This window comes from Pseudomonas sp. HD6422 (assembly GCF_025377065.1).
Taxonomy (GTDB): domain Bacteria; phylum Pseudomonadota; class Gammaproteobacteria; order Pseudomonadales; family Pseudomonadaceae; genus Aquipseudomonas; species Aquipseudomonas putida_U.
The window spans coordinates 1-54,099 of the sequence record NZ_JAHWIW010000001.1 but is presented as its reverse complement, the minus strand read 5'-3'; the positions used below and the strand labels follow the sequence as shown (position 1 = coordinate 54,099).

Sequence of the window (54,099 nt, the reverse complement as noted above, 5' to 3'; positions counted from 1 at the left end):
CAGTCGGAAGCAGGCTTCGGTAGCCGCTTCTGCGCTGAGCTACCGTTGCTGCCGCATACCGAAGCCATCGCCGCCGCCCCCTTGCAGGGCCGGGTGATGGCTCTGACCGGCTCCGGCAGCGGCCTGAGCGAACTGCTGCAGGACCTGCTGCCGCGCTGGGGCCTGGCCTACCAGCGCCTCGACAGCCCAACGCAGGTGCCTGACCAGGCCATCGATCTGTTGATCACCGACGACCTGGAGCACCTGTTCGCCCTGCGCCCAGCGTTCAGTGTGCCCATCCTGCTGGTGACCGCCTATGGCAACTTCCTGCCAGCCGAACAATCGACGCCACTGGCGCCCCTTCATCAGTTGGCTCGGCCACTGGCCCGCAACGCCCTGTATCAGACCCTGCGCCGCACCCTGCAGGGCCATGAACCCGAGCACCCGCTGGCCAGCCCCAGCCTTGCCGCGCAACTTGGGCGCGCGCGGGTGCTGCTGGTGGAGGACAACCCGGTCAACCAGCTGGTAGCCAAAGGCATGCTGGCCAAGCTCGGCTGCCAGGTCCAACTAGCCACCCAGGGTGCCGAAGCGCTGGAACTGCTGGAGCAAGACGAATTCGACATCGTGCTCATGGACTGCAACATGCCGGTGATGGATGGCTACGAAGCCAGCCGGCAGATCCGCCGCAGCGGACGCTGGCCGGACCTGCCGATCGTCGCGTTGACCGCCAACGCCATGCCCGAGGAGCGCGAACGCTGTCGCGCCGCGGGCATGGATGACTACCTGGCCAAGCCGTTTCGCCGCGAAGAGCTACTGGCGCTGATCGACCACTGGGTGCCGCTCAACGGCTGAGCAGGCGTTCGATGTCCGCCTCCAAGGCCTGAGGCTTGGTGCTCGGCGCATAACGCTTGATCTGCCCGCTGGCCGGGTCGATCAGGAACTTGGTGAAGTTCCACTTGATCTTCTGCGTGCCGAACAGGCCCGGCGCCCGTTGCTTGAGCTCGACGAACAGCGGGTGGGCTGCGGGGCCATTGACCTCGACCTTGCGGAACAGCGGAAAGCTCACGCCGAAGTTGCGCTCGCAGAACTGCGCGATGTCCCGCGCCTCGCCCGGCTCCTGCTTGCCGAACTGGTTGCAGGGAAAGCCCAACACCACCAGGCCCCGTTCGCGGTACTGCTGCCACAGCTGCTCCAGGCCCTTGTACTGCGGAGTGAAGCCACACTGGCTGGCGGTGTTGACCACCAGCAACGCCTTGCCGGGGAAGTCGCCGAGCTTTTTGTGCTCGCCGCCCAAGGTGACGCAGGCGATGTCCTGCAGCGACGTCGCCATGATCAGCCCTCTTCTCGCGGGGTGAAGTCCAGGCAGACCGAGTTGATGCAATAGCGCAGGCCGGTCGGTGGTGGTCCGTCGGGGAACACATGGCCCAGGTGGGCGTCACACTGGGCGCAGGTGACCTCGGTGCGGATCATGCCGTGGGAGGTGTCGCGGATCTCGATCATCGCGCTCTCCTCGATCGGCGCGTAGAAGCTCGGCCAGCCGCAGCCGGAATCGAACTTGGTCGCGCTGTCGAACAGCGCCAGGCCACAGCAGATACAGCTGTAGGTACCGACACGCTTTTCGCTGTTGTACTTGCCGGTAAACGGCCGCTCGGTGCCCTTCAGGCGGCAGACCTGGTACTGCGCCGGGTCGAGCATCGTACTCCATTCTTCCAGGGTTTTTTCGATCTTTTGCATGTGGGTACCTCGGCAGGCTGAATTTCACCTCGCGCCGTCTTTTCCCTGGCGCGGGCGGCACGTATATTAGGTGGCTTCGTGTGCAAGGCTCCAAGTCTGGCACCCGCGCCTCGCCCTTTCAAACCTTTCGACGACGGCGCACCGCGTATTCTCAATCGGGATCACATCATGCAGTTCAGCAAATCGAACAAGCTCGCCAATGTCTGCTACGACATTCGCGGCCCGGTGCTCAAGCACGCCAAACGCCTGGAAGAGGAAGGCCATCGCATCCTCAAGCTGAACATCGGCAACCCGGCGCCGTTTGGCTTCGAAGCGCCGGACGAAATCCTCCAGGATGTGATCCGCAACCTGCCCACCGCCCAGGGCTACAGCGATTCCAAGGGCCTGTTCAGCGCGCGCAAGGCCGTGATGCATTACTGCCAGCAGAAGGAAATCGCCGGCGTCACCATCGAGGACATCTACCTCGGCAACGGCGTGTCCGAACTGATCGTCATGTCGATGCAGGCGCTGCTCAACAACGGTGACGAAGTGCTGATTCCGGCGCCGGACTACCCCCTGTGGACCGCCGCCGTGAGCCTGGCTGGCGGCAAACCGGTGCACTACCTGTGCGACGAACAGGCCGACTGGTTCCCCGACCTCGAAGACATCAAGGCCAAGATCACCCCGAACACCAAGGCCCTGGTGATCATCAACCCGAACAACCCGACCGGCGCGGTGTACTCCAAGGAGCTGCTGCTGGGCATGCTGGAACTGGCGCGCCAGCACAACCTGGTGGTGTTCTCCGACGAGATCTACGACAAGATCCTCTACGACGAAGCCGTGCACATCAGCACCGCCTCGCTGGCCCCGGACCTGCTGTGCCTGACCTTCAACGGCCTGTCCAAGTCGTACCGGGTAGCGGGCTTCCGCTCCGGCTGGCTGATCATCTCCGGGCCCAAGCACCACGCCCAGAGCTACATCGAAGGTATCGACATGCTGGCCAACATGCGCCTGTGCGCCAACGTGCCGGCCCAGCATGCCATCCAGACCGCACTGGGCGGCTACCAGAGCATCAACGACCTGGTGCTGCCGCCAGGTCGTTTGCTGGAGCAGCGCAACCGCACCTACGAGCTGCTCAACGACATCCCCGGTGTCAGTTGCGTGAAGCCGATGGGCGCGCTGTATGCCTTCCCGCGGATCGACCCGAAGGTGTGCCCGATCCTCAACGACGAGAAGTTCGCCCTCGACCTGCTGTTGTCGGAAAAGCTGCTGATCGTCCAGGGCACCGCGTTCAACTGGCCATGGCCGGACCATTTCCGCGTGGTGACCTTGCCGCGGGTGGATGACCTGGAAGCGGCCATTGGGCGGATCGGTAATTTCCTGCGGAGCTATTCGCAGTAGGGTTCAACTGGGTTTTTGCGCGGGCGGCGCTCGATCTCACTGCCAGCGCATATCTCAAGACACGCACCTTTTCTTACATCCTGCAACGCTCTGTCCCACAGCCTGCGCCCTATCCTCTGCCATACTCCGCCGTACACAGTTTGAAATAGTCGGCGCATTGAATCTGCGCCACCGGCCCCTTATATACCCCGCAGTACGCAACAAACCCTTCCGTCAGGAGAACGTGACAACCATGATGCGCATTCTGTTGTTTGTAGCCACCAACCTCGCGGTGGTGCTGGTTGCAAGCATTACCCTGAGCCTGTTCGGCTTCAATGGGTTCATGGCCGCCAATGGGATCGACCTCGATCTCGGCCGCCTGCTGGTCTTCTGCGCCGTGTTCGGCTTCGCCGGTTCGCTCGTCTCGCTGTTCATCTCCAAGTGGATGGCGAAGATGACCACCGGCACCCAGATCATCAGCCAACCGCGCACCCGCCACGAGCAGTGGCTGCTGCAAACCGTCGAGGAGCTGTCCCGCGAAGCCGGCATCCGCATGCCGGAAGTCGGTATCTTCCCGGCCTACGAGGCCAACGCCTTTGCCACCGGCTGGAACCGCAACGACGCCTTGGTAGCAGTGTCCCAGGGCCTGCTAGAGCGCTTCTCGCCCGATGAAGTGCGCGCGGTACTGGCCCACGAGATCGGCCACGTGGCCAACGGCGACATGGTCACCCTGGCGCTGGTGCAGGGCGTGGTGAACACCTTCGTGATGTTCTTCGCCCGCATCATCGGCAACTTCGTCGACAAGGTGATCTTCAAGAACGAAGAAGGCCAGGGTATCGCCTACTACGTGGCGACCATCGTCGCCGAACTGGTGCTCGGCATCCTGGCCACCATGATCGTCATGTGGTTCTCGCGCCGCCGCGAGTACCGCGCTGACGAAGCCGGCGCCAACCTGGCCGGCACCGCTGCGATGATCGGCGCCCTGCAGCGCCTGCGCGTCGAACAGGGACTGCCCGTGCACATGCCCGACACCCTCAAGGCGTTCGGCATCAATGGCGGCCTCAAGCATGGCCTGGCCGGCCTGCTGATGAGCCACCCGCCACTGGAAGACCGCATCGAGGCCCTGCGCCGCCGCGGTTGATGGGCCGTGTGATGCAAACAAGGGCGACTTCGGTCGCCCTTGTTGTTTGTCTGCCAGCGAAAGGGCCAGCACAGACAAGCTCAGAAACCGACCCGATACACCCGCTCCACCACACTGGGCACCCCAGCCTGGAGGAATTTCGGGCTTTCCCCGATCACTTCCCGCTCATCCAGCACCTGAACATTACCCCCTGCGTACCCTCGCCTCACCTCGCCATCGGCCACCGCAAACGGCGGCCCATCGAGCAGCTGCTGGTCGTAATCCATGGTCAACAACAGCCCTTGGCACCCCGTCGGCAGCAACGCCGACAGATGCGCCATGTAGCGTTCGCGCATCTCTGCTGGCAGGGCGATCAACGCCGCCCGGTCGTAAAGCCCGAAACAGTCGCCAGCATCCTGCGCCCGCAAGTCGAAGAAGTCGCCGCACCAGACTTCCACGTCACCGCTACGCCAGACTTCGAACGCGCCCTGCACGGTGACTTCGGCCTGCAGCCCCTGCTCGCCGAAGAAGTCTTCGACCGCACGGCGCGAAAGCTCCACCCCCAGCACCCGGTAGCCCTGCCCCGCCAACCAGGCCATATCCACGCTTTTGCCACACAACGGCACCAGAATCCGCGCGCCGGAGGCCAGCGCAAGGGTGCGCCAGTGGGCCTCTAGAAAGGGGTTGACGTCTTCGCGGTGAAAACCGATCTGGTTATCGGCCCACCGTTTCTGCCAGAACGCTGGCTCCATGATCACTCCCGATTTTTCGATGGATTAAGGGTAAATCTTGATTTGGATTTCGATCGGTAGCTGACCGAAGATAATCACATCTTAAACCTCAGGACCGCCATCATGCTTCCCAGCCTGTTCATTTCCCATGGCTCGCCCATGCTCGCCTTGCAACCCGGGGCCAGCGGGCCGGCGCTGGCCGGTCTGGCCAATGCCCTGCCGAGGCCGAAGGCGATCGTGGTGGTCTCGGCGCACTGGGAGAGCCAGGAGCTGCTGGTGACCGCTGCCGCCCAGCCGGAGACCTGGCATGACTTCTACGGCTTCCCCGCAGCGCTGTATGCGGTGCAGTACCCGGCACCAGGCGAGCCACAGTTGGCTGCCCAAGTGAGTGACCGACTCAAGGAGGCCGGCCTGCCGGCGCGCCTGGATGCGCAAAGGCCCTTCGACCATGGCGCCTGGGTGCCGTTGTCGTTGATGTATCCACAGGCCGACATTCCGGTGATCCAGGTATCGCTGCCAAGCCGCCTGGGGCCGGCCCTGCAGGTCAAGGTCGGGCAGGCCCTGGCAGGCTTGCGCGACCAAGGCATCCTGCTGATCGGTTCGGGCAGCATCACCCACAACCTGGGCGAACTGGACTGGCATGCCGGGCCGGATGTGATCGAGCCTTGGGCGCTGGCGTTTCGTGACTGGGTGGTAGAACGACTGACGGAAAACGACCAGGCAGCGCTGCTCGATTATCGCCAGCAGGCGCCGTTTGCACGGCGCAACCACCCCAGCGACGAGCATTTGCTGCCACTGTTCTTCGCCCTCGGGGCTGGGGACAGGTTCGGGGTGGTGCACCAGGGCTTCACCCTGGGCGCGCTGGGGATGGATATCTATCGGTTCGACTGACGATTGCCGAAGCGCAAGGCCGCTCCTTCAGTCGCAGCGCAGTACCTGTAGGAGCGGCCTTGTGCCGCGATGGGCTGCGAAGCAGCCCCAAAAAGGCAAAAAAATCCCCGACCTAGGCCGGGGATTTTTTCATTGCGCCAGGATCAATCCTCGCGGTAGCGACGCAGCTTCAACTGCTTGCCTGCCACGCGGGTGTCCTTGAGCTTGGACAACAGACGCTCCAGGCCATCTTCCGGCAGCTCGATCAGGCTGAAGCTGTCGCGCACCTGGATGCGGCCGATGGCATCACGTGCCAGGCCACCCTCGTTGAGGATCGCGCCCAGCAGGTTCTTGGCGGCGATGCCATCACGGGCACCGAGGGCAGTACGGCAACGCACGCGGCCTTCGGCCAGCGGCATCGGCGCACGACGCTCACGGTCACCACGCTCGCTGCGATCGCCACGATCACCGCTGCGCTCGCGCGGCGTGAAGGTCGGCACCAGCGGCTGCTCGCGCTCGACCGACGGCAGGTCCAAGGCCTGGCCATTGGTGGCTTTGCGCAGCAGGGCCGAAGCCAGGGCACGGGCACTGCAACCGAGGTCGGCAGTCAGACGGTCGAACAGCTCGCCGTGGGTGGCTTCGGCTTCAGCGACCAGCGGCGCCAGGCTCGAGGTCAACTTCTTGATACGGGCATCCAGCACGGCCTGGGCATTCGGCAGGCGCGCCTCAGCGACCTTCTGCCCGGTGACACGCTCGATCACCTGCAGCATGCGGCGCTCACGCGGGGTGACCAACAGCAGCGCACGGCCTTCACGACCGGCACGACCGGTACGGCCAATACGGTGCACGTAGGACTCTGGGTCGTACGGCATGTCGACGTTGAACACGTGGGTGATGCGCGGTACGTCCAGACCACGGGCAGCGACGTCGGTGGCGACGACGATGTCCAGGCGACCATCCTTGAGCGAGTCGATGACGCGCTCACGCTGGTTCTGGGCGATGTCACCGTTCAGCGCGGCAGCCTTGTAACCTTTGGCTTCCAGCGCGGCGGCCAGGTCCAGGGTGGCTTGCTTGGTTCGCACGAAGGCGATCAGCGCGTCGAATTCCTCGACTTCCAGCAGACGCAGCACAGCCGGGATCTTCTGGTCGGCGTGGACCATCAGGTGGGCCTGGTCGATCGCGGTGACGGTCTGGGTCTTGCTCTGGATCTTGACGTGCTTGGGCTCGCGCAGGTGACGCTCGGCGATCGAGCGGATCGACGACGGCAGGGTGGCGGAGAACAGCACGGTCTGGCGGCTGGCCGGGATGGCATCGAAGATCACTTCGAGGTCGTCCATGAAGCCCAGCTTGAGCATTTCGTCGGCTTCGTCCAGTACCAGGTACTGCACGGTGGACAGGACTTTCTCGTCGCGACGCAGGTGGTCGCAGAGACGGCCCGGGGTGGCCACGACGATTTGCGCGCCGTTACGGATGGCACGCAGCTGTGGGCCCATCGGGGCACCACCGTATACGGCCACCACGTTCACGCCCGGCATCTGCTTGGCGTAGGTTTCGAAAGCGGTGGCTACTTGCAGCGCCAACTCACGGGTTGGCGCCAGGATCAGGGCTTGCGGTTCGCGCTTGCTCACATCGATCTTGTTGAGGATCGGCAGGGCGAAGGCAGCGGTCTTGCCGGTGCCAGTCTGCGCCTGGCCGATCATGTCGTGACCGGCGAGGATGATCGGGATCGATTGTTGCTGAATGGCCGACGGCTCTTCGTAGCCGGTAGCCAGAACGGCGGCAACAATGTTCGGATTAAGATCGAGAGCGGCGAAGCCGCCGGTTTCCTGGGTCATGGGTCTGCCTCTAGGTGCATCCGCAAAGACCCATGCTCCAAAGCTGCACATGCCTTGAAAGACCAGAAGGTCACCCAGGCAGCTTTGGCGGCGGGGATTTGCGAAAACGATTGAAAAAGAAAAACTTGGGAAGGTCCGCCTAGCGGACGCGCAGCCGAAGCTGGACTCGGAGGATTTGCACCACCTGATTTTGAGGTCCGCTAAAAGACCGGCGCGTACTATACCTGAATTGGGCGGAGACAGTGAGGAAATTTTTTGCGGTTACCGGCCATGATCGCAGCTTCCGCTCTAGGGCGCTGAAACGATTCATTTTTGAAATACTGCGTCGTCCCCTTCGCGGGCAAGCCCGCTCCCACAGGATCATCGCTCGTTTCAGAAGCGACGCCGTCCCTGTGGGAGCGGGCTTGCCCGCGAAAGGGACGATGCGGTCTGTCAGCTAGCCGGCCGAATCTCCCGAATCAGGCCTTCAAGGCTGTACCCCAACCGCGGCGCCAAGGCCGCGGCCCGTGCCCGCAGGCCGTCCAGGTCCAACTGCTGCTCCAGATCCGCCGGCACCAGCAGGATCACATTGCCCTCCTTCACCGGCAGCTCCCAGTAATGCCGATGGTACAAGCCGCGCAGCAGCGCCGCCCCGAGCGGCCGTCCATCGTCGCCGGCCCACTGGTTGATCACCAGCCAGCCACCGGCGTTGAGCTGCTTCTGACAGTTTTCCAGGAAGCCCCAGGCCAGATGCCCGACGCCTGGGCCGTGGTCGGTGTAGAGGTCGACGAACAACAGGTCGGTCTTCTCCGCCGTGGGCAGCAACTCCAAGGCATCGCCGGTACGCACGTACAGGCGCGGATCGTCGTCCAGACCCAGAAATTCCATGGCCAGGCGCGGCACGTCCGGGCGCAGTTCGATGGCCTCGATGTCCTCCAGGGGCAGGAACTTCATGCACGCCTGGGTCAGGGTACCGGCGCCCAGCCCCAGGAACAGGGCGCTCTCCGGCTGCTCGTGGCACAGCGCGCCGACCAGCATCGCCCGGGTGTAGTCGTACTCCAGCCAGCTGGGATCGGCGGTGAACACACAGCTCTGCTCGATGGCATCGCCGAATTCGAGAAAGCGATAGTCCTCCACCTCGTAGACGCTGATGACGCCGAAGGCATCCTCGACCCGCGCCAACAGCCGCTCTTCCCGCTCCGTCGCCATGTGACCCGCCACCTGCCCGCGCAAAACGCGCATTGTCCGTCAACGCCCCGGATGCAACAAGCACAGCGCCAGCTGTTACCATGGCAGTCAGCCTATCCTCTACCTGATCGAGCCCGTGATGAACCACCCGTGGAGCCCCGACAGCTGGCGCGCCCTGCCGATCCAGCAGCAACCGACCTACCCCGACGCCGCCCACCTGGCGCGGGTCGAGCAGACCCTGGCCAGTTACCCGCCGCTGGTGTTCGCCGGCGAGGCGCGAGAGTTGCGCCGACAGTTCGCCGAGGTCACCGAAGGCCGCGCCTTCCTGCTGCAGGGCGGGGACTGTGCGGAAAGCTTCGCCGAGTTCTCTGCGGCAAAGATCCGTGACACCTTCAAGGTGCTGTTGCAGATGGCCATCGTCATGACCTTCGCCGCCGGCTGCCCGGTGGTCAAGGTCGGACGCATGGCCGGCCAGTTCGCCAAGCCGCGCTCGGCGAACGACGAGACCATCGGTGACATCACCCTGCCCGCCTACCGTGGCGACATCGTCAACGGCATCGGTTTCGACGCCAAGAGCCGCGTACCCGACCCGGATCGCCTGCTGCAGGCCTACCACCAGGCCACTGCCAGTCTCAACCTGCTGCGCGCCTTCGCCCAGGGTGGCTTTGCCGACCTGCACCAGGTGCACAAGTGGAACCTGGACTTCATCGCCAACTCGGCGCTGGCCGACAAATACCATCAACTGGCCAACCGCATCGACGAGACCCTGGCCTTCATGCGCGCCTGTGGCCTGGACAGCGCCCCGCAACTGCGTGAAACCAGTTTCTTCACCGCACACGAAGCCTTGCTGCTCAACTATGAAGAAGCGTTCGTGCGCAGTGACAGCCTGACCGGGGACTACTACGACTGCTCGGCGCACATGCTGTGGATCGGCGACCGCACCCGCCAGCTCGACGGCGCCCATGTCGAGTTTCTGCGCGGCGTGCACAACCCGATCGGCGTCAAGGTCGGCCCGAGCATGAACCCCGAGGAGCTGATCCGCCTGATCGATATCCTCAACCCGCTCAACGATCCTGGCCGCCTGAACCTGATCGTGCGCATGGGCGCCGGCAAGGTCGGCGACCATCTACCTGGGTTGATTCGCACCGTCGAGCGCGAGGGGCGCAAGGTGCTGTGGAGCTCCGACCCGATGCACGGCAACACCATCAAGGCCAGCAGCGGCTACAAGACTCGCGATTTCGCGCAGATCCTCGACGAGGTGAAGCAGTTCTTCCAGGTGCACCAGGCCGAGGGCAGCCATGCCGGTGGCATTCACATCGAGATGACCGGGCAGAACGTCACCGAATGCATTGGTGGTGCGCGACCGATCACCGAAGATGCCTTGTCCGATCGCTATCACACCCACTGCGACCCGCGCATGAACGCCGATCAGTCGCTGGAACTGGCGTTTCTGATTGCCGAGACCTTGAAACAAGTTCGGCGCTGAGGTTTGGGGGATTAGGGGGACGGGTGTTTTGAGGGTGTGCGCTGGAGGGTTGTGGGGGCGCATATATCGAGCGCCGCCCGCGCAGCGCTCGATCTTCTAGACACCCACAATCTATCGACGAACTCTTCATTTACGCAGCGGATCATCCCAGAACGGCCGCTCGGCTTCCTGCATGATGTCCGCCCGACTCAATCCCAGATCCTTCAAGGTCTCATCGCCGAGGCTGGCCAGTTCGCGCCGCTGGCGATACAGCTGCTGCCAACGTGTCACACGCTGAAGCAGCCTGTGCCACAGATGGGAAAAAGAAAAGGCAGGTTGTTGGATGCTGCTGACATGACCTTTCATCGTGAAGCCCTCCGTGTTCGATGGCTTCAGTTTCATCCTGGGCTTAAGATCAATCCAACGAATGTTTCTGATGCGATCCATCTCGGAGATTGATGCAATGTCTCAGTACCAGAGCCTCGACGCGGATGTGCTGCGCACCTTCGTCGCCATCGCCGAGCAAGGCGGCTTCACCCGCGCCGGGGAAGTGGTCAACCGCACCCAGTCGGCGGTGAGCATGCAGATGAAGCGCCTGGAGGAGGACATCCTGCAGCGCCAGCTGTTCCTGCGTGACGGCCGCCAGGTGCGCCTGACCGCCGAAGGGCAAGTGTTGTTGGGCTATGCCCGGCGCATCCTCAAGCTGCACGGCGAGGTGTTCAATACCCTGCGCATGCCGCACATGGTCGGACTGGTGCGCATCGGCACGCCTGACGACTATGCCATGCGCTTCCTGCCGACCATTCTTTCCAGCTTCGCCCAGTCCTACCCGCTGGTGCAGGTCGAGGTGCACTGCGACTCGTCGAAGCAATTGATGCTGCGCCAGGATCTGGACCTGACTATCGTCACCCGCGAACCCGGCAACGAGGTCGGCCAGTTGTTGCGCCAGGAGCGACTGGTTTGGGCCGCCGCCGAAGGCTTCTGCCCCCACGAGCAGCGGCCCATGCCCTTGGCGCTGTTCAACACCGATTGCTTCTGCCGAGCCTGGACCTGCAATGCGCTGGAAACCCAAGGTATCGATTACCGCGTTGCCTACACCAGCCCCAGCCTGGCGGCAATTTTCGCCGTGGTCACGGCAGGGCTTGCGGTGACCGCGCAGTTGCAGAGCCTGATTGGCGGCAACGTGCGCATCCTGGGGGAAAACGAGGGGCTGCCGGAGCTACCGATGGCCAATGTGATGCTCCTGCGCAATTCGCAAAGCCAGTCACCGATCATTGATTGCATGGCCGACTACATCGTCGAAGGATTCCAGTGAACCCAAGGCGCTCGGCGCCGGCTTGGCTGCGATCGTGCCAGTGCGCTCAAAGCTCGTAAGCCAACATCACCGCGCACACCACCAGGAAGACGCAGAACATCCCGCGCAAGACCTTTTCCGGCAGTGCATGAGCCAGCTTCACCCCCCAGCTGATGCTCAGCAAACCACCGACCGCCAAGGGGATCCCGATGCTCCAGTCGACACTGTGGTGCAGGCCGTAGGTGACCAGGGTCACCGAAGTGCTCGGCGCGGCGAGTGCCAACGACAAGCCTTGAGCCACCACCTGGGTGGTGCCGAATACGCTGGTCAGGATCGGCGTGGCCACCACGGCCCCGCCCACGCCGAACAAGCCCCCCATGGCGCCGGCGAAGCTACCCAAGACCCCCAGCCAGGGCCAGGCATAGCGCAGCTCGTTGCTGGCCGGGGCGACCTTGAGGAACATCCTCGCCACGTTCCACGCTGCCAGCGCTACCAGGAAGCCGACGAACCCCAGCCGCATCGAGTGGGCATCGAGCCCCACTGCGAAGAGCGACCCCAGCCAGGCGAACACCAGGCTGCACAGCGACAGCGGCAAGGCGTGGCGCAATTCGATGCGATTACGCTGGTGATAGCGCCACAACGCCAGCAGCACATTGGGCACCACCATCACCAGCGCAGTCCCTTGGGCGACCTGCTGGTCCAGGCCGAACAACACACCCAGCGCCGGGATGGCGATCAGCCCGCCGCCAATGCCGAACAAGCCACCCATGGTCCCCAGGGCGGCGCCCAGCACGATATACATCAACCACTCGATCATCAGGGCCTCATCCGCCTGTACTTTCAATCCGAGCAATGCTAACGACTGCCAACTGGCGGGGAAACGCACAGCAGCGCACAATGGCTTTGCGTTTCATGCACAAGCACGGTAGCCCATGAACCCCGATACCCTCACCGATCAGTTGAGTCTGTTTCTCGACGTACTGGAAACCGGCAGCTTCTCCGCCGCGGCCCGCCGCCATCCACTGACGCCGTCCGCCGTGGCCCGGCGCATCGACAGCCTGGAGCAGGCCGTAGGCAGTCGCCTGTTCACTCGCAGCACCCACGCCGTGCGCGCTACCCCGGCCGGCAACGCATTCGCCGAACGGGCTCGGCGTATCCTCGAAGAGCTGCGCCTGGCCCGGGCCGAGGCGGTGTCGCTGAGCAACGCCCCGGAAGGCCTGATCCGGGTCGACGCGCCGGCCCCGTTCGGTCGTCGCCACCTGGCTCCGGCGATCGCCGACTTCCTGGTGGCCTATCCGGGTCTCGACGTGCAACTTCGCCTGATCGACAGCTTCGTCGACCTGCGTGGCAGCCACTTGGGCGAAGTCGATCTGGTGCTACGTGCCGGCCCCCTGGCCGATACCCGCCTGGTGGCCACGCCATTGGCCTACATGGTACGCATCGCCTGCGCCAGCCCCGCCTACCTGGCCAGCCGCGGCATGCCGAGCTGCCCCAGCGAACTGGCGGACCACGACGGCCTCGACTGGGCCGGCCTGGCGCCGCCGTTCGCCTGGCGCTTCAACGTCGCCGGACAGGCCCGGCTGTACAAGCCGACGCGCATGCGCATGACCGCCAACAATGCCGAGACCCTGCTGTTCGGAGCGATCAGGGGCCTAGGCATCGCCCACCTACCCACCTGGCTGGTCAGCGAATACTTGCTGCGCGGCGAGTTGGTGCCGTTGTTTTGCCAGAACGGCCTGCCTGAAGCGGAGAACAGTGGCATCTATGCATTGCGCCTGGAACATGAAACGAACTCTCGCAGCCGTTTGCTGCTCGAATTTCTCAAGAGCCGGTTCAGCCCGGTCCCGCCGTGGGACTTGGCGCTGCGCAGCGAATTACGTTGGTAGTGAGCGCGCCAACCTTCAGCGTGCTAGATTCTCATCTGATTGAATTCAAGGACCTGCATGAACGCCGACATACAAGCCCCCTGTGACGAGCTGCTGCTGAACAACCAGGTCTGTTTCGCCCTGCACTCGACCTCGTTGCTCATGACCAAGGTCTACAAACCGCTGTTGCAGGCCTTGGGCCTGACCTACCCGCAATACCTGGCGATGCTGGTGCTGTGGGAGCAGGACGGTCTCACCGTCGGTGAGATCAGCCAGCGCCTGCTCACCGATCCAGGCTCGCTGACCCCGCTGCTCAAGCGCCTGGAAAGCGAAGGCCTGCTCAAGCGCACGCGCAGCCGCGAAGATGAACGCGTGGTGCTCGTGCAACTGACCGACAAGGGCCAGGCACTGCGCGAGCAGGCCAAGCGCGTACCGCAGTGCATCCTCGAAGCCAGCGGCAAATCCGTCGAACGCCTGCGCCAGCTGCAGGCAGAATTGCTCGAACTGCGCGACAACCTGCAAAAAAAGCTCTGACGACTACGCTGTGAAATGGCCGTCGGACAAACGGTCGAATATTTATCTTGCGCGCTAACTAATTGCGCGCTAATTTAAATCCCGTACTCACCCGAAGCGGTCCGGATACCCCGGGCGCACAGCACACTCACGAGGCTCAAGATGCAAAAGGTCACTCCGCTGTACATCGCCGAAGCCACCTCCACTGGCGGGCGCGACGGCAAATCCCGCGCCAGCGACGGCAAGCTCGAAGTCAAGCTCAGCACCCCCAAGGAACTGGGCGGCGCGGGCGGTGAAGGCACCAACCCCGAGCAGCTGTTCGCCGCCGGTTACTCGGCCTGCTTCATCGGCGCCCTGAAGTTCGTCGCCGGCCAGGAGAAAAAAGCCCTGCCCGCCGATGCCTCGATCACCGCCAAGGTGGGTATCGGCCAGATTCCTGGTGGTTTCGGTCTGGACATCGATCTGCACATCAACCTGCCGGGCCTGGCCCAGGCCGATGCCGAAGGACTTGTGGAAAAGGCGCACCAGGTTTGCCCTTACTCCAACGCCACCCGCGGCAATGTCGATGTGCGACTGCACGTGACGGTGTAAACCGCAGGCACAAAAAAACCCGGCCAAGGCCGGGTTTTTCGTGCTCGTCGCAAGAAGAATTACTTCTTGGAACGGCCTTTGAAGCTGTTGTCGCGAGTGTCGATGTCGATCCACTCGTCGATCTGGATGAAGTCGGCAACCGAGATCTCGGTACCGTTCTTCAGCTTGGCAGGCTTCATCACCTTGCCCGAGGTGTCGCCGCGAGCAGCGTTCTCGGTGTAGACGACCTGACGGCTGATGGTGGTCGGCAGTTCTACCGATACCAGACGGCCTTCGAAGAACACGGCTTCGCAGACGTCTTCCATACCTTCTTCGATGTACGGCAGAACGGCCTCGATGTCTTCGGCGTTCAGCTCGTACATGGTGTAGTCGGTGGTGTCCATGAAGGTGTATTCGTCACCGTTGATGAACGACAGGGTCGCTTCTTTGCGATCCAGGATCACGTCGTCCAGCTTGTCGTCCGCACCGTAGACGGTTTCGGTCTTGTAGCCGGTCAGCAGGTTCTTCAGCTTGGTCTTCATGATCGCGCTGTTACGGCCCGACTTGGTGAACTCAGCTTTCTGTACCAGCCACGGGTCGTTGTCGATACGCAGTACGGTACCGGGTTTCAGTTCTTTACCAGTTTTCATTACGAAGTATCCGAATCTGGATGGATTTATAAAAATCGAGGCCGCGTATCATAGCCAATTTCGGTAAAACTGTACCAGCTTCATGGCAAGGTCCGGCTGAGCGGCCTGATTGGCGCACCATTGACGGGCATGCGCCTGCAGTTCGTCCCAGTGCGTCAGCACAGCGCGCCAGGCCGGGTTCATGTCGCGATGCATGTTCCAGGCCCGCCACAGCGCGACCAACGCCTCGCCGGCAGTTTCCGACAACCCCTGGCGATAAAGCTTGAGGAACGCTTCGAGTTTTTCCCAGTGGGCATTCTCTTCCTGGACGTAGATGTGCCACAGCAGCGGACGTCCTGCCCACTGCGCGCGGACGAACGAATCCTCGCCGCGCACGGCATTGAAGTCGCAACTCCAAAGCAGCCGGTCGTAGTCGTCCTGGCTGACGAAGGGCAGGATCTGCACGGTCAACGAACCGCGCACGCGGCATGCCCCCACTGCCAGTGAATCCTCGCCGAGCCAGGCACACAGGTCACCAAGGATACGCCCCTGGGGCACCAGCAGGTGACTGGGGCGGGCATCTTCGGCAAGGGCATCGAGCCAGCCGCCCAATTGCGCGTTCTCGTAAGCGAACAGCGAGATCAGCCGCGCCCCGGCCTCGGGCTGCACGCCGAGCCCGGCCAGAAAGGCGGCGCGCGGGCCCGGCTCGGTTTCGAACGCGGCCCGGCGCGCCAGCAAGGTGCCTTCGCGCAGCAGCCCACCAGTCCTGTCGGTGAAACCGGGGAAGAAGAACACCTTGCGCAGGCCGCCCGGCTGCGGCGATGGCAAACCATGGCAGCCTTCGACCCAGTCCTCGGCACTGAGGTATTCGAGGTTGAGCCACAGCGCAAGCGTGCGGCGCTGGGCCAGGGCCTCGATGTAGGCCTCGGGCAATTGGCAGCCAAACGCTCCGATGACCACGTCGGCAGGCTCGGCTGGCTGCCACGGGGCCGGCCAGGCGCGCACTTCGACGCCCTGCTGCCACTGCTGCGCGGCGCTCGCATCGGCTCCTGGACACAGCGGCACGAAGGCGCCCAGGTCGTCCACCCACAGGCGCACCGCCAGGTCATGCTCGGCCACCAGTTGCCGGGCCAGGCGCCAGGTGACGCCAATGTCGCCATAGTTATCGACGACCGTGCAGAAGATGTCCCAGCTGGTTTTCATCGGTTTTCTCCGCGAGATACCGGACTTTAGTGCGGGGAGGATGTCAAGTGCCCCGCCCTTGCCCCTCAGGTAAACCGCGAATTCTGCGGATAATTTATCCTGGGTTAAAGCACTGCCTCTGAAAAAACCAGCCGAGGCCATGCCACAATAGCGCTCGACCCGCCTTGCCAGGAGGCTGCCATGCCGCGCCCGCGTGAACTGAAGATTACCCTCAAGCCCGTGCAACTGATCCTCTGCGTGGCCCTTGGCCTGTGGCTGGGTGCCGTGGCAGTGGCCGTGAGCGCATGGCTGGCCCTGCGTTTCTGGCCCGAGCAGGCGCAGCCGGTCGCTGCCGTAGTGGCGCCCTCCCTGGCCCGTCCGGTAACGCCGAGCGCCGCACCGGCCGACGCCCAGGCCGAGATGTTCGAACGCTACAAGGACATCTTGCACAAGCAGGAACTGCAACAAGCCGCCGAAGCCGCCCAAGGCAACCCGCGCAACCTGAACAGTCCCAAGTGCCAGTTCTGGTTGCAGCAGAACCGTACCGCGCCGACCGACAAGAGTCAGGCCAACGTGCTGGAGTTCTGCTACCGATGATCGACAAGGTCACACTGCTCGAGGGTATCGTCACCGCCCTCGAAGCCGATATGGAGGTGCTACGCCGTGCGGCCCAGACGGCGTACGAAGCGGCCACCGCCGAAGAGAACATCGCCGAGAACAAGTACGACACCCTCGGCCTGGAAGCCTCCTACCTGGCGACCGGCCAGGCCCGGCGCACGGCTGAGATCCGCCAGGCGCTACTGACCTATCAGCAACTGCTGTTACGCGATTACGACCCCGCGCGGGGTGTGCAGGTGAGCAACCTGGTGATCCTTGAAGATGAACAGGGCGAGCGGCGGCGGCTGTTCCTCGGCCCAGAGGCGGCGGGGCTGAAGATTGGCCAAGGCGATGGGCTGGTGACGGTGATCACGCCGCGCTCGCCACTGGGGCAGCAGCTGGTCGGCAAGAAGGTCGATGATGAGCTGGGGCTGGGGGCGCAGGTGTTCTATATCGTTGAGGTCGTCTGAACCGGCCTCTTCACCGGCAGGCCCGCTCTCATAGAACAAAACATAACTCATTGATCAGCTTGGCTCAGTGGGAGCGGGCTTGTCCCGCGAACACCGGCGAAGCCGGTGCCATTCACCGCGTCGCCCCATTCGCGGGACAAGCCCGCACACAGTGGCCACAGTTCTCAGCGCAGAGGGGCTGAGTGATCGTCTACTCGGTCAACGCATCGAAGCGCCTGGCCCACTCCCGTTCGGCAAACTGCTCCACGACAAAATCGATGAACGCCCGGGTCTTGCCCGGCAATAACTTGTGCTCGGCGTAATACAGGCTGATGTGCCCGTCGTTCACGTACCAGTCCGGCAACACACGCTGCAAGCTGCCGGCCTCCAGATAGGGCACGACGAATGGCAAGCTGACCAGGGCGATCCCCAATCCCTGCTGCGCCACCACGCACGCGGCATCCGAATCGCTCATGGTCATCGCCTGACGCAACCGCAAGGGTTGTTCCTCCTGCCCACGGCTGGTCAATGGCCAGGAACGAACCCGCCCGGTCTGCGGAGAGCGGATCAGGATCCCGTCATGGCGCTGCAGCGCCTGGGGATCGTCGATAGGTGCGTGACGCTCCAGATAAGCGGGAGCGGCGACCAGCACCCGATGCGCTGGCGCCAGCTTGCGCGCCACCACGCCCAGCGGTAGCTCGAAACCGCCGCCAATGGCGGCGTCGAAACCCTGGCCGATCAGATCCACCTGACGGTTATCGAAGTGCCAGTCCGGGACGATCGCCGGATACCGCCGCAGGAACTCGCCCAACAACGGCAGCACGTACAGCCGCCCGAACACCGTGCCCATGCTCACCCGCAGCAGTCCGGCCGGTTGCCCTTCGGCGCTGGCCAGATTGGCCACGGCGTACTGGATGGTGCGAACGCTGTCGCTGACTTCACCCAGAAAACGCTGTCCCGCTTCAGTCAAAGTGAGCTTGCGGGTACTACGCTGGAACAGCCGCACCCCAAGACGCGCTTCCAGCTGCGCGACATGCTTGCCCACTGCCGCCGGGGTGATGCGCAGGCGCCGGGCCGCCTCGGCAAAACTGCCCACCTCGGCGCTTCGGATGAAGCACTCGAGGGCGTTGAAAGACTCCATGGCCATGATTACCAACCAAAGGTTTACTCTGATAATCGCAATTGCCATCTTATCAGCAGGTAATCGACGGTCGATACTGCGCTCATCCAAGGCATCCGGCCTTGCTTCCAGCAGGAGATCAGCATGTCCACATCACTCAACCTCGAAGGCAAAGTCGCCTTCGTCCAAGGCGGCTCGCGCGGTATCGGTGCGGCCATCGTCCGGCGTCTGGCCCGCGAAGGGGCCCAGGTCGCCTTTACCTACGTCAGCTCGGCAGGCCCGGCCGATGCCTTGGCCGAAGAAATCAAGGCCACTGGCGGACAGGCCCTGGCCCTGCGCGCCGACAGTGCGGACGCCGCCGCGATTCAACTGGCGGTAGACGACGCGGTGAAGGCCTTCGGGCGCCTCGATATCCTGGTCAACAACGCGGGTGTGCTGGCCGTGGCCCCGGTCACCGAGTTCGACCTGGCCGATTTCGACCGCATCCTGGCGGTCAACGTGCGTAGCGTGTTCGTGGCCAGTCAGGCCGCCGCACGCTACATGGGCCAAGGGGGACGCATCATCAACATCGGCAGCACCAATGCCGAACGCATGCCCTTCGCCGGTGGCGCGCCCTATGCCATGAGCAAATCGGCACTGGTCGGCCTGACCCGCGGCATGGCCCGTGACCTGGGCCCGCAGGGCATCACCGTGAACAACGTGCAACCGGGACCGGTGGACACCGACATGAACCCGGCCAGCGGCGAGTTCGCCGAAAGCCTGTTACCGCTGATGGCGATCGGGCGCTATGGCCAGGTGGACGAGATCGCCAGTTTCGTCGCTTATCTCGCTGGCCCAGAGGCCGGCTACATCACCGGCGCCAGCCTGACTGCCGATGGCGGCTTCGCCGCCTGATAAACTGGGGCCTCACGCCCCAGTTTTTTTCTGATTTCGAGAGATCCATGAGTTCCCCTACCCTCAGCCGCGCGCTGATCCTGCTGATGGCCGTGGCCACCGGTCTGGCCGTGGCCAGCAATTACTACGCCCAACCCCTGCTGCACAGCATCGCCGAGCAATTCGGCCTGAGTACCGCCAGTGCCGGCAGCATCGTCATCGCCGCGCAATTGAGCTACGGCGCCGGCCTGTTGTTGTTGGCGCCCTTGGGCGATCTGTTCGAGCAGCGCCGGCTGATCGTGATCATGACCACCCTCTCCGCCCTGGGCCTGGTGATCAGCGCCTGCGCGCCAAGCCTGCCCTGGCTGATCCTTGGTACCGCGCTGACCGGGCTGTTCTCGGTGGTGGCGCAGATCATGGTGCCGCTGGCAGCCACCTTGAGCGCGCCACACCAACGCGGCCGCGCCGTGGGTACGCTGATGAGTGGCCTGCTGCTGGGCATCCTGCTGGCGCGCACCGCCGCCGGCTTCATGGCCGAGCTCGGCGGCTGGCGCAGCATCTACGTGCTGGCCGCGGTACTCATGGGCGTCAGCGCGATTGCCCTGTACCGCAGCCTGCCACGACATCACAACCCTGCCGGCCTGACCTACCCGGCGCTGATCGGCTCGGTGTTCCGCCTGTTCGTCGAAGAGCCGCTGCTGCGCCTGCGCTCACTGCTCGGCCTGTTGGCCTTCAGCCTGTTCGGACTGTTCTGGACCCCCCTGGCGTTTCTCCTGGCCCGTGAGCCCTACCACTACTCCGACGCCGCGATCGGGCTGTTCGGCCTGGCGGGCGCGGCGGGGGCGCTCTCGGCCAACTGGGCCGGGCGCCTGGCCGACCGCGGCAAGGGTTCGCTGGGCACCACCGTTGGCCTGGTGGCATTGGTGCTGTCGTGGGTGCCGCTGGGCTTCGCCGAGCACTCGCTGGTCGCCCTGCTGGTCGGCGTGTTGCTGCTGGACCTGGCGGTACAGCTGGTGCACGTGAGCAACCAGAACGCGGTCATCGCCCTGCGCCCGCAGGCACGTACGCGCATGAACGCCGGCTACATCACCTGCTATTTCATCGGCGGCGCATTGGGCTCGCTACTGGGGACGCAGCTGTTCCAGCACCTGGGCTGGTCAGGCATCGTCATGGCCGGCCTGACGATAGGCGCGCTGGCGTTGCTGGTGTGGTGCCTGGCCGAAAGCAGACGCAAACGGGCCAAACAGGCTGTCGCCTGACGGTTGACCTGCCTGGGGTGGAGAAGCCTTCGCAGGGGGCGCCTGATAAGATCGACGTTTTTGTCTGCGCCCCTGCCTAGGAGCTTCACCCCATGCCCCTGCTTCGCCCTCACCTGCCCCTGAGCCTGCTCAGTCTGGGCCTGGCCCTGCACAGCCCCCATGGTCTGGCCGACGACAGCGTGCAGCTCGCGTCCATCGAGGTCGAAGGCAATGCCATCGATGATGGCTACCGGGTGCAACAGGCCTCGGTGGGCGGCTTCCAGCCCGCGCCATTGCTCGATACCCCGGCCTCGATCAACGTGTTTGGCGAACAGTTGCTCAAGGACCGCCAGGTCCGCCTGCTCAGCGAAGTCCTGCAAAGCGATGCCTCGGTCGGCGAGAGCTACGCGCCTATCGGCTACTACGAGAACTTCAACGTCCGCGGCTTCGAGCTCAATGCGGCCAGCAGTTACCGGATCAACGGCCAGGCCATCGCCGGCGAGCAGAACGTGGCCCTGGAGAACAAGCAACAGGTCGAACTGCTCAAGGGGCTGTCGGGCTTGCAGAGCGGTGTGTCGGCGCCTGGCGGACTGATCGACTACGTGACCAAGCGCGCCGCCGACGTGCGCAGCGTGACGGTGTCGAGCAACGAACAAGGCGAGCGCTACCTTGCCACCGACCTCGGCGGCTGGTTCGGCAGTGAGCGGCAGTTCGGTCTGCGGGTCAACCTGGCCCATGAGGACATCCGTTCCTATGTCGACCATGCCGACGGTAAGCGCGACTTCGCTGCGCTGGCCTTCGACTGGCAGGTCAGCGCCGACGCCACCTTGCAGCTCGATGCCGAATACCAGCACCGCGAGCAGCTCTCGGTACCTGGCTACCAGTTGCTCGGTGGCAGCGAGGTGCCCCACGGCGTCGACCCGGAGGATCGCCTGGCCTACCAGCGCTGGGCCAAGCCTGTGCAGAGCGATTCACTGAACCTTGGCGGGCGCTTCCAATACCGCTTCGACGATGCCTGGAGCGGTACCCTGAGCGCCTCGCGCAGCCAGGTGGTGATCGACGACTACAGCGCGTTCGCCTGGGGCAGCGACAGCGGCTGGCAGTCGCATTTCAGTCCGGACGGCGACTATGACATCTACGATTTCCGCAGCCCTGACGACACCCGCCGCACCGATGAGGTCCAGGCCACCCTCGATGGCCGCTTCGATGCCCTGGGCGTCGGTCACGAACTGACCCTCGGTACCAGCGCCCAGCGCCGCACCCTGGACCAGCGGCCCTACTACAACGAGTTGCTCGGCAGCGGCAACATCGACACCGGTGCACCCAGCCTGGACCCCTCCAGCAACCCCATCGGCAGCAGCGAGCGGCGCCTGGACAGCCGCCAGTACGGGCTGTTCGCCAGCGATCGCGTGACCTTCAACGAGCAGTGGCAGGCACTGATCGGCGCCCGCGAAGTCCGCCTGGACGAACGCACCTGGGACGAGGACGGCAATGCCGGTCGCCATACCCGCCAGTACCAGTTGTTGCCCAATGCCGCGCTGATCTACAAGCCATTGCCCGACACCACCCTCTATGCCAGCTATGCCAAAGGCCTGTCGGCCGGTGGTACCGCGCCATGGTACGCCTCCAACGCCAGCGAAATCCTCGCTCCGACGCTGTCGCACCATCTGGAGCTGGGCGTCAAGCAAGACTGGCAAGGCATGAGCTTCAGCGCCGCGCTGTTCCAGATACGCCAGGCCTACCAGTACGCCAAGCCGCAAGGCAGTGAGTTCGTCTACGTGCAGCAAGGCCAACAGAAGAATATCGGCCTGGAGCTGGGCGCCAGTGGTTGGGTGACCTCGAAGTTGCAGGTACAGGCCAGCGCGGCGGCGATTCGGGCGCGTGTGAAGAACAGTGGCACCGCGCAATACGAAGGGCACCAGGCGATCAACGTACCGCGCCTGCGGGCAGCGCTTCAGGCCGACTACAGCCTGCCGGTGCCAGGCCTGGCCCTGCTCGCTGGCGCACGCTACAGCGCCAGCAAGTATGCGAGCCAGGCAGGGAACGTCGAGGTGGGTGGGTATACCGTGTTCGATCTTGGCAGCCGCTATCGCACGCGGATTGCGGGGTATGACACGACGCTGCGGCTGACCGTGGATAACCTGTTCGACAAGCGCTACTGGCGTGATGTGGGGGATTACCTGGGGGATAACTACCTGTTCCAGGGAGCGCCACGAACAGCGCGGGTGTCGGCTTCGGTGGCATTCTGAGGCGGGTGGTGGTGTAGGGCGTTGGTTTGGGGGGGCGGCGCGGGGTGTGCACTTGAGGGGTGTTGTGCCGCACAAATCGAGCGCCGCGCGGGCGGCGCTCGATAGATGCAACACCAAATTCCTCCAGCGCACACCCCAAATCCCCAACCTCACCCCTACCGCGCCGAAATGCAAAAAGCCCCCGCACTTTTCAGTACGGGGGCTTTTCGGAATGTGGCGGTGAAGAAGGGATTTGAACCCTTGATACGATTTCTCGTATACACACTTTCCAGGCGTGCTCCTTCGACCACTCGGACACTTCACCGTTTTCTCTTCAAGCTGTTCAGCCTGTCGAGGCGCGCTAATTTAGTGGAACGTCTTTCACTTGGCAAGTATTTTTTTCAGAAATTTCATGCGTTTAAGCCAACGCCGCGAAAACACGGGGCTATCAGGGCAATGCTGCCAATCAAGCCTGCGCTTTTACCTGCAGCCGCCGCCCTGCCCCGACAGACCAAGGCATACAGCCCGAACGCTGACTGGTCAGTCAACCTTGCCGCTTTACCTGACCCGCGACGCTGGGTAACGTCTGGCTCACGCCACCCAAAGGACTCTGTCATGAGCGAGCTGATTACTTACCACGCCGAAGATGGCATCGCCACCCTGACCCTGGACAACGGCAAGGTCAATGCCATCTCGCCAGAGCTGATCATCGCCTTCAATGCCGCACTCGATCGCGCCGTGCAGGAACGTGCGGTGGTGATCATCACCGGCCAGCCCGGCATTCTCTCCGGCGGCTACGACCTCAAGGTGATGACCAGTGGCCCCAAGGAAGCGGTCGGGCTGGTCACCGCCGGCTCCACCCTGGCCCGTCGGCTGCTGTCGCATCCGTTTCCGGTAGTCGTCGCCTGTCCCGGCAATGCGGTGGCCAAGGGCGCCTTCCTGCTGTTGTCGGCCGACTATCGCATCGGCGTCGAGGGGCCCTACAAGATCTGCCTGAACGAAGTACAGATCGGCATGACCATGCACTACGCCGGCATCGCCCTGGCCCGTGATCGCCTGGGTCGCGCGGCCTTCCAACGTGCGGTGAACAACGCCGAGGTCTTCGATCCCCAGGGCGCGGTACAGGCCGGCTTCCTCGATCGCGTGGTGCCCGCCGAGCAATTGCAGGAAACCGCCCTGGCTGCGGCACGGGAGCTGAAAAAGCTGAACATGCTGGCGCACAAGAACACCAAGCTCAAAGTGCGCAAGGCCCTGCTCGACGAGCTGGACGACGCGATCATTCGGGATCAGGAATACATGGGCTGAGGCCCTGTAGGAGCGGGTTTACCCGCGAAGAGGACAGCACGGTACGCCTGACGCAAGGTTTGCCCCGGACAGTGCACAGTCGTACACTGCGGCGCGACAGTCTGGTGTGAGTCGTATCATGCTCTATTCGCTTCGCATGCTCCTGCTGGCGGTGCACTTTCTGCTGGTGGGCGTCGCTGGCCTGCTGATCGGCCTGTGCCGCCCGTTCAACCCCGACAACAGTCGCCTCTTCGCCCGCCTCTACAGCCTGCCGGCAACCTGGTTCATGCGTCTGCGGGTCAAAGCCGAGGTCGGTCCGCTGCGGGACCAGCCGCCCGGCTGCGTGATTGTCGCCAACCACCAATCCAACTTCGACCTGTTCGTGCTCGGCCACGTCGTGCCCCGGCGCACCGTCGCCATCGGCAAAAAGAGCTTGGGTTGGATTCCGCTGTTCGGCCAGTTGTTCTGGCTCGGCGGCAACGTGCTGGTGGACCGCAGCAATGCCTACCAGGCGCGCAAGGCACTGCAACTGACCACCCGCATCCTGCGTAACGACACTTCGATCTGGATCTTCCCAGAGGGCACGCGCAACAGCGGCGAGCACCTGCTGGCGTTCAAGAAGGGCGCGTTCCACATGGCCGTGGAAGCCGGTGTACCCATCGTGCCGGTGTGCGTCAGCCGCTATGCCCGACGCCTGAACCTGAACAGCTGGCGCCGGCGCACGGTGATCGTGCGCTCGTTGCCGCCGATCAGCACGGCAGGGATGACCCAGCAGGACGTGCCCGCGCTGATCGAACAGTGTCGTACCCAGATGCAGCAGAGCATCGATCGCATGGAAGGCGAGCTGGCCAGCCACCGCTGAGTTGCTCTGCGGCCGCGAACGGACCAAGCTGTAGGGCGTGTTCAACCGAAGAAGCGGGCCACCATGGGTCGAGTCGTCGCAGCGGCGGTGTACAGCGCCGGCAGGAAAGTCACCAATATCAGCATCGACCAAGGCCGTGAGTGGGCGAGCAAGCCCGGGCACTTCGTCTGGATCGGCCTGGAAGAACCCAATGCCGAGGAACTGGCCAACCTGCAATGCCAGTTCCATCTCCACGAGCTGGCCATTGAGGACGCATTGGAGAAACACAGCCGACCGAAGCTGGAAACCTTCGGCGACGCGCTGTTCATCGTCACCTATTCACCGGTGCGTCACGAGGGCCGGCTGGAATTCATCGAAACCCACATCTTCGCCGGCAACGGCTACATCATCACCTGCCGCAACGGCCACTCCAAATCCTACGCCCTGGTGCGCCAACGCTGCGAAGCACGGCCACTGTTGCTCGAACACGGCGAGGACTTCGTGCTCTATGCCCTGCTCGACTTCGTCACCGAGAACTACCAGCCGGTCAGCGAGGCGATCCATGGCGAGATCGAGGAACTGGAGCGAAGCGTGCTCAGCAATTCGCTCCAAGAGGAAGACATCCAGCGTCTGCACAGCCTGCGGCGGGACATCCTGCGCTTGCGCCGCTATGTGGCGCCGATGGTCGAGGTGAGCGAAGAACTGCAACGCCTGAGCTTCCCGTTCATCGACAAGAACATGCGCCCGTACTTTCGCGATGTGCAGATCCATGTCACTCGGCAGATGGAAGACCTGGCGAGCATCCGTGACATCGCCAGCCAGACCATCGAGATCGGCATGCTGCTGGAGGCGTCGCGGCAAAGCATCGTGCAGCGCAAGTTCGCCGCCTGGGCGGCGATCCTGGCCTTCCCCACGGCGATTGCCGGTATCTACGGGATGAACTTCCAGAACATGCCAGAGCTCGGCTGGCACTACGGCTATTTCACCGTGCTGGGGGTCATCGGCCTGGGGTGCGCGGGGTTGTACGCGAGCTTCAAACGGTCGGGATGGCTTTGAGGGCCCTATCGCCGGCAAGCCGGCGCTTACAGGCGATAGGGCCTGGCCAGGTCAAGCGGCGCTGTCGCTGGCCTTGCTGACCGGCTGCTGGATGAAGCGCATCATCCACTCGCCCACCAGATCGCCCTGGTGCTCGGTGGCCAGGCTGGCGATGGCCTTGTGGTAGACCTCGTCGCCCAGGTATTCCTGGCGCGCATCGAGCAGTGCCCGGGAATAGTCGTGGACGAACTCCGGGTGGCCCTGGAAGCACAATACCTGGTCACGGATGTGGTAGGCGGCGTTGGGGCAGAAATCGCTGGAGGCAATCACCGTGGCGCCTTCCGGCAACTGGGTGACCTGGTCCTGATGGCTGATGAGCAGGGTCAGCTCGGACACTTCCGGGTCCATCCACGGCGCATGGGCGGCCAGTGAATAACGGTGGATGCCCACGCCCCAGCCTTGCTCGGCGCGCTCGGCCTTGCCACCGAGGGTGAGCGCCAGTAACTGATGACCGAAACACACGCCCAGCAGCTTCTCGCCCCGCTCGTAAAGCTTGAGCAGATAGGCCTTGAGCGTCTGGATCCATGGATCGCTGCCGAACGAATCGGCCTTGCTGCCCGTCACAAGGTAAGCATCGAAGGATTCGTCGTCCGGGGGATAGTCCCCGTTCATCACGTTGTACACGAAGAACTGCGCTGCGATCGGCTGACGCGAGAAGAGCTGCTCGAACATCCTTCCGTAACCCTGGTACTGCGCGGTCAACTCCGGTCGCAGGACATCGGTTTCAAGGATGCAGATGCGTAACGACATAGGGATAGTCCTGGACGACATGGTTGGAAAACTGTTGTAGAGACTGACGCGAAAGCCACGTACAAGCAAGTAGGCCGCGCTGACGAACGGTCACATTTCGTCGGTCGGAGGCGAGCGAGGTCGCAAGTGTCTAGCCGGAGCATGACAGCGGTATGGCAGTTGGCCTCATAGCTGTCAGGCATTTTAAGCGTGGTCTTTTAGTACAAAGCGTTCTTAAACGGGGATGATGCACACCCTACTGTTGGTTGTATATCCACGTATCAGAGGCAAGCGGTGCAGGCGTTCACGTTTCGCCACCGCGATCGACCCGAAGCACGCCAAGGAAGCCCAGGGTATTCAGGAATAACAACAAGAAGGCGGTCCGCCATGTTCAGACAACCGAAAGTTCGCCAAGCCGGGCTCATTGTGTTCGCCACCACGCTGCTGTTGATCTTGCCGAACCTCACACGACTGTTCGGATGATCCCGGCTGTGGCCTTGCTCGCAGCGCGCAGGTAACCTGCCGACCTCTATGGTTGGAGACCTGCCATGCGCCACTGCTTAGCCCTCCTGGCCCTGCTGCTGTGCCTACCGCTGCACGCTGCGCAATTGCACTTGGTGCTCCGCGACTCGTCGCGTACCTGGAGCAGCGCCGAGCTGCTCGAGCATGCCCAGGCCGAGAACATCCAGATCGACCTGGACGTGTCGTACAAGCGGCCAATGCACTACCGCGCAGTACCGCTGGCGGCACTGCTCGAGGGGGTGAAGCCTGGAGACCACCTGCAGGCGGTGGCATTGGATGGTTTTGCCGCAGAAATGCCGGCCGAGCCGTTGCTGCGCAGCGGTCCTGCCCGCGCCTGGCTGGCCGTGGAAGACCCGGCCCAGCCCTGGCCGGCGCTAGGTAACGGCAAACCCAGCGCCGGGCCGTTCTACCTGGTGTGGACCGACCCGCAGGCAGGCGGTATCCGCCCCGAGCAATGGCCCTTCCAGATCGCCACGATTCGTCGTCTGGCGCCCGTTGCACAGCGATTCCCTGCGTTGCGCCCCGATCCTGCCCTGCCGGCCGACGACCCCATACGCCAAGGCTTTGCCCTGTTCCAACAGAACTGCCTGGCATGCCACCGGCTCAATGGCGCTGGCGATGCGCAGTTCGGGCCGGACCTGAACATCCCGCACAACCCGACCGAGTATTTCCAGCCGGGGTATCTGCGCCAGTACATTCGAGATCCGCAAAGCCTGCGAGCCTGGCCGCAGGCACGGATGCCGGGTTTTGCCGAAACGGTGTTGAGTGAGCAAGAGCTGGATGCCTTGTTGGCCTATCTGGGGCACATGGCCAGTCGGAGACCCTGACGTTTTTGCTGGCCTCTTCGCGGGCTTGCCCGCGAAGAGGCCAGCGCAAGAGGTTCAGGCAACCGGCCGCTCGTGCTTGACGCCCCACCCTTCGACTTCGCCGCCATAAGGCGAAACGACCTGTTCGAAGGTCTCCTCGAAATCTCCGATTCCACCATACGTGGCGTACATGACCTTGCTCAGTTCCAGGTGCCAGGCGCCGTCATCGAGCTCGCGCACCTGGGCATTGAGCGACTCTCCGCGAAATTGCCTGGCCGCTCGCCGCGCCCCTGCTTCATCGGGGAATACCGCATAGAACTCGATGGGATGGATGCGGGTGAAGTCGAAACCGCCAGCTTTCATCTGGCGCAGGACATTGCTGCTGATATCGTCGTTTTGGCTGCTCATGAAACGTCCTCCTAACTTGCGATGGATAGACTTTCCGTGCACTGCGCACTCACCGGCGAGGCCGGCGGGTGGAGTTGATAGAGCTGATGCAAGACGCGAATCGAACCGGTACGGGCCGCAAGATAGCCCAGCACCTTCCATCAGCGTAGTGGTTGCCAGGGCGCTACGCCAATAGGTGACTCAGGGCGCTTCCTGAATACGGCTGATGGTCACGCCGCTGTGTTCCTTGAGCCAGCGTGCCGTGGGTGACGAGGTGCGATCCTGGAAGTCGTTGAGGTCCAGCTCATCCATGACCGGGAACAAGTGCGAGCGAATCGCCCGGGCGGCGTCTTCTTCGCTGGGGCGTTCGTCGGCCCGCAGCAGCAGCGACGTCGGTTCGCCTTTCTGGTCGGCAAAGATGACTTCCCACGCTTTCATTGAACGAGCCCTCTCAGTCAAGGAACAACAGTGTGTGATGCCTGTATACCTTGACCTTGGAGGGATAGCGTTCGTTCAGTCGTGACGCGGGGGGCCGCCGGGCGGCCCCCGTAGGCCTTACTTCGGCTTGCCGTGCACCACACCGGCGGTGTTGTCCAGCAAGCTCTTGGTGGCGGTCTGGATGTAGGCTTCGAGCTTTTTCAGCATTTCCGGTTGGTCCGGACTCTCGATCAGCTCGGCCTTGAACTCGCGACCCAACTGATAGCGGTACAGACGCGGACTCATGTCCTTGGACTCGATGAGGATGCGATCGCCCTGCACCAGGCCGACGATCTGCTCGCTGCCCGATGGCTTGATCATGCCCACGCCCGGGTCGCCCTCTGGCAGGTTGAGCAGGTCACGGCCCCAGCATTGGTGACGGGTCTGGCCACCGAGGCGGCCCATGATGGTCGGCACGATGTCGACCTGGGTACCCACGGTGTGGTCGACAGCGCCGAACTTCTCCTGGATACCCGGAGCGATCAGCAGCAACGGCACGTTGAAGCGGCCCAGGTCGAGCTCGGTGACCTGATCCTGGTTGCCAAAGCCGTGGTCGCCGACGATGACGAACAGGGTGTCCTTGAAGTACGGTTCTTTGCGCGCCTTCTCGAAGAACTGGCCCAGCGCCCAGTCGGAATAGCGCATGGCGGTCAGGTGCTCGTCCAGGCGGCCTTGGCCGGTGACCTTTTCGACCGGCAGGTCCTTGGGCAGCGCATACGGCGTGTGGTTGGACAGGGTCTGCAGCAGCGCGTAGATCGGCTTCTTGTCGTCGTGCTTGGCCAGTTCCTCGGCACCGCGGTCGAACATGTCCTGGTCGGACACACCCCAGGTCGGGTCGGAGAACACCGGGTCGACGAAATCGTTGCGGCCGATGAAGGTGGTCATGCCCTGGTTGCCGAAGAAGCCGGACTGGTTGTCCCACGCGAAGTCGCCGTTGTAGACATAGACGTCGTCGTAGTCGCGGGCGCCGAGCAGGGCCGGCAGGCCGGACAGCTTGTGGCCGCCTTCGGGGGTCTGCATCAGGTATTCGAAACCTGGCAGGTTGGGGAAGCAGGCCATGGTGGCGAACATGCCCTGGTGGGTATGGGTGCCGTTGGAGAAGAAGTGGTCGAACAGCAGACCCTCCTTGGCCAGCTTGTCGAAGTTCGGGGTGATGTTGTTCGGGCTGCCCAGGGCGCCCACCGAGTGGCCGGCGAAGCTCTCCATGAGAATCACCACCACGTTCTTGACCGGCAGGGTGCGGTCGGCTGGCGGCAGGAAGTCACGGCGCACCGGGGCTTCGTCGGCATCGACCAGGGTGTCGTGCGGCGTCAGCAGCAGATCGCGCACGCTCTGCTGGGCCACGCCCTGGTCGAGCACGGGCTTCCAGATGTTGGCGCGGTCTTCGCCGAAGCGGCTCTTGGCGGCGTCGATCAGGGTCAACGTGCCGTTCAGACCCAGCTGGTTGACGAAGTTCGAATCGGTGGTGAAGGCATCGCCCCAGCGCATCGGCGGGCCCTGGCGCAGGGTACCGCGGGCAGCCACCACGGCCATCAGCAGGATCACCATGAACACCGCCAGGCGGTTGTACCAGGGCGTCGGCGCGATCGGGCGGTCGTTGCGGGTCAGGCGATCGATGCCCTTGAACAGCAGGCTCAGCAGCCAGGTGCCGACCAACCAGGCCAGCAGGTAGCGTACCACCGGGAAGCCGTACCAGAGCATGCTCAGCACGGTCTTGGGATCTTCCTGGATGTACTGGAACACCAGGCCATTCAGGCGCTGGTGGAATTCGCGGTAGAAATCCATCTCCATCAGGCCGAGGAACATCACCACGCTGGCGGACAGGGTCAGCCAGAAGCGGAAGACGCCGCGCCGGGCCATGGCCCAGGGGCTCAGGCACGCCAGCAGCAACGGGATGCTCAGGTACACCACCACCCGCAAGTCGAAACGCAGGCCGTTGAGAAAGCCTTCGGCGACGGTCGAATAGGGCGTGGTGCCGATCATGTCGCTGTTGTAGACCAGCAGCGCCAGGCGCACGAGGCTGAGCATGAGCATGATCACCAGGCCGCTCAACAGCGTGTAGGCCAGGTGGGACTTCAGGGTAGGCGCGTAGGCGGCTCGCGCGCCCTGGCGCTTCAGGGCATCCGTGTTAGCCATGAATGGAGGGATCCTAGGATTGCGGTTTGCGAAGAGGTGCGGGTCAAGACCAACGCAGTATTGTGCGGCGGGGATTCTGTTTAAACCAATGTGAAAATTTTGTCACTGGGCTGTTTCGGACTTTGTCTGGACCGGCGCTTTCGTCCGCTCAGGCAGGGCGGACGCGCTCAGATGCGCACGTCGCCCCGCGGCCCGGCGATGGCCCAGATGACCAGGCCGATGACCGGCAACAAGGCGATCAGCAGGATCCACAGCACCTTGACGCCGATCTCCCGCGGGCTTTTGATCACATTGAGGATCGCCCAGATATCCAGAGCCAGGATGATCAGGCCGACCAGGCCGTTGAAGGTGGACCCCATGAGCATGCTCCCTTGCACGTGCTTTGCTGGACAGCATAGCCCTATCGAGGCGATAGAAGGGAATCCTTGGCCGTTTCGACCGGTCAGTGGATAGACTGCTGCAAAGACCAGAGATAGAGGTGCCCATGCCCCCAGCCAACAGCCCCGCCGCCGAACCCGACAACCTGATCAGTGCCTGGCGCCAGCAAGCCATCGATTCGCCTTGGCTCAGCGCCGGACTGGGCGCCAGCCTGCTGGTGGTGCTGGCATTGCTGGCCATCAGCGTGTGGAACGCGGTGCACGGCGAGCATTCGCAGAACCTGCACCTGGCCGCCCTGGGTGGGCTGTCGGGCTTCGCCGCCACCGCCCTGGGCGCGGTGCTGGCGGTGGTGCTGCGCGACGTCAGTGCGCGTAGCCAGGATGTGATGCTGGGCTTTGCCGCCGGCATGATGCTCGCCGCCAGCTCGTTCTCGTTGATTCTGCCGGGGCTCGATGCCGCCCGTGAGATAACCGGCAGCGGCCCCGCCGCAGCCTTTACCGTGGTGCTGGGCATGGGCCTGGGCGTGTTGCTGATGCTGGGGCTTGACCGCTTCACCCCGCATGAACACGAAAGCGTCGGCGCGTGCGGGCCGCATTCGGACCGGATCAGCCGGGTATGGTTGTTCGTGCTGGCGATCACCCTGCATAACCTGCCTGAAGGTATGGCGATCGGCGTGAGCTTCACCAACGGCGACATGAACATCGGCCTGCCGCTGACCAGCGCCATCGCCATCCAGGACATTCCGGAGGGCCTCGCGGTGGCCATGGCGCTGCGGGCCACGGGCCTGTCGAACCTGAGAGCGGCATTGGTGGCCATCGGCTCGGGCCTGATGGAGCCGCTGGGTGCGGTGATCGGGCTGGGGATCTCGACCGGCTTCGCCCTCGCCTACCCGGTCAGCATGGGGCTGGCGGCGGGGGCGATGATCTTCGTGGTGTCCCACGAGGTGATCCCAGAAACCCACCGCAACGGGCACCAGACCTCGGCTACCCTGGGATTGATGGGTGGGTTTGCGGTGATGATGTTTCTGGATACGGCGTTGGGCTGAGGGTTTCCATCGCCTGGGCTGGCCTCTTCGCGGGACAAGCCCGCTCCCACAGGGACCGCACTGTATTCGAAATTGGGGTAATCCTGTGGGAGCGGGCTTGTCCCGCGAAGAGGCCAGCGTAGATATCAGACGTGCACCGCGACCTTCAACGCCTCCAGCGCCGGCTCCACCTTGATCCCCAGCTCGCCCCCCAGCTCCAGCACCCGCGCCAGGTCCTGCTGGCCAACCATCACCATCTGCAACTCGTCATCGAGCAACTGGCTGAAATTGAGCAGCACATAGCCTCCGGCCTCCTTGTTCAACGCGCCCATCTGCACCTGGATGCGGTTGAGTGCGGTCAGTGGCTCGGTGCGTGCCAGTTGCTTGGGCTTGAGGGTGAACGGCACGCTCTGGTCGAACGAGTCGCTGATCTGCTGGAACAACGCCTGGTAACTGTCGGCCTGGAACACCACGGTATCCGGCAGGCTGCCGAGCACCACCCATTCACCCAGGGGAATGGGGAAACTGTCGTCGTAATTGATATCCGGGTTGGCGGCCAGGAAAGCGGCAGGGTCGGCGTAGGCCTGGGCGGCCTCGTCGGCGATGCGCTCGATGTCTTGCTCGCGCATGCAGCCGGCGCCAATGAGGCTGATGAATTCGAGCAACTGGTTTTTCATGAAAGGGGGCCTGCGACGGGTGAAAAGTCGCCAAGGATAGCCGCAAACGCCCCCTGGCGGTTAGCCGGCCAGCATTTGCAGGCGCGCTGCAGCGTCCACCGCGCCCATGGTATGGGCCGCCATCAGCGCGCTGGCGCCACGGGCGTCCTGACGTGTCGGGTCAGCACCCTGAGCCAGCAGGTAGTCGAGGATCTCGCAGCGGTTGAACATCGCCGCCAGCATCAACGCAGTACGTCCGTCCTGCGCCGTGGCATCCACCGGCACGCCATTTTCGATCAGCAACTGGATCATCTCCAGGTCGCCCTTGAACGCCGCTCCGGCAATCGGCAGCTGGCCGTTGTCGTTGGCGATCAGCGGATCGGCGCCATGGGCCAGCAGAACCCGTACCGCAGCGTGGTGACCGTGGTAGCTGGCAAGCATCAGCAGGGTATCGCCCTTGTGATTACGCAGGTTCGCTGGCAGGCCGTTGGCCAGCAGACGTTCGAGCATCTCGGCGTCGCCCTGGCGGGCGCGGTCGAAGACCTGTTCGGCGAAAGCTGCCGCTTCATCCTGGCTCATCTGGGTAGGCGTGGGTTGTGCGGACATCGGAACCTCCTGGCGTCAAAGATTGCCCAAGTGTTCGTCAGGCAAGTGCGCAGGGTCAAAGGTTCAGAATCTATGGGGACAATAGTTTCGTGCAAATTGCACTGTGCAAAATGCACGACCTTGCAGGCTGCACGAAAGCCATTCTGGAAAATAAAGCTAAGTCGCTGATTTTAAAGGATTTATCAGACCGACTAGATCTGGCACGGTCACTGCAATCATCAACTCACGTCTGCAAACACATTCAGTCAGGAGTTGATATGGACCTCATCCAGGAAAAATTCGTCTCGGTGTTCCCCGCCTACCAGGTTGCCACCCAGGCGCGCCCCGATGGTGGCGTACTGCTGACCCTTCGCGCTGCCGACGGTAAAGTGACCCGCCGCGTGCTCACCTATGGGCAACTGCACAGCGCCGAGCAACTGTCCTGGGCGATCAGCGCGATCCGCCGCGATCTCGCTGAGCAAGCCAGCGAGCTGCCGGTGATTTCGATGCTGCAGAGCCAGCAACGCTTTGCCCTGCCGACCTATCGTTGAGGTTGTCTGCTCCGGCCTCTTCGCGGCGGTTCGCCGCGAAAGGGCCGGCACAGGCGTTAGAGCTCGTCGATCCCCAGAAATTCCCTGGCGCCCGCATCTCCGGTAAACACCGCCTGCGCGCCCTGCTCATCGGCAAACACCCGCAACGCCAGGCAAAACGGATTATCCCCCAGCTCCACCCAGCGCCGCGTCCCAGCCGGGACCACCAGTCGATCGCCCTTCTCGCAAAGCACCGCGAACACCTGCTCGCCCAAGCGCAGCCCGACCTGTGCCCGCCCACCGACCACCGCGAACACCTCCTCGGCACCTTGCACATGCTCATCGCGCAGATCCACCTGCGCCGGGTCCGCTCCGTCACGGTTGACCAGCTGGAACGCGCGGCTGCCGTGCGCCGTCATCAACTGATCCAGGTATTCACGGCAGGCGGCCAGGGCATCTTCCGCACTGCCACCTGGCCGCACGCGCAGCTCCAGCGGGCCATGAGAAAAGCCAACCCCATACTCGGCCAGGGTCGCGGCGATGTCGTCGTGATGGGTCAGCACCTTGTGCGGCGAGGCGGGGCTTGCAGGGTGGAAAACGCAGAGGATGCTCATCAGGGGCTTGTCCTGGTCGATGGCGAACGGAAGGCAATGATAACGGCTGCGGCCAGGGCTGCGGCGCTGGCCATACCAAAGGTGAAGGCGGGGCCCAGCAGGTTCCAGCTGTAGCCCGAATACAGCGCGCCCAGGGCGCCCCCGGTACCTGACAGCGCCGCATACAGGGCCTGGCCCTGGCCTTGCTGGCGGGCGCCGAAGCTGGCCTGGACGAAGGCGATGGCGCCAGCGTGGAAGCAGCCGAAGGTGGCGGCGTGCAGCACCTGGGCAACGACCAGTACGGCAGGCTGGTCAGCCAGATTGCCCAGCAGCAGCCAGCGCAGCGCGGCCAGCAGGAAACTCAGCAACAGCACCCGCTGCACCGAAAAGCGCGCGAACACGCGGCTCATGAACATGAACATCAACACCTCGGCCACCACGCCGAGCGCCCACAGCAGGCCGATCTCGCCACGACTGTAGCCCAGGTGCTCGAGGTGCAGGGTGAGGAAGGTGTAGTAAGGGCCATGGCTCAGTTGCATCAGCGCCACGCAGGCGTAGAACGCCAATACCCCAGGGGCCCGCAACTGGCCCAGGAAACCGCCGGCGGCGGTGCGCTCGCCCTGCTCCGAGGGCTGGGCATTGGGTACCCACAGGCTGGCGGCGAAGATGCCGGTCATGATCACCAGAATGGCCACCGGGTAGATGTCCAGGCTCAGCCACTCGAACAGCCGCCCCAGGCCGACCACGGTGAGGATGAAGCCGATCGAGCCCCACAGGCGCACCTGGCTGTAGCGCGAGGTCTGGCCGTGCAGGTGGGCCAGGGTAATGACCTCGAACTGCGGCAACACCGCGTGCCAGAAGAACGCGTGCAGGGCCATCACCAGCGCCAGCCAGGCGTAGCTCTTACCGAGGAAGATCAGCGCGAACGCGGCCAGGGTCGAAAGCGCCCCCAGGCGCACGATGAGCAGGCGCTGGCCGCTGCGATCGCCCAGCCAGCCCCACAGGTTGGGAGCGATGCAGCGCATCAGCATGGGAATGGCCACCAGCTCGCCGATGCGCGCCGGAGGGAAGCCCAGGTGGTCGAAGTACAAGGCCAGGAACGGCGCGGTGGAACCGAGCAGGGCGAAGTAGAAGAGGTAGAAGCTGGACAGGCGCCAGTAGGGGATCGGGGGCATGGGCAGTGGGCCGGTAATGATGTTGCCTGTGCTGGCCTGTTCGCGGCGGTTCGGCGCGAACAGGCCGGTACAGGCAACCAGGGGCATCAGTCGATTCAGAGCTGCCCGAGCACCGGGGTCGACACCTTCACCTCGGCGTTCTGCGCCCGGTGGCGCAACAGATGGTCCATCAGCGCGATGGCCATCATCGCCTCGGCGATCGGCGTGGCACGGATGCCCACGCAGGGGTCGTGGCGACCCTTGGTGATGACATCTACCGGATTGCCATCGACATCGATCGAACGGCCCGGGGTGGTGATGCTGGACGTCGGCTTGAGCGCCAGATGGGCGACGATCGGCTGACCCGAAGAGATGCCACCGAGGATGCCGCCGGCGTTGTTGCTGAGGAAGCCTTCCGGGGTCAGCTCGTCACGGTGCTCGGTGCCGCGCTGGGCAACGCTGGCGAAACCGGCGCCGATCTCCACGCCCTTGACCGCGTTGATGCTCATCAGCGCATGGGCCAGCTCTGCATCCAGACGGTCGAAGATCGGCTCGCCGAGGCCTGGCATCACGCCTTCGGCGACCACGGTGATCTTCGCCCCGACCGAGTCCTGGTCGCGGCGCAGTTGATCCATGTAGGCTTCGAGCTCCGGCACCTTGTCCGGGTCAGGGCTGAAGAAAGCGTTCTGTTCGACCGAGTCCCAGGTCTTGAAGGGGATTTCGATCGGGCCGAGCTGGCTCATGTAGCCGCGCACGCGGATGCCCTGGGTGGCCAGGTATTTCTTGGCGATGGCACCGGCGGCGACGCGCATGGCGGTTTCGCGGGCCGAACTGCGGCCACCGCCGCGGTAGTCGCGGATGCCGTATTTGTGGTGGTAGGTGTAGTCGGCGTGGGCCGGGCGGAACAGGTCCTTGATCGCCGAGTAGTCCTTGGATTTCTGGTCGGTGTTGCGGATCAGCAGACCGATCGAGCAACCGGTGGTGCGGCCTTCGAACACGCCGGACAGAATCTCGACCTCGTCGGGCTCCTGGCGCTGGGTGGTGTGACGGCTGGTGCCCGGCTTGCGGCGGTCGAGATCGTGTTGCAGGTCGGCCAGGGACAGTTCCAGACCCGGCGGACACCCATCGACAATGGCGACCAACGCCGGGCCATGGCTTTCGCCTGCGGTGGTGACAGTGAACAGCTTGCCGTAGGTATTGCCGGACATGGACGCTCCGCGAGTCTGAACGAAAGCGGCAGTATACGCGGCTGGCCAGGAGATTTGCAGCGCCACACCCCACAACACCGACGAAGCCCTCAGAACCTTCACCCAAACCCCCTGTCAAACGCTTATCTCCCCATGTAGTACCCCATGATGTCGCGCCTCGTCGCTCTCCTGCTCCTGCTCTGCACCGGTCTGGCCCAGGCCGCCGCCCCCACCGTGCTGCACCGCCCCATCGACCTGGACACCGGCCAGGGCGTGCTGCATGGCAGCCTGCTGCTGCCGCAGCAAGCGACGCCACCACCGGTGGTGCTGATCATCGCTGGCTCCGGCCCGACCGACCGCAATGGCAACAACCCTGGCGCCGGGCGGGTCGACAACCTCAAGCGTCTGGCCTTGTTGCTGGCCGATGCGCACATCGCCAGCGTGCGCTACGACAAACGCGGCGTGGCCGCCAGTCAGCCGGCCACGCCCGACGAACGAAACCTCAGCGTCGAGCGCTATGTGGCCGACGTGGTCGCCTGGAGCCGCAAGCTCAAGGCCGACCCACGCTTCGGTCCGCTGATCCTGATCGGCCACAGCGAAGGCGCCCTGATCGCTACCCTGGCGGCTGAACAGGCTGGCGCCAGCGCGGTGATCACCCTGGCCGGCAGCGGTCGGCCGATGGCCGACGTGGTCCGCGAGCAACTGGCCGAACGCCTGCCGCCGGCGCAGTTGGCCAAGGGCAGCGCCCTGCTCGACCGCCTGCAGGCCGGGCAGACCAGCCTGGACGTGCCGGCACCGCTGCGCCAGGTGTTTCGCCCCAGCGTCCAGCCCTACCTGATCTCGTTGTTCCGGCAGAACCCGGCGCAGGCCTTCGCCCGTCTGCCGATGCCCGCGCTGATCATCCAGGGCCGCAACGACGTGCAAGTGGACGTGGCCGATGCCGAGCGCCTGAAGGCCGCCAAGCCCGATGCCCAGTTGGTGCTGATCGACGGCATGAACCACATGCTGCGCATCAGTCCCAAGGACATGAGCCAGCAGCGCGAAAGCTATTTCAATCCAGAGCTGCCACTGGCCCGGGAACTGGGCGAACGGGTGGTCGGGTTCATTCACGGCTTACCGGCAACTTGAGCTCAAACTTCAGTCAAGGCTGCCGATAAGGCAGGTATCGGCGGTGATTGAGACCGCTTGCGGTCCATTCGCGGGGCAAGCCCGCTCCCACAGGCGCAATGCATAACCTGTCCTGTGGGAGCGGGCTTGCCCCGCGAATGGGCTGCACCGCAGCCCCTGTCGGCGCCCGCCCGTATCTGAGGAAACGCCCTGATGACCGAAGCCCCCGCCGCCGTAGAGCCGGCCGAAGAGCCGCAAACCCCGGACAGTGCCCCGCTGCCCTGGGACGACCTGACCGCCGAACACTTCCAGCTACTGCGCCTGGCCCCCTTACCCACCGACCGCAACAGCGGCGTACGGCCCTTGCGCTTCGTGCAGTTCGGGTATGCCGAGCGCAACGACAAGGCCCACAGCCTGCTGCGCATGGAAGTTCGCCTGCCCGGGCAGAAGACCCGCAAGGAACAGAACCAGCTCGACATACGCGTCGATCATGCCGAGCACCGCGTGTACATCGGCAGCGACAGCGGCCTGCAGCTGGAACCGCTCAACCGCGGCCTGGGCCGCTACATGCTGGCGCAAGCCGTGCACTGGCTGCAGCGCCGCTGGCCGCACTATCAGGTCGAGGGCATGGCGCTGCCAAGCAAGGACGCGCTGAACGAAGACTCACGCCTGCGCCGCGACCAGTTCCTGCGGGCGATCGGCATCGAGGTGGAATATGCCGACCCGCAGCACCTCAAGGGGCGCACGGTGGAGGCCACGGTCGGCCAGCTCAAGGGCGGCTGGAACAGCGAGAAAGTGCAGCGGCTGGACCTGCTCGATGCAGCGAACATGCTGCAGCAGGCGGACCAACAACTGATGGAGAAAGAAGCGCAACTGCGCGAACGGAACGAACGGGTGGCCAAGTATCAGCGCGAGGATACCGGTTTGCGATTCACCATCACCTGCCTGATCGCGTTCGTGTTGTTCCAGGTCGGGTTGTTCGTGTGGGTGGCGTTGCGGTAGGTCTGACGGCGCAGTTGTTGCGCCTGGGAGAACGAGCGCAGCGCGGGCGGCGCTCGATCTCCCAGGCGCTCGATATCTGAACGCGACGATCAAACCCGCGCCTTGAACAACTCTTGATGCTGGCGACACTGCTCGGCAGTCAGCATGAACACCCCATGCCCGCCCCGCTCGAACTCCAGCCAGGCAAAATCCACCTCCGGATACAGCGCCTCGACGTGAACCTGGCTGTTGCCCACCTCGACGATCATCAAGCCCTTCTCGGTCAGGTGATCGGCCGCCTCGGCGAGCATCCGTCGCACCAGGTCCAGGCCATCGTTGCCACAGGCCAGGCCCAGTTCCGGCTCGTGGTGATACTCGGCCGGCATGTCGCCAAAGTCCTCGGCATCGACATACGGCGGATTCGACAGGATCAGGTCGAAGCGCTGGCCCGGCAGCCCGGCGAAACCGTCGCCCTGCACGGTGTACACGCGCTCTTCCAGGCCATGACGTTCGATGTTCTGGTTGGCCACCTCGAGGGCTTGGAACGACAGGTCGGCCAACACCACCTCGGCCTCGGGGAAGACGTCGGCGGCGACGATACCGATGCAGCCGGAGCCGGTGCACAGGTCGAGAATGCGCGCCGGCTCGTTGGCCAGCCACGGCTCGAAGCGTTTCTCGATCAACTCGCCAATGGGCGAACGCGGCACCAGCACGCGCTCGTCGACCACGAACGACATACCGCAGAACCACGCCTCGCCCAGCAGGTAGGCGGTCGGCACGCGTTCTTCGATACGGCGCTTGAGCAGGTGTTGCAGGCGCACTCGCTCATCGTCCTCGAGTGCGCAGTCCAGGTAACTGTCGGCCACCTCCCAGGGCAGATGCACGGCGCCCAGGACCAGCAGGCGAGCTTCGTCCCAGGCATTGTCGGCACCGTGGCCGAAGAACAGATCGTGCTCGTGGAAGCGGCTGACTGCCCAGCGGATGTGGTCGCGCAGCGTGCGCAGACGGGATGTGATCACGGGGTACTCCTCTTTACAGACCGTACAAAAGTCTAACAGCCCCACCCGCACAAATGTTCCCCGCGATTCCCTGATACATAGCCACAGGCCAGTAACCACGCCAGTTTTGATGTCAACCATTCCCATTGACCTCAAGGCAGGGGACAATAGCGCTACAAAAGCCCTATCCAAGGAGCCCTTGATGTCCGTTCCAACCACGATGTTCCGCCTCACTGGCCGCGACTATCCGCCGGCCAAGCTGAGCCAAGCCAGCCTGATCATCATCGATGCGCAGAAGGAGTACCTGAGCGGTCCTCTGCAACTGTCGGGCATGGACGAGGCCGTGGCCAACATCGCCCGGTTGCTCGAGGCCGCTCGCAAGGCGGGCCGCCCGATCATCCATGTTCGCCACCTCGGCACGGTCGGTGGGCGCTTCGACCCGCAGGGTCCTGCAGGGGAGTTCATCCCCGGCCTGGAGCCGCACAGCGGCGAGATCGTCATCGAAAAACGCATGCCCAATGCATTCAAGAACACCCAGTTGCACGAGACGCTGCAGGGGCTCGGGCATCTGGACCTGATCGTCTGCGGTTTCATGAGCCATTCCAGCGTGAGCACCACCGTGCGCCGCGCCAAGGACTATGGTTATCGCTGTACCCTGGTGGAAGACGCCTCGGCGACTCGCGACCTGGCATTCAAGGATAGGGTGATCCCGGCCGCGCAGATCCACCAAGGTGAAATGGCCGTGATGGCCGACAACTTCGCCTGCGTCGCCCCCACCGCCAGTTTGATCTGAGCGCATACCGCCCGGCAGCCGGGCGGAACCGGAGAGCCCGCGCCAGGTCGAATTCCTGATGTCCAGAGAGGAAATCGGAATGAAGATCAAAGGCAGTTTCGACGCCAAGCGCCTGCGCCCGCGTGAACCGCGCAACTGGGGTGCACGCCTGGCGGCCGGCCTGTCCGCCCTGCTGGCAACGCTGGGCGTGCTGCTGGCCATGGCCGGCGTGTCTGGCCTGTTGGGCAACTACGAAGCCCTGGCCGACCTCAATGCCAACCGGCCGATGGCCGCGGTGGTGGCCGTGGTGGGCTTGCTGTTGCTGTACCTGGGTGTGCGCTTCTGGCGCCGGAGCCGCATCCGCCTGCGCCGCGGGCGCGAGCTGAATCTGTCGCCGCATTTGATGAAGAAACACGAGTGAGGCTTTTCGGTTCGCTGCTCAAAGGCCCCCGCCAAATGCCAGGCATGCGCCGTAGCTGTGGGAGCGGGCTTGCCCGCGAATAGGCCGGTACTGACGCCACAAGGCCATTAGCGTAAACTACGCCGCCCTAGCGGAGGCATCATGCAAGACGACGACTTTTCCCTCTTCCACGCCGAAGTGCGCGGCGTCAAGCCGATCAAGCACGACCGCGCCGATGTCGGCAAGCCCAAGGCTGACCGCAAGCAGCTCGCCGGCCTGCGCCAGGCGGCGACGGTGCGCAGCGACCAGACGCTGGTGATCGACGGCCTGTCCGACCAGTTCGTGATCGACGTGGGCGCCGAGGATGAGTTGATGTGGCGCCGTGACGGCGTACAGGAAACCCAGATACGCAAGCTCAAGCTCGGGCAGATTCCGTTCGAGGGCAGCCTCGACCTGCATGGCATGAGCGTGGAAAAAGCCCGCGAGACCTTGTGGGCGTTCATTGCCGAGGCGACCCAGCTCGAAGTACGCTGCGTGCGCGTGACCCACGGCAAGGCCGCACGCCTGGACGGCAAGCGGCCGATGATCAAGAGCCACGTCAACACGTGGCTGCGTCAGCACCCACAAGTGCTAGGGTTTACCTCGTGCCAGGCCCGCCATGGCGGCACTGGCGCGGTCTATGTGATGCTCAAGCGAACCATGATGGAAGGCCGCGACGAGTAGCGCCGCGCTTGCAGCGGCGCCATTGCCGCCGTACCCTTCTTTATTTGCGATTTTTCCCACAGGTAGATCAATGTCCCTGGAACAGAACTACACCGAGATCCTCAGCCAGATTGGCGAGGACGTCTCCCGTGAGGGCCTGCTCGACACGCCCAAGCGGGCTGCAAAGGCCATGAAGTACCTTTGCCGCGGTTACGAGCAGACGCTGGAAGAAGTCACCAACGGCGCGCTGTTCTCCTCCGACAACAGCGAGATGGTGCTGGTCCGGGACATCGAGCTTTACTCGATGTGCGAACACCACATGCTGCCGTTCATCGGCAAGGCCCACGTGGCCTACCTGCCGAAAGGCAAGGTACTGGGCCTGTCCAAGGTCGCGCGGATCGTCGACATGTTCGCCCGCCGCCTGCAGATCCAGGAAAACCTCAGCCGCCAGATCGCCGAGGCCGTGCAACAGGTCACCGGTGCCGCTGGCGTTGCCGTGGTCATCGAAGCCAAGCACATGTGCATGATGATGCGCGGTGTCGAGAAGCAGAATTCGACCATGCTCACCTCGGTGATGCTCGGCGAGTTCCGCGACAATCCTGCCACCCGCATGGAATTCCTCGGCCTGATCAAGTGATCGCCGCGTGACCCGAGCCGGCCCCCAGGGGTCGGCTTTTTCATTTCAGGAGTATGTTGCCAATGATCGTCAAAGCCCTACGGGTCGGCCTCGGCCAACTCATCGTGTTCGGCGACTGGATCAGCCGCCCGGCCAAGCGCAAGCGTGATGCCGCGGCCCAGGCACAGGTCGACCAGGCGGCCAAGGACCTGACGCTGTATCAGTTCCATGCCTGCCCGTTCTGCGTGAAGACCCGCCGTACCCTGCATCGGTTGAATGTACCGGTCGGGCTGCGGGATGCGAAGAACGACCCGGTGCACCGCCAGGCACTGCTGGAAGGCGGTGGTCGGGTGAAGGTGCCTTGCTTGCGGATCGAGGAGGAAGGCCAGGTGACCTGGATGTATGAGTCCAAGGACATCATTGCGTACCTGGACAAGCGGTTCGCGTAACCCTGATAAAATCGATCGTCTGCTTCGCGGGCAAGCCCGCTCCCACAGGGGCAGCACAGTATGTAGCAGCTGTGCGGTCCCTGTGGGAGCGGGCTTGCCCGCGAAGAGGCCAATACAGGATTACTCCACCATCGGCACATGCCGCGGATGGCTGGCCACCCTGGCCAACCAGGCCTGCACCGCCGGGTAATCCGCCAGATCGAACCCACCTTGATGCGCCACATGGGTGTAGGCATACAACGCCACATCGGCAATCGAATACTGGTCCCCCACCAGGTACGGCGTCATCTGCAACTGCCGCTCCATCACCTTCAACGCCTTGTAGCCGCCCTTGTGCAACTTGCGGTATTCGTCCACGCGCTCGTCCGGCAGCCCCAGATAGAACTGGATGAACCGCGCTACCGCGATGTAGGGCTCATGGCTGTACTGCTCGAAGAACTGCCATTGCAGCACCTGGGTGCGCAGGCGCGGCTCGCTGGGCAGGAACTCGCTGCCTTCGGCCAGGAAGTTGAGGATGGCATTGGACTCCCACAGGCAGGTACCGTCCTCCAGCTGCAACACCGGCACCTTGCCATTGGGGTTCATGGCCAGAAATTCCGGCGTTTGCGTCTCGCCCTTGAGTATGTCCACCGGCTGCCACTGACAAGGCTGACCCAACAAGGCGAGCATCAACTTGACCTTGTAGCAGTTGCCCGACTGGTAATCCCCATAAACCTTGTACATCACCCCTCCCCTCGTGCAGTTGCACAGCATTTGCCCAATAGTGGCAACTGTACGGCCAAAAGCAATACCTGCTGTATGGCAAAGATCACCTGCCCACGGGTTAGGCTGAAAAAACTGCTTACACCTCTACAAGGATTTTCCCATGACCGATGCCACCTCCGCTCGCCTGCGGCCTTTGGCAGACAGTTCCGCCTCGGCGGTGGTCGCCGGCTTCATCGCCATGCTCACCGGCTACACCAGTTCCCTGGTATTGATGTTCCAGGCCGGCCAGGCAGCAGGCCTGACCAGCGCGCAGATCTCTTCGTGGATCTGGGCGCTGTCGATCGGCATGGCGGTGTGCAGCATCGGCCTTTCCTTGCGTTACCGCACGCCGGTGACCGTGGCGTGGTCCACCCCCGGAGCGGCACTGTTGATCACCAGCCTGGGCGGGGTCAGCTACGGCGAGGCCATCGGCGCGTACATCACCTGCGCGGTGCTGGTGCTGATCTGCGGCCTGACCGGCAGTTTCGATCGCCTGGTCAAACGCATTCCAGCCTCCCTGGCCTCGGCATTGCTGGCCGGCATCCTGTTCAAGATCGGCAGCGAGATCTTCGTCGCCGCCCAGCACCGCACGGTGCTGGTACTGGGCATGTTCTTCAGCTACCTGCTGGTCAAGCGCCTGTCGCCACGTTATTGCGTGCTGGCCGCGCTGCTGGTGGGCACGGCGTTGTCGGGGGCCCTGGGCCTGCTCGACTTCAGTGGTTTCCACCTGGAGGTGGCCAAACCCGTGTGGACCACGCCGAGCTTCTCCCTGGCAGCGACCATCAGCATCGGCATACCGTTGTTCGTGGTGGCGATGACCTCGCAAAACATGCCAGGGGTGGCGGTGCTGCGAGCCGATGGCTACCAGGTCCCGGCCTCGCCGCTGATTTCCACCACTGGCCTGGCGTCGCTGCTGCTGGCGCCGTTCGGCGCGCACGGGGTCAACCTGGCGGCGATCAGTGCAGCGATCTGCACCGGCCCGCATGCCCATGAAGATCCGGCCAAGCGTTATACCGCCGCGGTCTGGTGCGGAATCTTCTACGGTGTCGCCGGCACGTTCGGCGCCACCCTCGCGGCGCTGTTCGCCGCACTGCCGAAAGAGCTGGTGCTGTCGATCGCCGCCCTGGCGCTATTCGGCTCGATCATGAACGGGCTGAGCGTGGCCATGAGCGCGGCCAGGGAGCGTGAGGCGGCGTTGATCACCTTCATGGTGACGGCGTCGGGGTTCACGCTGTTCTCGGTCGGTTCGGCGTTCTGGGGGATCGTGGCAGGGGTGCTGACCTTGCTGATTCTGAATCCGCGCCAAGCTTGACGCATCCGCACAAAGGCCAGCGCGCGTCCTGCGCGCTGGCACCGTTCACAGCCTGAAATGCCCTACCATGCCCTGCAAGTCGCTGCCCAAGCGCGCCAGTTCGACGCTGGAACGCGCATTGCCCGCCATCGCCAGCGCCGCCTGATCGGCACTGCCGCGGATATGGGTGACGCTGCGGCTGATTTCCTCGGCCACCGAGCTTTGCTGCTCCGCTGCAGCGGCAATCTGCTGGTTCATCTGCTGGATCAGCGACACCGCAGAGGCGATGCTGCCCAAGGCGCTCTCGGTCTGCAGTGCGTCAGCCACCGCCAGCCGCACCAGCTCGGTACTGCCACGGATCTGCGTCACCGATAGCTGGGCGTTGCCACGCAGGCTGGCCACCAGCTGCTCGATCTGCTCGGTGGACTGCCGGGTACGCCGAGCCAATGCCCGCACCTCATCGGCCACCACCGCGAAGCCACGCCCCTGCTCGCCCGCCCGCGCCGCCTCGATCGCCGCGTTGAGCGCTAGCAGGTTGGTCTGCTCGGCCACGCTCTTGATCACCTCCAAGACATCGCCAATGGTGTGGATCTCGGCGCTGAGGCTCTCGATACCGGCGCTGGCCGCCTCGGCAGCTTCGGCCAGTTGTTCGATACGCTGCATGCTCTGGCGCACCACCTGCTGACCGCTGTCGACCTTGTCGTCGGCGGCCTGGGCGGCCTCGGCAGCCTGCTCGGCATTGCGCGCCACATCGTGCACGGTGGCGGTCATCTGCTGCATGGCAGTGGCCACCTGCTCCGTTTCTTCCTTCTGGCTGCCGACTTCACGGTTGGTCTGCTCGGTCACCGCCGACAACGCCTGGGCATTGTCGGCCAATTGCTCGATACCTTGCTGCAAACCACTGACGATGCCTGCCAGCCCCTGCTCCATCTGCTGCATGGCCTGCATCAACTGACCCACTTCGTCACGCCGCGGCGCATGGGGCGGGTGCACCAGCTCCCCCGCCGCGATGCGCTGGGCGCGATCGATGACGCCCTTGAGCGGCAAGACCAGTGCCCGGGTGATCAGCCAGCCGGCCACTATCCCCACCAACAAGGCAAGCCCCGCACCCAGGGCGATGGCCAGGCTGTTGCGCGAGAGCTCCGCCTGCATGGCCTGCTGCTGCCCGGCGTAGGCCTGCTCGACGCGCTGGGTGACCTGACCGGCGCGGGCCTGCAATTGCGCCTTGAGGCCCTGCTCGCGGCCCAGCAGGTCGGTGTATTCATCGAGCTTCTCGGAGAACCCGGCAATGTGCCCGGCCACCTCGCCCAGCACACTGCGGTAGCCAGGGTCCGCGACCGCCGTCTTGAGCTGGTCGACCAGATTGGCGGCATCGACCGTTTGCGCAATGCGCTCCTGGCCCTCGCTCGGCTCGCCCTTGCGGCTCTTGTCCAGGCGCACCCGGGCCTCGTCCATGGCCTGCATCATCAGCCGCGATACCTGGCCGACCTGGGCGGCCTGTTCGAGGAACTCGCTGCCCTGCTGGCCTTGGGATTGCTTTAGGGTATAAACGCCATCGTCGGCCAGGCCGGCCTGGACCACATCGAGATTGCCGCCCATGCTGGTGACCGCCCAGCTGGCCGTGTCCAGCGCCAGCTCCTTGGCCTGGACCACGCCAACGAAGGCATCGAAGGCCTGGCCATAGGCGGCCAGGTCCGCTTGCACCCCGTCCAGCCCAGGCAAGCCCTGGACCCGCTCGACCAGATCCTTCAGGCCGCCACGCAAGGCCTCGGCCTGCTGGTTGTCGGAACGCAAGGCGAACGCTTGCTCATGCTCGCGCAAGCGCAGCAGGTCGGTGTTGAACTGAGACAGTTCGCGCAAGCCTTCGAAGCGCTGGGCCACACCCTGCAGCGCGGCGATGCCGATGGCTGCCACGGCCAGGGTCAACAACAACACCAGGGCAAAGCCCAAGCCGAGCTTGCGGGCCATGCCCAGGTTTGCCAACACACCGTGCCGGGTCGTGCCCATGGCGATCCCCCTTCAACTTGTCAGGCTTTGCCGAAAGGCCAAGAGTGGCAACAGCGCCCGCCAGGGACAAGGGCTTGGCGCCACGATAGTGTCAAATGAGTATCACCGTGTCGCTTTCAGCGAGATGAAGGTCGCCCTGTGTGCGGAAACAACGTCTGGGTGGCCGCAGCCTGCCAGTGGGCGACACGATTTGGCTGGTCACCTGTTCAGATGACGCTCGAGCATCATCAGGTCCGCAGTTGGGCTACCATGCTTGTCGGTGATATTAGGCACCGGCCAGCATCAACAAGGTAAATTGATCGAGTTTCCCTTGTCAGCCCTTTTCGAGGACACGCCATGACCCAGACCAACCGCCGCTTCCTGCTCAGCAAACGCCCCGTCGGCGCTGTACGCCGCGACGACTTCACCTTCGAGAACGCCCCCGTCGCCGAGCCAGCCGAGGGTCAGGTCCAGGTCCGTAACCTGTACCTGTCGCTGGACCCGGCCATGCGCGGTTGGATGAACGAAGGCAAGTCCTACATCCCACCGGTAGGACTGGGCGAGGTGATGCGTGCATTGGGCGTAGGCGAAGTCGTCGCCTCCAAGCACCCGGACTTCAACCCAGGCGATCACGTCAACGGCCCGCTGGGTGTGCAGGACTACTTCACCGGCGCCCCCCAGGGCCTGTATAAGATCGACCCCAAGCTCGCCCCCCTGCCCCGCTATCTGTCGGCCCTGGGCATGACCGGCATGACCGCCTACTTCGCGCTGCTGGAAGTCGGCCAGCCCAAGGCCGGTGAAACCGTGGTGATTTCCGGTGCCGCCGGTGCCGTGGGCAGCATTGTCGGGCAGATCGCCAAGATCAAAGGTTGCCGTGTGGTCGGTATCGCTGGCGGGGCGGAGAAATGCCAGTACCTCAAGGATGAATTGGGCTTCGACGGCGTGATCGACTACAAGGCCGAGGATGTGCTGGCCGGGTTGAAGCGCGAGTGCCCCAAGGGCGTGGATGTGTATTTCGACAACGTGGGCGGCGAGATTCTGGATGCGGTGCTGACGCGGATCAACTTCAAGGCACGGATCGTGATCTGCGGGGCCATCAGTCAGTACAACAACAAGGAAGCGGTCAAGGGTCCGGCCAACTATCTGGCGCTGCTGGTGAACCGGGCGCGGATGGAAGGGTTCGTGGTGATGGACCATGCCAAGGATTATGGCAAGGCGGCGCAGGAGATGGCTGGGTGGTTGGCCAGTGGGCAGGTGAAGAGCAAGGAGGATGTGGTGGAGGGCTTGGAGACCTTCCCTGAGACGTTGTTGAAGCTGTTCAGTGGCGAGAACTTTGGCAAGTTGGTGCTGAAGGTCTGACCACTTCCTCAAGCCCGACGCAGCCCCCTGTGGGAGCGGCCTTGTGCCGCGAAGGGCTGCGCAGCAACCCCAGATCTAAAGCCCCGAAAACCTCGCTCCTGCAGGATCATCAGGCGGAAAATACGCCGCCGAATCCTGTAGGACCAGGGCGCCGAGCCGCCGCGAACACGGGCGGAGCCTGTGCCATTCAGCGAGGTGTCTGCTTCGCTACGTTCCGCTGCTGGCTTTACGCCCGCTTCCGCCTCAGCCATCATACCCGCGCCCTGATTCTGCCAACCGACGCAGCCGCAGTCACCCACCGGAATTGCACCTTGAAATTCGACCAACTTCTCGAATGTTGGCGCCTGGAAATTTCCAATAAGAAAAAACCTGGCCGCCGTACCAGCCTGTTTTTCAACGTGATCAAACGAGCGCGCAAGTACAACGTGCTGCGCTACCTGTTCATGTTCCGCCTCGCCCAGTATCTCAATGCCAAAGGCGGTCTGCGCCGGGCCTACGCTCGACGCCTGAATCAACGGTTGAATCGCAGGTATGCCGTGGATATCGGTCTGGACGCCTGCATCGGCCCAGGCCTGCGCATTGCTCATCTGCCAGGGGTCGTCATCAGCGGGTATGCCCAGATTGGCAGAAGCTTCTTCATTCGCCAGAACTGCACGGTGGGCATCAAGACGCTTGGTCAAGAACACTACTCATTGGTCATCGGCGATAACGTCAGCCTGGGCGCCAACAGCTGCATCATTGCCGACCAGTTGAAGATCGGCAACAACGTCACCATTGGCGCAATGTCGCTGGTGAACAAAGACATCCCTGACGACTGCGTGTTCTACAACCAGCGCACCGCCACTTGCATGCAGAAGTGATCAGCGCCCAGTGCAGTTCAAGCCTTCGGGAAGATGAGTGATTCCGCCTCGCCGATAGTCACCTTGGGAATCACGGACTCCGGGATTCGGGAAGTTGCCGACAGGTTGTAAACCGCGAAACGCTCATCGACCACGCGCTCGGCCATCAACTTGAGTGCTGGCAGGATGCGCCGTTCATAAGCCTCATCCAGCCCACAAGGCGAAACGGCGCGCCCGGCCGTTTCATAGAACCGCCCTGCCGCCTGATCGAGATCCACGCCAACCAGAAACACTTGGTTGAAGCCCAGGTGATAGGCGATCTGCAGCGCGACGTAGGCCACGGTGCGGGCATCGAAGTACCCTCGGGAAAGATCCTTGCTAAAACCCAGAGTGCGCGAACGGTGATCCCAGAAGGCACGGCTACGCACCAAGTCCGGGTCTGGGTTGAAGGCGGCCTCGTAGACGCTCGAGCGGCTAGCCTTCACCAGTGGGTAAAGTTCCGCATCGGTTGAGGATGGAACGGCTTGTATTTGATCCGGCCATAACGCAACACGCTCACTCAGCCGAAGTGCGTGCGCGTAGAGATCAGGTTGCTGAATGGGAAAGCCCGTATCGGTGCAAACATAGAAATACGGATTGATAGCGTGATCATGAAACATCGAGATCGCGCCGTTGAGCGTGATCATGGGGATATCGGCAAAACGCTGAAGGGGAAAATCTTTCGCAGAGCTCCCCGAAGCCACAATGAATACAGGCCCCTGCGCAATATCGCGGCAGCTTGAAAAATCCCTGACCGAGCTTTGCCGGGCGGGCGTTCTGATGCTAACTGCTTCCACTCTACCTCCACCAAGTTCTGCGCGGGCGGGAGTATACAGACTTCCGACAAGCGTTGTTCGCGCTTTTCCCACATTGTCCCCACACCTGCTCGTGCAACGCCAGAGGCGCGAATCGACCTGCTTTCAAATTTTTTACTTCTACAAATCAATGAGATATCTCGACTACTTTGCCAGAATAATAGCATTGCGCCTTCATTGTTCAGCCGTTATATTCCTCGCCGCCCGTCGGCCAGGACGCTTTACGCGCCTTTCGATGTATGACCTCTCGGTTGCAGCAATTGCACCCCGTATAGAACTGGACCCACGCGCCCGGCGCGTAGCCATCCCTGGAAGGACAATCAGAACAATGAAGCCGATCAGACTTTTCTGGTGCCGTGGCAGTGGCCGTGACAATGCCGCCCAACAGAATTTCGGTGACTACCTGTCTGCCGACATCGTGGAGTTCGTCTCCGGCCGCAAAGTGGAGCACGCGTCGATTCGGCGTGCGGACATGATCGCCATCGGCAGCGTCCTGGGGCGGGAAAAGAAGGCCAAGACCTGGGGTTTCCCGCGCAAGCTGCATATCTGGGGCACCGGCTCTGGCAACCCAGACGATGTATTCTCTGGCCGGCATCACTTTCATGCGGTACGCGGTACCAAGTGCCTGAGCCAGATTCGCGGAAAAAAAGTCAAACCCGTACTGGGCGATCCGGGGCTGCTGTCGGCTTCGCTGGTGAACAAGCCGATCGACAAGTGCATCCGCGTCGGCCTGATTCCGCATATTCGTGATCGAAAGAACACGCGAATGGCTGAACTGTTGACCAGGATCCCCGGCGCTAAGGTGATCGACGTCTATTCGCCCGTGAAACAAGTACTGGCCGAGATCGCCTCTTGCGATTTCGTGCTGTCGACCAGCCTGCACGGACTGATCGTCGCGGACTCCTATGGCGTGCCGAACCAGTGGCTATCAACGAATCGCTGCCCTCGGTGGGAATACAAGTTCCAGGACTACTACACCAGCTTTGGCATCGATAACCCAGCGCCGCTGACGGTTGATGAGATATTGCTGGATCAGTCGTGGACGATCGATGCTGCCTTGCAAGCGTATGCTCGACCGGGGCTGGATGACATGAAACAAGCGCTGGTGAAGGCTTTCCCTGATTTCTGAGTACGTCTTGCGATTTCTATCAATGCGGCGCGGGCAGAGTGCGTTATCCGTAGGACTTTTCCGAACCTGCAACCGGATGCTTCAAAACAAAGCAGGTTCGGAACTATCCTACGCTCACCGCAGAAGTTTCATTGTTGTCGGGCCAATACCCCAGGAATAACGTTCCTAGGTCACCAGTTGATGGTGGCCGGGTGTGAGAAACCCGACGAACAAATGGCGGTACCGTTATGGCGGTCGTGTGCGGGCAGACTTCGGTCTGGCCGAGGTTTGCCTTTGTTCTCGGTTTTCTCACCCCGCGCATGGCCGCCACCCAAAACCCGTGAGAAAAGTTGAAGTGGTGGCTCCTTTCACAACAAAGGTGCCCTATGAAAAAGAAAATCGTACCCGACCCTCCAGTCGATCGCTCCCCCCGTTACACAGTTCCCGCCCACATCACCCGCGAAGATGCCATATTCTCTGCCAGCAGGCTCATGGAGAGCTTCACTCACGCCAGTAACCGGTATCTGAACGCAGAGACCGAGGAACATGCCAAGGCCGCCCTCAATGACATGACGATCTCCAGCGATTTGTTGGCTGCGGTGCTCACCCACCTTCACACACTGGAAGGTAGCCAATGAAGGCTATTCTCGGCACCCGCTCCACCGCAGGCCAAACCACGTTTTCCGAGTTGTACGCAGTACGTCCAGGTATTCCCCTCGACCATGCGTTTTCGGAGCTCTCCGCCCTCCTGGGCTGCATCGAGCATTTGACCGAGGAGGCGGAAATGGAGAGTAACCTGATCGCGGGCAGCGCGGCGCGCATGCTCAGCGCCATGGCCAAGGCGCTGATCAACGACATGGAGATTGGCTTGAACTGCGGTGGTTGATCCACACCGAAGCGGCGCAACCGGCAATAAAAAGGGCCGGCATCAAAATGCCGGCCCTCCTTCACGCCATCGTCAAGGCGACGATTAACCGCGAATCTCTGCCACCACTGCTGCCAATGCTTGAGCCGGATCCGCCGCCTGGCTGATCGGCCGACCAATCACCAAGTAGTCAGAACCTGCATCCAGCGCCTGACGCGGCGTCAGGATACGACGTTGATCGTCCTGAGCACTGCCTGCCGGACGAATACCAGGTGTCACCAACTGTAGCGCAGGATGCGCAGCTTTCAGCGCAGGCGCTTCGAGCGCCGAGCACACCAGGCCGTCCATCCCCGCCTTCTCAGCCAGTGCCGCCAAACGCAGCACCTGCTCCTGCGGATCGACATCCAGACCGATACCAGCCAAGTCCTCACGCTCCATGCTGGTCAGCACGGTCACGCCGATCAGCAAAGGCTGCGGGCCGGAACGCTTGGCCAGGACCTCACGGCAGGCCGACATCATGCGCAGGCCACCAGAGCAATGCACGTTGACCATCCAAACACCCATCTCGGCTGCAGCCTTCACCGCCATGGCCGTGGTGTTGGGAATATCGTGGAACTTGAGATCCAGGAACACTTCGAAGCCCTTTTCGCACAAGGTTTCGACGATACCCGAGGCGCTACTGGTGAACAGTTCCTTACCGACCTTCACCCGGCACAGGGCTGGGTCGAGCTGGTCAGCCAGCTTCAGGGCTGCGTCACGGGTGGGGAAATCGAGGGCGACGATCAGGGGCGTCTGGCAGGCGGACATGGGCGGGTCTCTTGGCAAGTCTTGAACGGCGCGCATTGTAAACGAAGTGGGCCGGGGTTTGGGGGCCGTGGGTCATCGGAATTGGCCTGGCATCGCGCCACTCCTATAATTGAACCAATGGACCGGGTAATTGCTCAAAAATTGTACAAGCGACGCCTGACAGCTCTAAGGAGAATGACAATGCCCTGGTATGCATGGCTGATACTCATCATAGCCCTTGGCTCCATCGTCGGTGGGCTGATGATGTTGCGGGATACGGCGAAGAAGCTGCCGTTGACTGAGGAGCAACTGCGTAAGGTGCATGAGCGGAATGCCGAGGCGGATGCCAAGGATGCGCAGGATCGTTAGACGCGATGAAATGGCGTCGGGGCAGGTCGTGCCCTGCCCCGGCCAGTTGGGTTACTCCACTACCAGTTTGCCTCGATTCCGCTCCAGCAAGGCGTTGCCTATTCCCTTGATTTCCAAAAGTTCATCGACTGAGGCGAAGGGGCCGTTGGCGTCGCGGTAGGCGACGATGGCCTCGGCTTTGGTTTTGCCGATTCCGGCTAACTCCTGTTGCAACGTGAAGGCGTCGGCGGTGTTCAGGTTCAGAAGGCTGGCGGGGGTTTGGGCTTGGCTGACCGCTGGCGCTGGGTCGCTCGGGAGGCTCGTGGTCGTAGGGGCAGCACTGAGGTTGAACGACAGGCTGGCGAACAGGGGAAGCAGAAGGTGTTTGAGGGTGGATTTACGCATTAGGGGTCACTCCTGTGAGGTTGGGTTGAAAGCAGCAGCTCCTTGGCTGCTTTTTCAAGCTAGCGGGTCACGGAGGATTCGCCTAGCTTCTGCGGATGAGTAATAGTTACTAAATTAAACGTGAACGTTCTTATCTGTATGCAGGGGAAAATCAACCTACAGGAGGGTGTCAGAAATTTTGTGTTCGGGCATAACATGAGTAAGAGGTGCATGTATGCCAACCAAAAAGAAACCCCTGCGTGACCTGCCCAAAATCCCCAAAGAACTGCTGGAGCAGTTCGGTGAGG

Annotated in this window: 59 protein-coding genes, 1 tRNA gene and 2 pseudogenes (1 of these 62 only partly in view); 34 read left to right on the top strand and 28 right to left on the bottom strand. The window is 63.2% G+C overall.

Features of this window, described 5'->3' with window-relative positions; all coding sequences use genetic code 11:
• A protein-coding gene (locus KY379_RS00305) for a response regulator (RefSeq protein ID WP_261240230.1) crosses the window boundary here: on the top strand, positions 1-831 show its 3' end. It extends 1,527 nt beyond the left edge of the window; only the last 831 of its 2,358 coding nucleotides appear in the window; its start codon lies off the left edge, out of view; it ends in the stop codon at positions 829-831.
• On the opposite strand, the gene KY379_RS00300 is transcribed toward KY379_RS00305, so the two are convergent.
• The gene (locus tag KY379_RS00300) at positions 821-1,309 is read right to left on the bottom strand and encodes a glutathione peroxidase (protein ID WP_196173810.1); all 489 of its coding nucleotides are present in this window, start codon (positions 1,307-1,309) and stop codon (positions 821-823) included. The genes KY379_RS00305 and KY379_RS00300 overlap by 11 nt on opposite strands.
• Positions 1,310-1,311: 2 nt before the next feature.
• Positions 1,312-1,713: a peptide-methionine (R)-S-oxide reductase MsrB gene (gene msrB / locus KY379_RS00295; RefSeq protein WP_261240229.1), complete on the bottom strand. Its 402-nt coding sequence runs from the start codon at positions 1,711-1,713 to the stop codon at positions 1,312-1,314.
• A gap of 168 nt (positions 1,714-1,881) precedes the next feature.
• Here msrB and KY379_RS00290 point away from each other — a divergent pair, with 168 nt between their 5' ends.
• On the top strand, positions 1,882-3,093 hold the full coding sequence (locus KY379_RS00290) for a pyridoxal phosphate-dependent aminotransferase (RefSeq protein WP_133331966.1): 1,212 nt from the start codon (positions 1,882-1,884) through the stop codon (positions 3,091-3,093).
• A gap of 232 nt (positions 3,094-3,325) precedes the next feature.
• Entirely contained in the window at positions 3,326-4,213 is an 888-nt protein-coding gene (gene htpX / locus KY379_RS00285; protein WP_261240228.1) for a protease HtpX, read from the top strand.
• An 80-nt stretch (positions 4,214-4,293) separates the two neighbouring features.
• Here the strand turns inward: htpX and KY379_RS00280 are convergent, their stop codons facing one another.
• On the bottom strand, positions 4,294-4,944 hold the full coding sequence (locus KY379_RS00280) for a thiopurine S-methyltransferase (protein ID WP_261240227.1): 651 nt from the start codon (positions 4,942-4,944) through the stop codon (positions 4,294-4,296).
• A gap of 102 nt (positions 4,945-5,046) precedes the next feature.
• On the opposite strand from KY379_RS00280, the gene KY379_RS00275 reads away from it, so the two are divergent.
• Positions 5,047-5,814, top strand: coding sequence for a DODA-type extradiol aromatic ring-opening family dioxygenase (locus tag KY379_RS00275; RefSeq protein WP_133331963.1), 768 nt, complete (start codon positions 5,047-5,049; stop codon positions 5,812-5,814).
• Between the two features lie 143 nt (positions 5,815-5,957).
• Here the strand turns inward: KY379_RS00275 and KY379_RS00270 are convergent.
• Positions 5,958-7,662, bottom strand: a pseudogene (locus KY379_RS00270) (DEAD/DEAH box helicase).
• A 398-nt stretch (positions 7,663-8,060) separates the two neighbouring features.
• On the bottom strand, positions 8,061-8,816 hold the full coding sequence (locus KY379_RS00265; RefSeq protein WP_133331960.1) for a spermidine synthase: 756 nt from the start codon (positions 8,814-8,816) through the stop codon (positions 8,061-8,063).
• A 118-nt stretch (positions 8,817-8,934) separates the two neighbouring features.
• Between KY379_RS00265 and KY379_RS00260 the strand changes: the two genes are divergently transcribed.
• Complete coding sequence (locus KY379_RS00260; protein WP_133331959.1) at positions 8,935-10,281, top strand: class II 3-deoxy-7-phosphoheptulonate synthase; 1,347 nt, start codon at positions 8,935-8,937, stop codon at positions 10,279-10,281.
• Positions 10,282-10,407: 126 nt separating this feature from the next.
• Here the strand turns inward: KY379_RS00260 and KY379_RS00255 are convergent, their stop codons facing one another.
• The gene (locus KY379_RS00255) at positions 10,408-10,626 is read right to left on the bottom strand and encodes a DUF1127 domain-containing protein (RefSeq protein WP_133331958.1); all 219 of its coding nucleotides are present in this window, start codon (positions 10,624-10,626) and stop codon (positions 10,408-10,410) included.
• A 97-nt stretch (positions 10,627-10,723) separates the two neighbouring features.
• Here KY379_RS00255 and KY379_RS00250 point away from each other — a divergent pair, with 97 nt between their 5' ends.
• Positions 10,724-11,575, top strand: coding sequence for a LysR substrate-binding domain-containing protein (locus KY379_RS00250; protein ID WP_133331957.1), 852 nt, complete (start codon positions 10,724-10,726; stop codon positions 11,573-11,575).
• 46 nt (positions 11,576-11,621) lie between these two features.
• Here KY379_RS00250 and KY379_RS00245 read toward each other — a convergent pair whose 3' ends face one another.
• Positions 11,622-12,371 (bottom strand): sulfite exporter TauE/SafE family protein, encoded by a 750-nt coding sequence (locus KY379_RS00245; RefSeq protein WP_133331956.1) that lies wholly within the window; start codon positions 12,369-12,371, stop codon positions 11,622-11,624.
• A gap of 115 nt (positions 12,372-12,486) precedes the next feature.
• On the opposite strand from KY379_RS00245, the gene KY379_RS00240 reads away from it, so the two are divergent.
• The 3 genes from KY379_RS00240 to KY379_RS00230 all read left to right on the top strand — a co-directional run bounded on the left by KY379_RS00240 (position 12,487) and on the right by KY379_RS00230 (position 14,523).
• On the top strand, positions 12,487-13,440 hold the full coding sequence (locus KY379_RS00240) for a LysR family transcriptional regulator (RefSeq protein ID WP_133331955.1): 954 nt from the start codon (positions 12,487-12,489) through the stop codon (positions 13,438-13,440).
• Positions 13,441-13,497: 57 nt separating this feature from the next.
• Positions 13,498-13,953: a MarR family winged helix-turn-helix transcriptional regulator gene (locus tag KY379_RS00235; RefSeq protein ID WP_133331954.1), complete on the top strand. Its 456-nt coding sequence runs from the start codon at positions 13,498-13,500 to the stop codon at positions 13,951-13,953.
• A 141-nt stretch (positions 13,954-14,094) separates the two neighbouring features.
• Positions 14,095-14,523: an organic hydroperoxide resistance protein gene (locus tag KY379_RS00230; RefSeq protein WP_133331953.1), complete on the top strand. Its 429-nt coding sequence runs from the start codon at positions 14,095-14,097 to the stop codon at positions 14,521-14,523.
• A gap of 59 nt (positions 14,524-14,582) precedes the next feature.
• On the opposite strand, the gene efp is transcribed toward KY379_RS00230, so the two are convergent.
• Together efp and earP are read right to left on the bottom strand one after the other, a co-directional pair.
• Positions 14,583-15,152 carry an elongation factor P gene (efp, locus tag KY379_RS00225; protein ID WP_013971530.1) on the bottom strand — a complete coding sequence of 190 codons (570 nt, stop codon included), beginning with the start codon at positions 15,150-15,152 and terminating at the stop codon, positions 14,583-14,585.
• Positions 15,153-15,200: 48 nt separating this feature from the next.
• Entirely contained in the window at positions 15,201-16,334 is a 1,134-nt protein-coding gene (gene earP / locus KY379_RS00220; RefSeq protein ID WP_261240226.1) for an elongation factor P maturation arginine rhamnosyltransferase EarP, read from the bottom strand.
• A gap of 180 nt (positions 16,335-16,514) precedes the next feature.
• Between earP and KY379_RS00215 the strand changes: the two genes are divergently transcribed.
• Positions 16,515-16,910 (top strand): hypothetical protein, encoded by a 396-nt coding sequence (locus KY379_RS00215; protein WP_133331951.1) that lies wholly within the window; start codon positions 16,515-16,517, stop codon positions 16,908-16,910.
• Positions 16,910-17,380, top strand: coding sequence for a transcription elongation factor GreAB (locus KY379_RS00210; RefSeq protein WP_397466359.1), 471 nt, complete (start codon positions 16,910-16,912; stop codon positions 17,378-17,380). Before KY379_RS00215 ends, KY379_RS00210 begins: the two co-directional genes overlap by 1 nt.
• A 190-nt stretch (positions 17,381-17,570) precedes the next feature.
• On the opposite strand, the gene KY379_RS00205 is transcribed toward KY379_RS00210, so the two are convergent.
• Positions 17,571-18,506: a LysR family transcriptional regulator gene (locus KY379_RS00205; RefSeq protein ID WP_261240223.1), complete on the bottom strand. Its 936-nt coding sequence runs from the start codon at positions 18,504-18,506 to the stop codon at positions 17,571-17,573.
• Positions 18,507-18,623: 117 nt separating this feature from the next.
• Between KY379_RS00205 and KY379_RS00200 the strand changes: the two genes are divergently transcribed.
• The 3 genes from KY379_RS00200 (at position 18,624) to KY379_RS00190 (ending at position 22,839) form a co-directional block, all read left to right on the top strand.
• Positions 18,624-19,373, top strand: a complete 750-nt coding sequence (locus KY379_RS00200; RefSeq protein WP_261240221.1) for a 3-oxoacyl-ACP reductase family protein — start codon at positions 18,624-18,626, stop codon at positions 19,371-19,373.
• 47 nt (positions 19,374-19,420) lie between these two features.
• Positions 19,421-20,611: an MFS transporter gene (locus tag KY379_RS00195; RefSeq protein ID WP_133330852.1), complete on the top strand. Its 1,191-nt coding sequence runs from the start codon at positions 19,421-19,423 to the stop codon at positions 20,609-20,611.
• 92 nt (positions 20,612-20,703) lie between these two features.
• A complete protein-coding gene (locus tag KY379_RS00190) occupies positions 20,704-22,839 on the top strand; it encodes a TonB-dependent siderophore receptor (protein ID WP_261240220.1) in 2,136 nt (711 codons plus the stop codon).
• Positions 22,840-23,053: 214 nt separating this feature from the next.
• Here KY379_RS00190 and KY379_RS00185 read toward each other — a convergent pair.
• Positions 23,054-23,143, bottom strand: a tRNA-Ser gene (locus KY379_RS00185).
• A 290-nt stretch (positions 23,144-23,433) separates the two neighbouring features.
• Between KY379_RS00185 and KY379_RS00180 the strand changes: the two genes are divergently transcribed.
• The 3 genes from KY379_RS00180 to KY379_RS00170 all read left to right on the top strand — a co-directional run bounded on the left by KY379_RS00180 (position 23,434) and on the right by KY379_RS00170 (position 25,999).
• Positions 23,434-24,123, top strand: coding sequence for a crotonase/enoyl-CoA hydratase family protein (locus KY379_RS00180; RefSeq protein WP_133330857.1), 690 nt, complete (start codon positions 23,434-23,436; stop codon positions 24,121-24,123).
• 118 nt (positions 24,124-24,241) lie between these two features.
• On the top strand, positions 24,242-24,964 hold the full coding sequence (locus tag KY379_RS00175) for a lysophospholipid acyltransferase family protein (protein WP_133330859.1): 723 nt from the start codon (positions 24,242-24,244) through the stop codon (positions 24,962-24,964).
• Between the two features lie 63 nt (positions 24,965-25,027).
• Positions 25,028-25,999, top strand: coding sequence for a magnesium and cobalt transport protein CorA (locus KY379_RS00170; RefSeq protein ID WP_196174236.1), 972 nt, complete (start codon positions 25,028-25,030; stop codon positions 25,997-25,999).
• 51 nt (positions 26,000-26,050) lie between these two features.
• On the opposite strand, the gene KY379_RS00165 is transcribed toward KY379_RS00170, so the two are convergent.
• A complete protein-coding gene (locus tag KY379_RS00165) occupies positions 26,051-26,788 on the bottom strand; it encodes an amidotransferase (RefSeq protein ID WP_133330863.1) in 738 nt (245 codons plus the stop codon).
• Between the two features lie 527 nt (positions 26,789-27,315).
• Between KY379_RS00165 and KY379_RS00160 the strand changes: the two genes are divergently transcribed.
• Positions 27,316-28,116, top strand: coding sequence for a c-type cytochrome (locus KY379_RS00160; protein ID WP_261240217.1), 801 nt, complete (start codon positions 27,316-27,318; stop codon positions 28,114-28,116).
• A 54-nt stretch (positions 28,117-28,170) separates the two neighbouring features.
• Here the strand turns inward: KY379_RS00160 and KY379_RS00155 are convergent, their stop codons facing one another.
• The 4 genes from KY379_RS00155 to KY379_RS00140 form a co-directional block, all read right to left on the bottom strand.
• Positions 28,171-28,503, bottom strand: coding sequence for a ribonuclease E inhibitor RraB (locus KY379_RS00155; protein WP_133330867.1), 333 nt, complete (start codon positions 28,501-28,503; stop codon positions 28,171-28,173).
• 180 nt (positions 28,504-28,683) lie between these two features.
• Positions 28,684-28,920, bottom strand: coding sequence for a hypothetical protein (locus tag KY379_RS00150; protein ID WP_133330869.1), 237 nt, complete (start codon positions 28,918-28,920; stop codon positions 28,684-28,686).
• Between the two features lie 117 nt (positions 28,921-29,037).
• Positions 29,038-31,095 carry an LTA synthase family protein gene (locus KY379_RS00145; protein WP_133330871.1) on the bottom strand — a complete coding sequence of 686 codons (2,058 nt, stop codon included), beginning with the start codon at positions 31,093-31,095 and terminating at the stop codon, positions 29,038-29,040.
• A gap of 167 nt (positions 31,096-31,262) precedes the next feature.
• Entirely contained in the window at positions 31,263-31,454 is a 192-nt protein-coding gene (locus KY379_RS00140; RefSeq protein ID WP_133330873.1) for a PLDc N-terminal domain-containing protein, read from the bottom strand.
• Between the two features lie 125 nt (positions 31,455-31,579).
• Here KY379_RS00140 and KY379_RS00135 point away from each other — a divergent pair, with 125 nt between their 5' ends.
• Positions 31,580-32,518, top strand: a complete 939-nt coding sequence (locus KY379_RS00135; RefSeq protein ID WP_133330875.1) for a ZIP family metal transporter — start codon at positions 31,580-31,582, stop codon at positions 32,516-32,518.
• A 125-nt stretch (positions 32,519-32,643) separates the two neighbouring features.
• Here the strand turns inward: KY379_RS00135 and KY379_RS00130 are convergent, their stop codons facing one another.
• Positions 32,644-33,174, bottom strand: coding sequence for a hypothetical protein (locus KY379_RS00130; RefSeq protein ID WP_133330877.1), 531 nt, complete (start codon positions 33,172-33,174; stop codon positions 32,644-32,646).
• Positions 33,175-33,234: 60 nt separating this feature from the next.
• On the bottom strand, positions 33,235-33,759 hold the full coding sequence (locus tag KY379_RS00125; protein ID WP_133330879.1) for an ankyrin repeat domain-containing protein: 525 nt from the start codon (positions 33,757-33,759) through the stop codon (positions 33,235-33,237).
• 257 nt (positions 33,760-34,016) lie between these two features.
• On the opposite strand from KY379_RS00125, the gene KY379_RS00120 reads away from it, so the two are divergent.
• Entirely contained in the window at positions 34,017-34,289 is a 273-nt protein-coding gene (locus tag KY379_RS00120) for a DUF3509 domain-containing protein (protein ID WP_133330881.1), read from the top strand.
• A 56-nt stretch (positions 34,290-34,345) separates the two neighbouring features.
• On the opposite strand, the gene KY379_RS00115 is transcribed toward KY379_RS00120, so the two are convergent.
• The 3 genes from KY379_RS00115 to aroC all read right to left on the bottom strand — a co-directional run bounded on the left by KY379_RS00115 (position 34,346) and on the right by aroC (position 37,223).
• The gene (locus KY379_RS00115) at positions 34,346-34,882 is read right to left on the bottom strand and encodes an oxidase (protein ID WP_261240212.1); all 537 of its coding nucleotides are present in this window, start codon (positions 34,880-34,882) and stop codon (positions 34,346-34,348) included.
• Positions 34,882-36,036, bottom strand: a complete 1,155-nt coding sequence (locus tag KY379_RS00110) for an MFS transporter (RefSeq protein ID WP_196174238.1) — start codon at positions 36,034-36,036, stop codon at positions 34,882-34,884. The genes KY379_RS00115 and KY379_RS00110 overlap by 1 nt, the downstream gene beginning before the upstream one ends.
• A gap of 95 nt (positions 36,037-36,131) precedes the next feature.
• On the bottom strand, positions 36,132-37,223 hold the full coding sequence (aroC, locus tag KY379_RS00105) for a chorismate synthase (RefSeq protein ID WP_133330885.1): 1,092 nt from the start codon (positions 37,221-37,223) through the stop codon (positions 36,132-36,134).
• 144 nt (positions 37,224-37,367) lie between these two features.
• Between aroC and KY379_RS00100 the strand changes: the two genes are divergently transcribed.
• Together KY379_RS00100 and KY379_RS00095 are read left to right on the top strand one after the other, a co-directional pair.
• Entirely contained in the window at positions 37,368-38,330 is a 963-nt protein-coding gene (locus KY379_RS00100; protein WP_133330887.1) for an alpha/beta hydrolase, read from the top strand.
• Positions 38,331-38,522: 192 nt separating this feature from the next.
• On the top strand, positions 38,523-39,311 hold the full coding sequence (locus tag KY379_RS00095) for a hypothetical protein (RefSeq protein ID WP_261240211.1): 789 nt from the start codon (positions 38,523-38,525) through the stop codon (positions 39,309-39,311).
• A gap of 89 nt (positions 39,312-39,400) precedes the next feature.
• Here KY379_RS00095 and prmB read toward each other — a convergent pair whose 3' ends face one another.
• A complete protein-coding gene (gene prmB / locus KY379_RS00090) occupies positions 39,401-40,309 on the bottom strand; it encodes a 50S ribosomal protein L3 N(5)-glutamine methyltransferase (protein WP_133330891.1) in 909 nt (302 codons plus the stop codon).
• A 181-nt stretch (positions 40,310-40,490) separates the two neighbouring features.
• Between prmB and KY379_RS00085 the strand changes: the two genes are divergently transcribed.
• From KY379_RS00085 to KY379_RS00065, 5 genes are all read left to right on the top strand, one after another.
• A complete protein-coding gene (locus KY379_RS00085; RefSeq protein WP_133330893.1) occupies positions 40,491-41,081 on the top strand; it encodes a cysteine hydrolase family protein in 591 nt (196 codons plus the stop codon).
• Positions 41,082-41,160: 79 nt separating this feature from the next.
• Entirely contained in the window at positions 41,161-41,481 is a 321-nt protein-coding gene (locus KY379_RS00080) for a hypothetical protein (protein WP_261240208.1), read from the top strand.
• Positions 41,482-41,622: 141 nt separating this feature from the next.
• Positions 41,623-42,183 (top strand): Smr/MutS family protein, encoded by a 561-nt coding sequence (locus KY379_RS00075; protein ID WP_133330897.1) that lies wholly within the window; start codon positions 41,623-41,625, stop codon positions 42,181-42,183.
• 70 nt (positions 42,184-42,253) lie between these two features.
• On the top strand, positions 42,254-42,799 hold the full coding sequence (folE, locus tag KY379_RS00070; protein WP_133330899.1) for a GTP cyclohydrolase I FolE: 546 nt from the start codon (positions 42,254-42,256) through the stop codon (positions 42,797-42,799).
• Positions 42,800-42,861: 62 nt separating this feature from the next.
• Positions 42,862-43,227, top strand: a complete 366-nt coding sequence (locus tag KY379_RS00065; protein WP_133330901.1) for a glutaredoxin family protein — start codon at positions 42,862-42,864, stop codon at positions 43,225-43,227.
• Between the two features lie 120 nt (positions 43,228-43,347).
• On the opposite strand, the gene KY379_RS00060 is transcribed toward KY379_RS00065, so the two are convergent.
• A complete protein-coding gene (locus KY379_RS00060) occupies positions 43,348-43,950 on the bottom strand; it encodes a glutathione S-transferase family protein (protein WP_133330903.1) in 603 nt (200 codons plus the stop codon).
• Positions 43,951-44,092: 142 nt separating this feature from the next.
• On the opposite strand from KY379_RS00060, the gene KY379_RS00055 reads away from it, so the two are divergent.
• Positions 44,093-45,283: a benzoate/H(+) symporter BenE family transporter gene (locus tag KY379_RS00055; protein WP_133330905.1), complete on the top strand. Its 1,191-nt coding sequence runs from the start codon at positions 44,093-44,095 to the stop codon at positions 45,281-45,283.
• A gap of 45 nt (positions 45,284-45,328) precedes the next feature.
• Here KY379_RS00055 and KY379_RS27320 read toward each other — a convergent pair whose 3' ends face one another.
• Entirely contained in the window at positions 45,329-46,033 is a 705-nt protein-coding gene (locus tag KY379_RS27320) for a methyl-accepting chemotaxis protein (RefSeq protein ID WP_397466358.1), read from the bottom strand.
• A gap of 216 nt (positions 46,034-46,249) precedes the next feature.
• Positions 46,250-46,414 (bottom strand): annotated as a pseudogene (locus KY379_RS27315) (hypothetical protein); the annotation flags it as partial.
• A 1,191-nt stretch (positions 46,415-47,605) separates the two neighbouring features.
• Between KY379_RS27315 and KY379_RS00045 the strand changes: the two are divergent.
• The gene (locus KY379_RS00045) at positions 47,606-48,607 is read left to right on the top strand and encodes an NADP-dependent oxidoreductase (protein ID WP_261240204.1); all 1,002 of its coding nucleotides are present in this window, start codon (positions 47,606-47,608) and stop codon (positions 48,605-48,607) included.
• A gap of 311 nt (positions 48,608-48,918) precedes the next feature.
• Positions 48,919-49,467: a serine acetyltransferase gene (locus KY379_RS00040; RefSeq protein ID WP_196174226.1), complete on the top strand. Its 549-nt coding sequence runs from the start codon at positions 48,919-48,921 to the stop codon at positions 49,465-49,467.
• Positions 49,468-49,484: 17 nt separating this feature from the next.
• Here the strand turns inward: KY379_RS00040 and KY379_RS00035 are convergent, their stop codons facing one another.
• The gene (locus tag KY379_RS00035; protein WP_261240203.1) at positions 49,485-50,282 is read right to left on the bottom strand and encodes a lipopolysaccharide biosynthesis protein; all 798 of its coding nucleotides are present in this window, start codon (positions 50,280-50,282) and stop codon (positions 49,485-49,487) included.
• A 346-nt stretch (positions 50,283-50,628) separates the two neighbouring features.
• Between KY379_RS00035 and KY379_RS00030 the strand changes: the two genes are divergently transcribed.
• The 3 genes from KY379_RS00030 to KY379_RS00020 all read left to right on the top strand — a co-directional run bounded on the left by KY379_RS00030 (position 50,629) and on the right by KY379_RS00020 (position 52,294).
• Positions 50,629-51,429: a polysaccharide pyruvyl transferase family protein gene (locus KY379_RS00030; protein WP_261240201.1), complete on the top strand. Its 801-nt coding sequence runs from the start codon at positions 50,629-50,631 to the stop codon at positions 51,427-51,429.
• Between the two features lie 365 nt (positions 51,430-51,794).
• Positions 51,795-52,046 carry a hypothetical protein gene (locus KY379_RS00025; protein ID WP_261240199.1) on the top strand — a complete coding sequence of 84 codons (252 nt, stop codon included), beginning with the start codon at positions 51,795-51,797 and terminating at the stop codon, positions 52,044-52,046.
• The gene (locus KY379_RS00020; RefSeq protein ID WP_133330919.1) at positions 52,043-52,294 is read left to right on the top strand and encodes a DUF3077 domain-containing protein; all 252 of its coding nucleotides are present in this window, start codon (positions 52,043-52,045) and stop codon (positions 52,292-52,294) included. Before KY379_RS00025 ends, KY379_RS00020 begins: the two co-directional genes overlap by 4 nt.
• 84 nt (positions 52,295-52,378) lie before the next feature.
• On the opposite strand, the gene pyrF is transcribed toward KY379_RS00020, so the two are convergent.
• A complete protein-coding gene (pyrF, locus tag KY379_RS00015) occupies positions 52,379-53,080 on the bottom strand; it encodes an orotidine-5'-phosphate decarboxylase (RefSeq protein ID WP_133330921.1) in 702 nt (233 codons plus the stop codon).
• Between the two features lie 180 nt (positions 53,081-53,260).
• Here pyrF and KY379_RS00010 point away from each other — a divergent pair, with 180 nt between their 5' ends.
• Complete coding sequence (locus KY379_RS00010; protein ID WP_003252762.1) at positions 53,261-53,428, top strand: DUF2897 family protein; 168 nt, start codon at positions 53,261-53,263, stop codon at positions 53,426-53,428.
• A 51-nt stretch (positions 53,429-53,479) separates the two neighbouring features.
• Here KY379_RS00010 and KY379_RS00005 read toward each other — a convergent pair whose 3' ends face one another.
• Positions 53,480-53,812 carry a ComEA family DNA-binding protein gene (locus KY379_RS00005; protein WP_261240196.1) on the bottom strand — a complete coding sequence of 111 codons (333 nt, stop codon included), beginning with the start codon at positions 53,810-53,812 and terminating at the stop codon, positions 53,480-53,482.
• Positions 53,813-54,099: the final 287 nt, after the last annotated feature.

Bases quoted from the DNA above. Each gene is read 5' to 3' on its own strand.
- KY379_RS00145 (WP_133330871.1), bottom strand. From the start codon at position 31,095: ATGGCTAACACGGATGCCCTGAAGCGCCAGGGCGCGCGAGCCGCCTAC.
- KY379_RS00135 (WP_133330875.1), top strand. From the start codon at position 31,580: ATGCCCCCAGCCAACAGCCCCGCCGCCGAACCCGACAACCTGATCAGT.
- pyrF (WP_133330921.1), bottom strand. From the start codon at position 53,080: ATGTCCGCCTGCCAGACGCCCCTGATCGTCGCCCTCGATTTCCCCACC.
- KY379_RS00120 (WP_133330881.1), top strand. From the start codon at position 34,017: ATGGACCTCATCCAGGAAAAATTCGTCTCGGTGTTCCCCGCCTACCAG.
- KY379_RS00250 (WP_133331957.1), top strand. From the start codon at position 10,724: ATGTCTCAGTACCAGAGCCTCGACGCGGATGTGCTGCGCACCTTCGTC.
- KY379_RS00045 (WP_261240204.1), top strand. From the start codon at position 47,606: ATGACCCAGACCAACCGCCGCTTCCTGCTCAGCAAACGCCCCGTCGGC.
- msrB (WP_261240229.1), bottom strand. From the start codon at position 1,713: ATGCAAAAGATCGAAAAAACCCTGGAAGAATGGAGTACGATGCTCGAC.
- KY379_RS00245 (WP_133331956.1), bottom strand. From the start codon at position 12,371: ATGATCGAGTGGTTGATGTATATCGTGCTGGGCGCCGCCCTGGGGACC.
- KY379_RS00235 (WP_133331954.1), top strand. From the start codon at position 13,498: ATGAACGCCGACATACAAGCCCCCTGTGACGAGCTGCTGCTGAACAAC.
- KY379_RS00065 (WP_133330901.1), top strand. From the start codon at position 42,862: ATGATCGTCAAAGCCCTACGGGTCGGCCTCGGCCAACTCATCGTGTTC.
- KY379_RS00110 (WP_196174238.1), bottom strand. From the start codon at position 36,036: ATGCCCCCGATCCCCTACTGGCGCCTGTCCAGCTTCTACCTCTTCTAC.
- KY379_RS00055 (WP_133330905.1), top strand. From the start codon at position 44,093: ATGACCGATGCCACCTCCGCTCGCCTGCGGCCTTTGGCAGACAGTTCC.
- KY379_RS00165 (WP_133330863.1), bottom strand. From the start codon at position 26,788: ATGTCGTTACGCATCTGCATCCTTGAAACCGATGTCCTGCGACCGGAG.
- htpX (WP_261240228.1), top strand. From the start codon at position 3,326: ATGATGCGCATTCTGTTGTTTGTAGCCACCAACCTCGCGGTGGTGCTG.
- KY379_RS00060 (WP_133330903.1), bottom strand. From the start codon at position 43,950: ATGTACAAGGTTTATGGGGATTACCAGTCGGGCAACTGCTACAAGGTC.
- KY379_RS00115 (WP_261240212.1), bottom strand. From the start codon at position 34,882: ATGAGCATCCTCTGCGTTTTCCACCCTGCAAGCCCCGCCTCGCCGCAC.
- KY379_RS00260 (WP_133331959.1), top strand. From the start codon at position 8,935: ATGAACCACCCGTGGAGCCCCGACAGCTGGCGCGCCCTGCCGATCCAG.
- KY379_RS00100 (WP_133330887.1), top strand. From the start codon at position 37,368: ATGATGTCGCGCCTCGTCGCTCTCCTGCTCCTGCTCTGCACCGGTCTG.
- KY379_RS00175 (WP_133330859.1), top strand. From the start codon at position 24,242: ATGCTCTATTCGCTTCGCATGCTCCTGCTGGCGGTGCACTTTCTGCTG.
- KY379_RS00215 (WP_133331951.1), top strand. From the start codon at position 16,515: ATGCCGCGCCCGCGTGAACTGAAGATTACCCTCAAGCCCGTGCAACTG.
- KY379_RS00150 (WP_133330869.1), bottom strand. From the start codon at position 28,920: ATGAAAGCGTGGGAAGTCATCTTTGCCGACCAGAAAGGCGAACCGACG.
- KY379_RS00200 (WP_261240221.1), top strand. From the start codon at position 18,624: ATGTCCACATCACTCAACCTCGAAGGCAAAGTCGCCTTCGTCCAAGGC.
- KY379_RS27320 (WP_397466358.1), bottom strand. From the start codon at position 46,033: ATGACCGCCACCGTGCACGATGTGGCGCGCAATGCCGAGCAGGCTGCC.
- KY379_RS00170 (WP_196174236.1), top strand. From the start codon at position 25,028: ATGGGTCGAGTCGTCGCAGCGGCGGTGTACAGCGCCGGCAGGAAAGTC.
- KY379_RS00160 (WP_261240217.1), top strand. From the start codon at position 27,316: ATGCGCCACTGCTTAGCCCTCCTGGCCCTGCTGCTGTGCCTACCGCTG.
- KY379_RS00300 (WP_196173810.1), bottom strand. From the start codon at position 1,309: ATGGCGACGTCGCTGCAGGACATCGCCTGCGTCACCTTGGGCGGCGAG.
- KY379_RS00030 (WP_261240201.1), top strand. From the start codon at position 50,629: ATGAAGCCGATCAGACTTTTCTGGTGCCGTGGCAGTGGCCGTGACAAT.
- KY379_RS00155 (WP_133330867.1), bottom strand. From the start codon at position 28,503: ATGAGCAGCCAAAACGACGATATCAGCAGCAATGTCCTGCGCCAGATG.
- KY379_RS00125 (WP_133330879.1), bottom strand. From the start codon at position 33,759: ATGTCCGCACAACCCACGCCTACCCAGATGAGCCAGGATGAAGCGGCA.
- aroC (WP_133330885.1), bottom strand. From the start codon at position 37,223: ATGTCCGGCAATACCTACGGCAAGCTGTTCACTGTCACCACCGCAGGC.
- KY379_RS00010 (WP_003252762.1), top strand. From the start codon at position 53,261: ATGCCCTGGTATGCATGGCTGATACTCATCATAGCCCTTGGCTCCATC.
- KY379_RS00265 (WP_133331960.1), bottom strand. From the start codon at position 8,816: ATGGCGACGGAGCGGGAAGAGCGGCTGTTGGCGCGGGTCGAGGATGCC.
- efp (WP_013971530.1), bottom strand. From the start codon at position 15,152: ATGAAAACTGGTAAAGAACTGAAACCCGGTACCGTACTGCGTATCGAC.
- KY379_RS00085 (WP_133330893.1), top strand. From the start codon at position 40,491: ATGTCCGTTCCAACCACGATGTTCCGCCTCACTGGCCGCGACTATCCG.
- KY379_RS00275 (WP_133331963.1), top strand. From the start codon at position 5,047: ATGCTTCCCAGCCTGTTCATTTCCCATGGCTCGCCCATGCTCGCCTTG.
- KY379_RS00290 (WP_133331966.1), top strand. From the start codon at position 1,882: ATGCAGTTCAGCAAATCGAACAAGCTCGCCAATGTCTGCTACGACATT.
- KY379_RS00190 (WP_261240220.1), top strand. From the start codon at position 20,704: ATGCCCCTGCTTCGCCCTCACCTGCCCCTGAGCCTGCTCAGTCTGGGC.
- KY379_RS00080 (WP_261240208.1), top strand. From the start codon at position 41,161: ATGAAGATCAAAGGCAGTTTCGACGCCAAGCGCCTGCGCCCGCGTGAA.
- KY379_RS00020 (WP_133330919.1), top strand. From the start codon at position 52,043: ATGAAGGCTATTCTCGGCACCCGCTCCACCGCAGGCCAAACCACGTTT.
- earP (WP_261240226.1), bottom strand. From the start codon at position 16,334: ATGAAAACCAGCTGGGACATCTTCTGCACGGTCGTCGATAACTATGGC.
- KY379_RS00195 (WP_133330852.1), top strand. From the start codon at position 19,421: ATGAGTTCCCCTACCCTCAGCCGCGCGCTGATCCTGCTGATGGCCGTG.
- KY379_RS00005 (WP_261240196.1), bottom strand. From the start codon at position 53,812: ATGCGTAAATCCACCCTCAAACACCTTCTGCTTCCCCTGTTCGCCAGC.
- folE (WP_133330899.1), top strand. From the start codon at position 42,254: ATGTCCCTGGAACAGAACTACACCGAGATCCTCAGCCAGATTGGCGAG.
- KY379_RS00255 (WP_133331958.1), bottom strand. From the start codon at position 10,626: ATGAAAGGTCATGTCAGCAGCATCCAACAACCTGCCTTTTCTTTTTCC.
- KY379_RS00205 (WP_261240223.1), bottom strand. From the start codon at position 18,506: ATGGCCATGGAGTCTTTCAACGCCCTCGAGTGCTTCATCCGAAGCGCC.
- KY379_RS00140 (WP_133330873.1), bottom strand. From the start codon at position 31,454: ATGGGGTCCACCTTCAACGGCCTGGTCGGCCTGATCATCCTGGCTCTG.
- KY379_RS00025 (WP_261240199.1), top strand. From the start codon at position 51,795: ATGAAAAAGAAAATCGTACCCGACCCTCCAGTCGATCGCTCCCCCCGT.
- KY379_RS00280 (WP_261240227.1), bottom strand. From the start codon at position 4,944: ATGGAGCCAGCGTTCTGGCAGAAACGGTGGGCCGATAACCAGATCGGT.
- KY379_RS00075 (WP_133330897.1), top strand. From the start codon at position 41,623: ATGCAAGACGACGACTTTTCCCTCTTCCACGCCGAAGTGCGCGGCGTC.
- KY379_RS00095 (WP_261240211.1), top strand. From the start codon at position 38,523: ATGACCGAAGCCCCCGCCGCCGTAGAGCCGGCCGAAGAGCCGCAAACC.
- KY379_RS00180 (WP_133330857.1), top strand. From the start codon at position 23,434: ATGAGCGAGCTGATTACTTACCACGCCGAAGATGGCATCGCCACCCTG.
- KY379_RS00240 (WP_133331955.1), top strand. From the start codon at position 12,487: ATGAACCCCGATACCCTCACCGATCAGTTGAGTCTGTTTCTCGACGTA.
- KY379_RS00230 (WP_133331953.1), top strand. From the start codon at position 14,095: ATGCAAAAGGTCACTCCGCTGTACATCGCCGAAGCCACCTCCACTGGC.
- KY379_RS00130 (WP_133330877.1), bottom strand. From the start codon at position 33,174: ATGAAAAACCAGTTGCTCGAATTCATCAGCCTCATTGGCGCCGGCTGC.